General features: G+C 44.0%; 54 protein-coding genes, 1 tRNA gene, 1 pseudogene and 1 other annotated feature. Of the genes and pseudogenes, 45 read left to right on the top strand and 11 right to left on the bottom strand.

Translation table 11 applies throughout. From position 1 onward, the window contains the following. The first annotated feature begins 289 nt into the window (after positions 1-289). From VSQ61_RS14185 to VSQ61_RS14175, 3 genes are all read left to right on the top strand, one after another. On the top strand, positions 290-1,099 hold the full coding sequence (locus tag VSQ61_RS14185) for a helix-turn-helix transcriptional regulator (protein WP_502877041.1): 810 nt from the start codon (positions 290-292) through the stop codon (positions 1,097-1,099). Positions 1,100-1,166: 67 nt separating this feature from the next. Beyond that, on the top strand, positions 1,167-1,706 hold the full coding sequence (locus VSQ61_RS14180) for a spore maturation protein (RefSeq protein ID WP_502877040.1): 540 nt from the start codon (positions 1,167-1,169) through the stop codon (positions 1,704-1,706). A gap of 22 nt (positions 1,707-1,728) precedes the next feature. Further along, a complete protein-coding gene (locus VSQ61_RS14175; RefSeq protein WP_334345046.1) occupies positions 1,729-3,006 on the top strand; it encodes a glycosyl hydrolase family 18 protein in 1,278 nt (425 codons plus the stop codon). A 399-nt stretch (positions 3,007-3,405) separates the two neighbouring features. Here the strand turns inward: VSQ61_RS14175 and VSQ61_RS14170 are convergent, their stop codons facing one another. The 3 genes from VSQ61_RS14170 to VSQ61_RS14160 form a co-directional block, all read right to left on the bottom strand. Beyond that, entirely contained in the window at positions 3,406-3,645 is a 240-nt protein-coding gene (locus tag VSQ61_RS14170) for a hypothetical protein (RefSeq protein ID WP_334345045.1), read from the bottom strand. Further along, the gene (locus tag VSQ61_RS14165; protein WP_334345044.1) at positions 3,642-4,784 is read right to left on the bottom strand and encodes a sensor histidine kinase; all 1,143 of its coding nucleotides are present in this window, start codon (positions 4,782-4,784) and stop codon (positions 3,642-3,644) included. The genes VSQ61_RS14170 and VSQ61_RS14165 overlap by 4 nt, the downstream gene beginning before the upstream one ends. A gap of 179 nt (positions 4,785-4,963) precedes the next feature. Then, positions 4,964-5,671, bottom strand: coding sequence for a LytR/AlgR family response regulator transcription factor (locus tag VSQ61_RS14160; RefSeq protein WP_334345043.1), 708 nt, complete (start codon positions 5,669-5,671; stop codon positions 4,964-4,966). A gap of 252 nt (positions 5,672-5,923) precedes the next feature. On the opposite strand from VSQ61_RS14160, the gene VSQ61_RS14155 reads away from it, so the two are divergent. The 4 genes from VSQ61_RS14155 to VSQ61_RS14140 are packed head-to-tail and all read left to right on the top strand — an operon-like array spanning position 5,924 to position 9,381. Further along, positions 5,924-7,105, top strand: coding sequence for a hypothetical protein (locus VSQ61_RS14155; protein WP_334345042.1), 1,182 nt, complete (start codon positions 5,924-5,926; stop codon positions 7,103-7,105). Beyond that, positions 7,102-7,884 carry a hypothetical protein gene (locus VSQ61_RS14150; protein WP_334345041.1) on the top strand — a complete coding sequence of 261 codons (783 nt, stop codon included), beginning with the start codon at positions 7,102-7,104 and terminating at the stop codon, positions 7,882-7,884. Before VSQ61_RS14155 ends, VSQ61_RS14150 begins: the two co-directional genes overlap by 4 nt. Further along, entirely contained in the window at positions 7,877-8,719 is an 843-nt protein-coding gene (locus VSQ61_RS14145) for a hypothetical protein (protein WP_334345040.1), read from the top strand. Before VSQ61_RS14150 ends, VSQ61_RS14145 begins: the two co-directional genes overlap by 8 nt. Before the next feature lie 11 nt (positions 8,720-8,730). Further along, on the top strand, positions 8,731-9,381 hold the full coding sequence (locus VSQ61_RS14140; RefSeq protein WP_334345039.1) for an ABC transporter ATP-binding protein: 651 nt from the start codon (positions 8,731-8,733) through the stop codon (positions 9,379-9,381). A gap of 262 nt (positions 9,382-9,643) precedes the next feature. On the opposite strand, the gene VSQ61_RS14135 is transcribed toward VSQ61_RS14140, so the two are convergent. Continuing rightward, positions 9,644-11,425 carry a DUF885 domain-containing protein gene (locus VSQ61_RS14135; RefSeq protein WP_334345038.1) on the bottom strand — a complete coding sequence of 594 codons (1,782 nt, stop codon included), beginning with the start codon at positions 11,423-11,425 and terminating at the stop codon, positions 9,644-9,646. Positions 11,426-11,529: 104 nt separating this feature from the next. Continuing rightward, positions 11,530-11,775, top strand: a binding site (T-box leader). A gap of 44 nt (positions 11,776-11,819) precedes the next feature. On the opposite strand from VSQ61_RS14135, the pseudogene metG reads away from it, so the two are divergent. Then, a pseudogene (metG, locus tag VSQ61_RS14130) lies at positions 11,820-13,775 on the top strand (methionine--tRNA ligase); the annotation flags it as partial. A gap of 279 nt (positions 13,776-14,054) precedes the next feature. Here the strand turns inward: metG and VSQ61_RS14125 are convergent. Continuing rightward, positions 14,055-14,831: a DeoR/GlpR family DNA-binding transcription regulator gene (locus tag VSQ61_RS14125; protein WP_334345037.1), complete on the bottom strand. Its 777-nt coding sequence runs from the start codon at positions 14,829-14,831 to the stop codon at positions 14,055-14,057. A gap of 89 nt (positions 14,832-14,920) precedes the next feature. After that, a complete protein-coding gene (locus VSQ61_RS14120) occupies positions 14,921-15,523 on the bottom strand; it encodes an SIS domain-containing protein (protein WP_334345036.1) in 603 nt (200 codons plus the stop codon). A gap of 259 nt (positions 15,524-15,782) precedes the next feature. Between VSQ61_RS14120 and VSQ61_RS14115 the strand changes: the two genes are divergently transcribed. After that, the gene (locus VSQ61_RS14115) at positions 15,783-16,403 is read left to right on the top strand and encodes a YjbQ family protein (protein ID WP_334345035.1); all 621 of its coding nucleotides are present in this window, start codon (positions 15,783-15,785) and stop codon (positions 16,401-16,403) included. A 207-nt stretch (positions 16,404-16,610) separates the two neighbouring features. Here VSQ61_RS14115 and VSQ61_RS14110 read toward each other — a convergent pair whose 3' ends face one another. Next, the gene (locus VSQ61_RS14110) at positions 16,611-17,651 is read right to left on the bottom strand and encodes an amidohydrolase family protein (protein WP_334345034.1); all 1,041 of its coding nucleotides are present in this window, start codon (positions 17,649-17,651) and stop codon (positions 16,611-16,613) included. A gap of 277 nt (positions 17,652-17,928) precedes the next feature. Between VSQ61_RS14110 and VSQ61_RS14105 the strand changes: the two genes are divergently transcribed. Continuing rightward, complete coding sequence (locus VSQ61_RS14105; protein WP_334345033.1) at positions 17,929-18,705, top strand: DeoR/GlpR family DNA-binding transcription regulator; 777 nt, start codon at positions 17,929-17,931, stop codon at positions 18,703-18,705. A 95-nt stretch (positions 18,706-18,800) separates the two neighbouring features. Here VSQ61_RS14105 and VSQ61_RS14100 read toward each other — a convergent pair whose 3' ends face one another. From VSQ61_RS14100 to VSQ61_RS14090, 3 genes are all read right to left on the bottom strand, one after another. Beyond that, positions 18,801-20,021, bottom strand: a complete 1,221-nt coding sequence (locus VSQ61_RS14100) for an ROK family protein (protein ID WP_334345032.1) — start codon at positions 20,019-20,021, stop codon at positions 18,801-18,803. Positions 20,022-20,086: 65 nt separating this feature from the next. Then, entirely contained in the window at positions 20,087-21,004 is a 918-nt protein-coding gene (locus tag VSQ61_RS14095; protein ID WP_334345031.1) for a glycyl-radical enzyme activating protein, read from the bottom strand. A gap of 75 nt (positions 21,005-21,079) precedes the next feature. After that, on the bottom strand, positions 21,080-23,242 hold the full coding sequence (locus VSQ61_RS14090; RefSeq protein ID WP_334345030.1) for a pyruvate formate lyase family protein: 2,163 nt from the start codon (positions 23,240-23,242) through the stop codon (positions 21,080-21,082). A 517-nt stretch (positions 23,243-23,759) separates the two neighbouring features. On the opposite strand from VSQ61_RS14090, the gene VSQ61_RS14085 reads away from it, so the two are divergent. The 19 genes from VSQ61_RS14085 to VSQ61_RS13995 all read left to right on the top strand — a co-directional run bounded on the left by VSQ61_RS14085 (position 23,760) and on the right by VSQ61_RS13995 (position 44,245). Next, a complete protein-coding gene (locus VSQ61_RS14085; RefSeq protein ID WP_334345029.1) occupies positions 23,760-24,917 on the top strand; it encodes an N-acetylglucosamine-6-phosphate deacetylase in 1,158 nt (385 codons plus the stop codon). 61 nt (positions 24,918-24,978) lie between these two features. Continuing rightward, on the top strand, positions 24,979-25,665 hold the full coding sequence (locus VSQ61_RS14080; RefSeq protein ID WP_334345028.1) for a cyclase family protein: 687 nt from the start codon (positions 24,979-24,981) through the stop codon (positions 25,663-25,665). A 38-nt stretch (positions 25,666-25,703) separates the two neighbouring features. Further along, positions 25,704-27,263: an ABC transporter substrate-binding protein gene (locus tag VSQ61_RS14075; RefSeq protein WP_334345027.1), complete on the top strand. Its 1,560-nt coding sequence runs from the start codon at positions 25,704-25,706 to the stop codon at positions 27,261-27,263. An 89-nt stretch (positions 27,264-27,352) separates the two neighbouring features. Next, positions 27,353-28,318 carry an ABC transporter permease gene (locus VSQ61_RS14070; RefSeq protein ID WP_334345026.1) on the top strand — a complete coding sequence of 322 codons (966 nt, stop codon included), beginning with the start codon at positions 27,353-27,355 and terminating at the stop codon, positions 28,316-28,318. A gap of 12 nt (positions 28,319-28,330) precedes the next feature. Beyond that, positions 28,331-29,149: an ABC transporter permease gene (locus VSQ61_RS14065; RefSeq protein ID WP_334345025.1), complete on the top strand. Its 819-nt coding sequence runs from the start codon at positions 28,331-28,333 to the stop codon at positions 29,147-29,149. Between the two features lie 10 nt (positions 29,150-29,159). Next, positions 29,160-30,137 carry an ABC transporter ATP-binding protein gene (locus VSQ61_RS14060; RefSeq protein WP_334345024.1) on the top strand — a complete coding sequence of 326 codons (978 nt, stop codon included), beginning with the start codon at positions 29,160-29,162 and terminating at the stop codon, positions 30,135-30,137. Beyond that, a complete protein-coding gene (locus VSQ61_RS14055; RefSeq protein WP_334345023.1) occupies positions 30,130-31,116 on the top strand; it encodes an ABC transporter ATP-binding protein in 987 nt (328 codons plus the stop codon). The genes VSQ61_RS14060 and VSQ61_RS14055 overlap by 8 nt, the downstream gene beginning before the upstream one ends. Before the next feature lie 29 nt (positions 31,117-31,145). After that, the gene (locus VSQ61_RS14050; protein WP_334345022.1) at positions 31,146-32,111 is read left to right on the top strand and encodes a 6-phosphogluconolactonase; all 966 of its coding nucleotides are present in this window, start codon (positions 31,146-31,148) and stop codon (positions 32,109-32,111) included. A gap of 110 nt (positions 32,112-32,221) precedes the next feature. After that, complete coding sequence (locus tag VSQ61_RS14045) at positions 32,222-32,908, top strand: FadR/GntR family transcriptional regulator (RefSeq protein WP_334345021.1); 687 nt, start codon at positions 32,222-32,224, stop codon at positions 32,906-32,908. An 83-nt stretch (positions 32,909-32,991) separates the two neighbouring features. Next, positions 32,992-33,465, top strand: a complete 474-nt coding sequence (locus VSQ61_RS14040) for a GNAT family N-acetyltransferase (RefSeq protein ID WP_502877039.1) — start codon at positions 32,992-32,994, stop codon at positions 33,463-33,465. Between the two features lie 355 nt (positions 33,466-33,820). Next, positions 33,821-34,867, top strand: a complete 1,047-nt coding sequence (locus VSQ61_RS14035) for an aldose 1-epimerase (protein ID WP_334345020.1) — start codon at positions 33,821-33,823, stop codon at positions 34,865-34,867. A 3-nt stretch (positions 34,868-34,870) separates the two neighbouring features. Continuing rightward, complete coding sequence (locus VSQ61_RS14030) at positions 34,871-36,331, top strand: xylulokinase (protein ID WP_334345019.1); 1,461 nt, start codon at positions 34,871-34,873, stop codon at positions 36,329-36,331. 115 nt (positions 36,332-36,446) lie between these two features. Then, positions 36,447-37,157, top strand: coding sequence for a triose-phosphate isomerase (locus VSQ61_RS14025; protein WP_334345018.1), 711 nt, complete (start codon positions 36,447-36,449; stop codon positions 37,155-37,157). 192 nt (positions 37,158-37,349) lie between these two features. After that, positions 37,350-37,844: a secondary thiamine-phosphate synthase enzyme YjbQ gene (locus tag VSQ61_RS14020; protein WP_334345017.1), complete on the top strand. Its 495-nt coding sequence runs from the start codon at positions 37,350-37,352 to the stop codon at positions 37,842-37,844. Positions 37,845-37,963: 119 nt separating this feature from the next. Continuing rightward, on the top strand, positions 37,964-38,968 hold the full coding sequence (locus VSQ61_RS14015; protein WP_334345016.1) for an ABC transporter permease: 1,005 nt from the start codon (positions 37,964-37,966) through the stop codon (positions 38,966-38,968). Positions 38,969-38,996: 28 nt separating this feature from the next. Then, entirely contained in the window at positions 38,997-40,493 is a 1,497-nt protein-coding gene (locus VSQ61_RS14010; protein ID WP_334345015.1) for a sugar ABC transporter ATP-binding protein, read from the top strand. A 64-nt stretch (positions 40,494-40,557) separates the two neighbouring features. Further along, positions 40,558-41,619, top strand: a complete 1,062-nt coding sequence (locus VSQ61_RS14005) for a substrate-binding domain-containing protein (protein ID WP_334345014.1) — start codon at positions 40,558-40,560, stop codon at positions 41,617-41,619. A gap of 109 nt (positions 41,620-41,728) precedes the next feature. Further along, complete coding sequence (locus VSQ61_RS14000; RefSeq protein WP_334345013.1) at positions 41,729-43,126, top strand: L-arabinose isomerase family protein; 1,398 nt, start codon at positions 41,729-41,731, stop codon at positions 43,124-43,126. Positions 43,127-43,204: 78 nt separating this feature from the next. Continuing rightward, entirely contained in the window at positions 43,205-44,245 is a 1,041-nt protein-coding gene (locus VSQ61_RS13995) for a substrate-binding domain-containing protein (RefSeq protein WP_334345012.1), read from the top strand. A gap of 41 nt (positions 44,246-44,286) precedes the next feature. On the opposite strand, the gene VSQ61_RS13990 is transcribed toward VSQ61_RS13995, so the two are convergent. After that, positions 44,287-44,520 (bottom strand): YaaL family protein, encoded by a 234-nt coding sequence (locus VSQ61_RS13990; RefSeq protein ID WP_334345011.1) that lies wholly within the window; start codon positions 44,518-44,520, stop codon positions 44,287-44,289. 136 nt (positions 44,521-44,656) lie between these two features. On the opposite strand from VSQ61_RS13990, the gene VSQ61_RS13985 reads away from it, so the two are divergent. From VSQ61_RS13985 to VSQ61_RS13910, 16 genes are all read left to right on the top strand, one after another. Beyond that, the gene (locus tag VSQ61_RS13985; protein ID WP_334345010.1) at positions 44,657-44,848 is read left to right on the top strand and encodes a pro-sigmaK processing inhibitor BofA family protein; all 192 of its coding nucleotides are present in this window, start codon (positions 44,657-44,659) and stop codon (positions 44,846-44,848) included. Between the two features lie 216 nt (positions 44,849-45,064). Continuing rightward, complete coding sequence (locus VSQ61_RS13980) at positions 45,065-46,033, top strand: P-loop NTPase family protein (RefSeq protein ID WP_334345009.1); 969 nt, start codon at positions 45,065-45,067, stop codon at positions 46,031-46,033. Further along, positions 46,018-47,268: a TadA family conjugal transfer-associated ATPase gene (locus VSQ61_RS13975; RefSeq protein WP_334345008.1), complete on the top strand. Its 1,251-nt coding sequence runs from the start codon at positions 46,018-46,020 to the stop codon at positions 47,266-47,268. The genes VSQ61_RS13980 and VSQ61_RS13975 overlap by 16 nt, the downstream gene beginning before the upstream one ends. Then, on the top strand, positions 47,258-47,995 hold the full coding sequence (locus VSQ61_RS13970) for a type II secretion system F family protein (RefSeq protein ID WP_334345007.1): 738 nt from the start codon (positions 47,258-47,260) through the stop codon (positions 47,993-47,995). The genes VSQ61_RS13975 and VSQ61_RS13970 overlap by 11 nt, the downstream gene beginning before the upstream one ends. 2 nt (positions 47,996-47,997) lie before the next feature. Next, a complete protein-coding gene (locus VSQ61_RS13965; RefSeq protein ID WP_334345006.1) occupies positions 47,998-49,341 on the top strand; it encodes a type II secretion system F family protein in 1,344 nt (447 codons plus the stop codon). 65 nt (positions 49,342-49,406) lie between these two features. Further along, a complete protein-coding gene (locus VSQ61_RS13960; protein ID WP_334345080.1) occupies positions 49,407-49,583 on the top strand; it encodes a Flp1 family type IVb pilin in 177 nt (58 codons plus the stop codon). Between the two features lie 62 nt (positions 49,584-49,645). Next, a complete protein-coding gene (locus tag VSQ61_RS13955; RefSeq protein WP_334345005.1) occupies positions 49,646-51,046 on the top strand; it encodes a DUF5702 domain-containing protein in 1,401 nt (466 codons plus the stop codon). A gap of 218 nt (positions 51,047-51,264) precedes the next feature. Continuing rightward, the gene (locus tag VSQ61_RS13950) at positions 51,265-52,005 is read left to right on the top strand and encodes a TadE/TadG family type IV pilus assembly protein (protein WP_334345004.1); all 741 of its coding nucleotides are present in this window, start codon (positions 51,265-51,267) and stop codon (positions 52,003-52,005) included. 7 nt (positions 52,006-52,012) lie between these two features. Next, positions 52,013-52,438, top strand: coding sequence for a prepilin peptidase (locus VSQ61_RS13945; protein ID WP_334345003.1), 426 nt, complete (start codon positions 52,013-52,015; stop codon positions 52,436-52,438). Beyond that, positions 52,435-52,851 carry a TadE family protein gene (locus tag VSQ61_RS13940; protein ID WP_334345002.1) on the top strand — a complete coding sequence of 139 codons (417 nt, stop codon included), beginning with the start codon at positions 52,435-52,437 and terminating at the stop codon, positions 52,849-52,851. The genes VSQ61_RS13945 and VSQ61_RS13940 overlap by 4 nt, the downstream gene beginning before the upstream one ends. A gap of 76 nt (positions 52,852-52,927) precedes the next feature. Continuing rightward, positions 52,928-53,920, top strand: coding sequence for a DUF6382 and FHA domain-containing protein (locus VSQ61_RS13935; protein WP_334345001.1), 993 nt, complete (start codon positions 52,928-52,930; stop codon positions 53,918-53,920). Between the two features lie 25 nt (positions 53,921-53,945). Next, complete coding sequence (locus tag VSQ61_RS13930; RefSeq protein ID WP_334345000.1) at positions 53,946-54,734, top strand: TatD family hydrolase; 789 nt, start codon at positions 53,946-53,948, stop codon at positions 54,732-54,734. 13 nt (positions 54,735-54,747) lie between these two features. Further along, on the top strand, positions 54,748-55,635 hold the full coding sequence (gene rsmA / locus VSQ61_RS13925) for a 16S rRNA (adenine(1518)-N(6)/adenine(1519)-N(6))-dimethyltransferase RsmA (protein ID WP_334344999.1): 888 nt from the start codon (positions 54,748-54,750) through the stop codon (positions 55,633-55,635). Positions 55,636-55,701: 66 nt separating this feature from the next. Further along, positions 55,702-56,610 carry a DUF6128 domain-containing protein gene (locus VSQ61_RS13920; RefSeq protein ID WP_334344998.1) on the top strand — a complete coding sequence of 303 codons (909 nt, stop codon included), beginning with the start codon at positions 55,702-55,704 and terminating at the stop codon, positions 56,608-56,610. 35 nt (positions 56,611-56,645) lie between these two features. Then, a complete protein-coding gene (tadA, locus tag VSQ61_RS13915) occupies positions 56,646-57,134 on the top strand; it encodes a tRNA adenosine(34) deaminase TadA (RefSeq protein ID WP_334344997.1) in 489 nt (162 codons plus the stop codon). A 70-nt stretch (positions 57,135-57,204) separates the two neighbouring features. Continuing rightward, a tRNA-Ser gene (locus VSQ61_RS13910) sits at positions 57,205-57,293 on the top strand. Positions 57,294-57,671 lie beyond the last annotated feature (378 nt).

Below are 57,671 nucleotides of genomic sequence, written 5' to 3'. Positions count from 1 at the left end.
AAAATTGGGGCATTGTCCTGTAGAAGCACTCTATGGGGCAATGCTTTTTAAATAAGGGGTTTCTATGCGCGGTATACATGGCTGAAATAAACTGCGTAGAAGTCCAGAAGCTCATTGATAAAATGTCTGATTCGGTTCATGCCGGTCCTCCTTTCTGTCAGAGACAGCTTTGCAAAAGCTTTTGCTGTCCGGTTCTTTTCTTTACACGCTTATCTTAGCAGAGAAAAAGGAGAATTACGTGCCAGATGAGAACAGAAAACAGACATTTTTTGCAGGAAGGGAGGAAGGAATGTATCCTTTTTATGAAGCGGCAGGGCCGGATATCCGGCTGATAGACAAGGAGTCGGAGCATACGGCGCCCCACCTTCACCGGGCGATGGAATTTGTTTATGTGACCAGGGGAAGCCTGGAGCTGGGGATGGGGAGGGAGCTGTACCACATGGAGGAAGGAGATCTTGGAATTGTGTTTCCGGATATGATTCACCATTACCAGGCATTTTCAAAGGAGCGGGGAAGAGCCTTCTATGTGATTGCAAATCCGGGTGTATGCGGTGTTTTTGGGGAGGAGCTTTTAAAGTATGCGCCCGAGAATCCGGTGTTGCCAAAGGAAAAAGTGCCCGGCGAGGCCGTAAACGCCATGATGTGCTTAAAATGGACCGGGGAGCCGGACCCGGTGGCGGGGCAGGCGTATGTGCAGATCCTTCTGGCAAAGTGTATTCCTCTTCTTGGGCTTACGGAAAGAAACAGGCAGGGGAGCGGGGATCTTGTGGAACAGTCGGTGGCCTACGTTTCCGCTCATTTTCGCGAGCCTGTGACCCTAGAGGGTATGGCTTTGGAACTGGGGGTCAGCCGGTATGTTTTGTCGCGGGTGTTTTCCGGCGTTTTTCACACGAATTTTAACCGGTATGTAAATGAAATCCGGCTTTCCTATGCCTGCGATCTGTTGGAATGTACGGAACGCAGTATTACGGAGATTTATATGGATGCGGGCTTTGAAAGTCAGAGGACCTTTAACCGGGTATTCCGCGAGGCATACCGGGTGACGCCGCGGGAGTATCGGATGCGTCAAAGGGAGAAGCTTTTGGCGGGAAAAGAGTAAGAGAAAGAGATATTTTTACTTTCAACGTCATAGAATAGAAAAAAGCTCTCGGCAGGCGGTCAAAGCAATGCAGGCGGCAATTCGTATCATTCTTTATACTTCCGATTTACTGGTTCCCTTTTTGATCTTTTATGTGGTTGCATATGGGATTTTGATGAAGCGGCCGGTTTATGACGATTTTGTCCGGGGCGCGAAGGACGGCTTTCAGACGGTGATCCAGATTATGCCGACACTGATTGGGCTGATGGTGGCGGTGGGGGTGCTCCGGGCTTCCGGCTTTCTGGATTTTTTGTCCGGAGTATTGAGCCATGCGACGGATTTGATTCATTTTCCGTCGGAGCTTGTGCCGCTTGTGATTGTCCGCATGTTTTCCTCATCAGCGGCTACGGGACTGGCGTTGGATATTTTTCAAAAATACGGAACGGATTCCCGCCTGGGGCTGATTGCATCAATTATGATGGGATGTACAGAGACGATTTTTTATACTATGAGCGTCTATTTTATGACCGCTAAGGTGCGAAAGACCCGCCACACGCTGACCGGAGCCTTGCTTGCCACGGCAGCAGGGATCGTGGCAAGCGTGGTGTTGGCGGGGATGATGCAGTAAATAACAATAAAAAGGAGTAACGATGGAAATTTATATAGTTCAGCCAGGCGACACGCCGCAAAGCATTGCGGCCTTATACGGCGTGTCTCCGCAAAGGCTGATTTATGACAATCAACTGGCAGAGCTTCCCTACCTGCCGGCAGGAATGGCAGTACTTGTATTAATTCCTGCTCTCATCCACACAGTATCGGAGGGAGAGACACCGGAGGAGATCGCAGCAGCCTACGGTCTGACACAAAGGCAGCTTTACCAGAACAATCCCTACCTGCTGGAGCAGCCCTACCTGCGCACAGGACAAAGTCTGGTAATTCGTTACCAGGGGCAGGAGGATAACGGCCTTTATGTGACTGGCTATGCATATCCCTTTATTGAGGAAGAGGTTCTGAGGGAAGCTTTGCTGTATCTGGATGAGCTCTTGATCTTTTCCTACGGCTTCACAACGGCCGGCGCCCTGATTCCGCCGCAGATACCGGAGAATCGAATGATCTCCCTGGCATGGCAGATGGGTGTTCGGCCCATTCTTGTACTTACCCCGTTTTCCGAGCAGGGGAACTTTAACAATCAGTTGGTAAAAGCCGTGTCCGAGGACCTGGAAATGCAGCAGGTTTTAATTGGAAATCTTCTGGAGACCGTAAGAGAACTGGGATATGCAGGAGTGGATGTGGATTTTGAATATATTCTTCCGGAGGATCGGGAAAGCTATGCCGCCTTTGTGGGAAATCTTCGTGAGGTGATGAACCGGGAAGGCTATCAGGTTTCCGTGGCTCTTGCCCCAAAGACCTCCGGGGAACAAAGAGGGCTGCTCTATGAGGGCATGGATTATGCGCTCCTTGGAGCCAGTGCAAATCAAGTATTTCTAATGACCTATGAATGGGGGCATCAGCATGGACCGGCCATGGCCATTGCTCCCATCAACAAGGTCCGCCAGGTGCTCGACTACGCAGTTACGGAGATTCCCAGGAATCAGATTCTAATGGGAATTCCCAACTATGCTTATGACTGGACCTTACCCTTTGTACAGGGAGAATCCATTGCAGAGATTATGGGAAATGTGGAAGCCGTCCGCCGTGCGGCCATACAGGGCGTCCCAATTCAATACGATGAAACAGCCCAAAGCCCCTGGTACGCTTATGAACAGTATGGAATCACCCATGAGGTGTGGTTTGAGGATGTGCGAAGCATGGAGGTAAAGCTTCGGACAGTTATAGAGTATGGATTCCTGGGCATCGGATATTGGAACCTCATGCGGAATTTTCGGGCAAACTGGCTGTTGCTTCAGATGCTTTCGGGGAGGTCATAATAATATATTTTAATAAAAATCTACATTTTAAAAAAATTGCATACTTTCATTAAAAAAGGTGGGATCTTATTGTATAGGCTGCTGGGAGCGCAATATACAAGGGCAATAACAGATATAGATTTACAGGGTAAAAATATCAGTAATTATGCGGAAAAATAAAGGAAGCTTTTAGAGAAATTCTGCAGATTGCTCTTGACGACGGTATACGCTTTGACTTAGATACACTTGAAACAAAAAATATTACGGAGTTCAAAAAATACAGTGGAATAGATGTATTTGTTCGGGCATTTTTGGATCGGACAAGGGTACCTGTCCAAAGTCCCCCACTGCATTAGAATGCCGACGGGGATTTATCAAAAAATCAAAATGGGGGATTGACAGAACAGAAGAAATGGGTTTTTACCGTACGGTATTTTCACTCAAGCGGGCGGCTCGTTTCTTTTTTATTTCCAAAACATCATACAGATACTTCTTGCCATCATCCGCATGACGAACCAGCATACTTGCAGAAAAATATCCCCGCCTGATTTTTGAAGTGAAGAAAAATATTCTCCAGAAGCAGCGAAACAGGAGACGATGATAATCTGCTGCTTTGGATTGCAGATGGGAGTGCGAATGCCGGGAAATTATGGTTTTCATGCTCCCTGCCGCTTTAAAGTAATGATTGCATGGAACGTCAGCGTATCGGAGTTGTAGTATATCTGCATATTCCCATTGTATTTGGCAACAATTTTGCGGATGCTTTTCAGCCCGAAACCATGCTTATGGCTGCAGGGTATGCTTATAGCCAAATTACCGTTCTCCCTTGTTGTGAAAGGATTTGCCCGGCAGGAGTTAATGACTGTCAAAACTGTAAATGGAGTTTTTTCTTTTTTGCCCGTGCTAATTTCAATAAATGATTCCGGAATGTTTTCAGCCGCTTTTACAGCATTGTCGAGCAGATTGCAGAATAATGAGGTAAGGTCATTGTCGACAATAAAATCTGTCGTTCCGCTTCGTATATCAGCATGAAAAGCTATGTGACTGTCAGTACACTGCTGCATATAGCGGCATAAAATGGAATTAAGCATTTCGTGTTCACACAGCCGGGTGCATTCTTTTAAGTCAGAAGAATGAATCAGCTGGTGCAAATACGTATCAATTTTATCATGTTCTTTCTGCTGGTTCAGCATATCAATGGAGTGCAGATGCTTCTTTATATCGTGGATTAAAATGCGCTGGTTTTCGTTTTGCAGACGCAGCATTTCATAATATTCCGTAGAGTCAGACTCTTTTTGAAGCAGTAACTGTATCTGTGTAAATTCCATGTTTTTTTTCAGGTTGTACTGGTTGATGCCAAATACAAGCAGGTTGCTTATCAGTAAGAAAAAAGCACTTAGCGTAACCGTTCCTTTCAAGAGAGGTGAGAGCTGGAAAGCGTCGCTGACACTTACCAATGTGAGCATGATAAAGCCAGAGGTAACGGGAATAAAAATCAGAAGCAGAACAGATTTGTCATGCTGCTGGTTCTGTGTCTGCTTCCCTTTCAATAAATGAATCAGGATATATACAATGGTAAGGAAAATCATTTTGCTGAAAATAATAAAAACCATCATACTTTGAAACCGTCTGGGTTCTGTAAGGAAATGAGGCAAAAAACATTCAATCGCACTGTATACGGTCAATTCGCACATTCCCATAACGGCAGCTAAAACAGCGGAATGAAACAGCGCAGAATACCATTTGAGATCATACTGGGCAAGCAGGAAAATAAAATTCATGACTAAATATAATGCCATATTCAGCCATATAGATTCCAGCAGGGATACGGCAAACATTGTAAAATAAAATATGAAAAGCATTGCAAATTGTATCCAGGGTCTGCGTCTGGCAGTAAAAAGGTTAGAGGAATACTGCCACAGTATCACAGCCTCTATCAGAAAAGTAAAAAAATAACAAACAGCATTGCTCATTTGGTTTACCTCGTACTTTCAAGATAAAGAAGGTAGGCTTCTTTAAATGCACTGTATTTTCTTTTTGTCAGGTAAGCATGGATCTGATTGCCAGCCAAGTTGACAAGGGCATGGTCAAAATCCGTGACATGTTCAAAGTTGATAATGAAGCTGCGGTGTGTTTGGAAAAAACAGTTTTTGGGAAGCTTTTTCAGCCAGTACTGCATATTATGGACGGATTCAAAATCACACAGGGTTGTATGTACGATTACTTTTCTTGCCTGTGCTTCTACTGCGATGACAGCGGAGGCGGGAAGGGTGTGTATACCCTGCTTTGTTTCAACCGGTATTTTGATTGTCATAGTATTATATAGTTCAACTGCATCTTTCATATTTCGGAAGAAACGCTGCTTATCTATAGGTTTTGACAGATAACGGAATACCTGAAAACGCATGGCTTCATCAAGATATTCGGAATAAGAAGTCACAATAAAAATGATAATGCTGCTGTTTACCCTTTTTAATTCGTTTCCCACGTAAATGCCGTTCATTCCGGGCATTTCTATATCAAGGAAAAGAATATCTTTGTCGCCTTTGTCAGCTAATAAAGACTCCCCATTGGAAAAACAGGCCAGTTCCGGACACTTCACATGGATTTTGTCAAAAAAATTTTTACAGTATTTTTTAAGCTGTTCAATCATCAGAGGATCATCATCGCAGATAAGTATTCTCATTTCAACCTCATTTACAGTTTGCTTATTGATAAATAACATTGCTATTATATAACACCTGAGTTGGGAAATATATAGAAACTGTATGAAAAGACATTTTTTTGTGGATTTTGGGAATAAAATGACCAAACGGAGGCAGAAAATGTCGTTTGGTGCAGGAAGACTTGAAAGTATGGCAAAAACAAGGATAATGAGAATTGTCATTGATTTCGCAAAGATATACATGCATCAATAATTTGAACGGAGGGATTCAATATGGAAAGAATAAAGGGAAAGAGTATAGGAAGTCAAATGAAAAAGAAGCTAAGTTTTGCGATAACCATTCTATTTTTTGCTGCTCTGACAGGCTGTGGGAACAAGGAAAACATAAAGGATAATGTACAGGATTTTGAAACAACAGAAATTATGGATGATAAAGATGCTTCATCTGATGGCATATCATTTCCTGCACGTTATGAAAACATCATAGAAAATGTTACTTTTAGCATGGATATCATAGTTGATGCAGATCTGGCAGAAGAAATTCCTGTTATTGCGAAAGCCCAGATGAAAAAAGTGGATGCAGGACAGGCTTTTGATCTGTTATTTAGCAATAATGATACGTATGAAACATATGAGTATGAGGAAAATGATGAGTATGGAAAAAAAGTAAAAACGGGAACATATGTTAGTCCGGAAGAAACAACATTGTCATATGGGCCGGTTTCAAGTCAAATGACATATATGCAGAAAACGCTAATGCCATACATACGCAGCGCATTTGTATTGGATGATGAAGATGAACGGTACAATGCCGATTTATATTCTAAAGAAAAACAATTAACTTTTATGGATCGTGAAAAAGCACTTCAGATAGTGAGCAATGCCTTAACGAAAATGAACGTGACGTTTGAATACGACTATACGGGATATGCTTTGGATTATGCAACCATGCAATCACAAGAGTATCATGAAGATATAGATGGAAATATTGATAATGCAGGGTACAAAGAAAAGTGGTCTGTCTCAGACGAAGGGTATTATTTTTGCATAAATGAAATATATAGGGGACTTCCGATTTATCATGTATATTGTGAAATTTTTACAGATATAAAAGATGCGAATGCACCAGTGCAGGCATTTGTGTCACAAAACGGAATAGAGTATTTGGATATTGAAAAAATATTTGACATTTCAGAGGAAAAGACAGGAGTTCAATTACTTCCCATAGATGCTATTGCTGAAACAGTTGCAAATAAGTATGCACAAATTCTTGGAAGTTCGACATATGAAATGACGAATGCAGAATTATATTATTATATTGATTTATCGTCAGGAATGGGAGTATATGATGTCAAACCGGTGTGGATAATAAAAGGAATGGAAGAATCGGGGGAAAAACAACAGGCAATTCAAGTAATTATAGATGCACAGACGGCAAAGGAGATAGTAGCTTGAAAAAAATGTATTTTTATCTGAAAGCAGACTTTAAAAGATCTATATGTTCAATAAAGTTTATACTGTCAGTTATTTTGATTATATGTGTATTACTGCTTGCGACACAGGAAGGAATTGTGTTAGATACAGATGTACTATATGTTTTCTCCATTGTTATGTATGGAATGCCTGCTATGATCATACTGGTGTGTGGGGCTATTGCTTTTGCAGATAGTTTTTGTGAAGATATGGAATATAAATATGTTTTGCAGCAGGTTATCCGGGGAGATTTAGAAAAATATGTGACAGCCCGGGTATTAAGCATTTTTTGTGTCACAATGATATCAACTACATTGGGCATTTTTTTGTTTACTGGTATTTTACATATCAGTTTGCCATGGGTGGATATATCCGGATTACAATATGACCATATCATTCATGCTGGTGGATTAAGGCTTTTTTTGATATATAGACTATATCCTTTGTATTATCTCTGCTATGGAATTCAGTATGGTGTGCTTGTTGGAATTATGGCTTTATGGGCATCCTGTCTTTCTATGTACATTTCAAACCGAATGCTTGTATTGTCGGCACCAATGATTATTTACTATTTTACAGATTATGTGTTGGCAGAAGTTTCGTCAGGAATGCTGAGCTTAGCCATGATTTTTTCACCTTCAAACAATCTATTCTTAAATGATTTTTTGTCTGTGACATTGGTAATTGGCATAGCTGTCATGAATTTATATTTGACCAGAAAGATTATGGTTATTAGCTTAAGGGGTAAAATTTATGAATAAAGTAAAATGTATATGGAATGATATTGTGAACAATTTTTTCAGTAAACGGTTATTGGTTTTTTGCATTTTTCAGTTTAGTATTCTGCATTATTATATTAGTACTGTTAAGCACTTTTCTATTATGGCTGATTATCCGGCAACGCCATGGATATTGCCTTTTATTGGACAGAATGTTTACTGTTTATTTGTTTATGGAATCTCCGTAGTTTACTTTTATTCAAACATACCATTTATGCAGAAGCACGAGATGTATGTGCTGATGAGACAAGGGAGAAATCGGTGGGTATTTACAAAAACACTGAGAATTTGCTTGTCGGCTGTTATGCTTTCAATTATTGAATTTGCATTGAGTGTATTGATTTTATTACCAAGGGTAGAATTGACTGCAAAATGGGGGAAATTATATAATTCTCTTGCCATGACAAGTGCCGGAACAGGTTATGGAGTAAAACTTTTTTTCTCTTATGAAATAATAAATGAAAATAGCGCAATAAGAACTTTATTGATCTTTTGGACGGTTCTGTTTGTTGTGACGGCATTGATCGGAATGATCATGTTTGTATTGAGTATTTATATAAACAGGACGGCTGCAGTAGTAGTAGGAACTTTTTTTTCTGTTCTGCCAGTAGTATTTGCTAATTTATATTTATATAAGGAGTGGATTGGCTTTATATCTCCGCTTTCATGGCTTAATCTGCTTCTGCTGTATGGGAAAATATGTAAAAAAATCCCCATCGTTTTTGCAGATAATTATAGTAACAGCTATTTTAATCCCTATTTTATCTGTTGTTTCATTGAAAGGAATGCAGTCAAAAGATTTGAGCTGGATAAATGAGGAGTGATGATATGTGGGAGCAAGGCAAGAGTATAAAGCTAATGGATGTTAATAAATCTTTTGGGAAAACAAAGGTTCTTCATAATATCAGTTTGGAGTGTAATCAAGGAGAGATTACTGGTATTATAGGGAGAAACGGCGCAGGGAAAACTTTGTTGTTTAAAATAATGTGTGGGCTGATGTCCGTGGATTCGGGAGATATCGTAGTGAATGGAATTAAGAGGAAAAAACAATCTGAAGTTTTGAGGTCAGCAGGTATTATTATTGAAGACCCTGCTTTCTTAAAAAATTATTCAGGGATAAAAAATCTGGAGTATTTATATATGCTGAATCATAAAAATGATAAGTCATATTTGGAAGAAGTCATGAAAAGAGTGGGGCTTGATCCGAAATCAAAAAAGCATGTGGGTAAATATTCGATGGGAATGCGTCAAAGATTAGCTATTGCGCAGGCAATTATGGAAAATCCGAATTTTTTAATACTGGATGAGCCATTTAATGGATTGGATAATCAGGGTGTAGTTGACATGAGAAATATATTTCTTGAATTTAAACAAGAAGGAAAAATAATAATAGTCGCAAGTCACAATTCAGAAGATATAAAAGTTCTTTGTGACCATGTCTATAATATGGAAGCTGGAAAACTGAAAATCATACGATAGGCCAGATTAACGTAAGAGTACTGGAGTAGGCAGCAGGTGCTATATGCATAATCCATAGAACTGACATTTACATATAGAAAAACAAAGATAGATTTTATTGCCGTATTTGAGGATGGGTTTGCAAACAAACCATACCGCAAAGGCAGATGGGCAGGCTTTTTAAAAAGTAAAAATGTGCAGACAGACATAACCCTGGCAGAAGCGGTTGAGAGCATACGATGCTTTCTGGGGCCAATAGTCTGTTCTATTCGTGCCAATCATTCTATGGAGATGAATTGGAATCATCAAATACAAAAGTGGATTCCAGCCATTCCTCCATATAATCCTCAATCACCGGAAAAGGAGCCGGCCCCATAGACAGGAAAAAGGTATGAAAATCTTTCAGCACAAATCTATCCGAAAGAGCAGCCTCAGCCTGCTCCTTTAATTTAAGTATTTCTGCCGCTCCAAGGTAATATTTCAGATAATTCCCCGGGTCCTGAATGACAGCCTGATAAATCTGATACACCGTATCCCCATTGGTAACACCATATCCGGCAAAAAAATCCGCCGTATCCTCAAGAGACCATCCCTCATAGTGAATTCCCACATCCGCCCGGGCATGAAGCCCCAGAGAAACAGCCCCATTTGCCGACAATAGCTCTGCCATTTCCGCATCTGGAAGCGCATAGGCATAGGAAAGCCATTCCACATAGGTAGCCCACCCCTCCGTATAGCCCCCGAAATTAAAAAGATTCCGCACCGGATCAAGCCCACAGGAATTTTCATAAAGGGTCTGGTAGAGATGGCCGGGCCACCCCTCATGAGCCAGGGTCGTAAAGAGAGAAAGGCTGTCATAGTTATTGGCAGGATTGATATAGATCACATGCTCATTCATCCGATCCAAAGGAGGTGTCAGATAAAAAGCCGGACTTAAATATTTTTCCAGAGATGCGTCCACGTATTTCACCTGACAGGAAACAGAAGGAACAGAGGGAAAATCCGCCCCGATTTGCTGCTCCAGATTTTTTAAAATGATTGTCGGCTCCGAAAGCCCTGTCTGCCTGGAAACAGATTTTACAATTTCCGGATTCTGGCTGATAAGATAGGCAACTGTTTCCAGATCCGTATCCAATTGTTCCTCAATAAGCAGTAAAATTTCCTTCATATTTCGTCCGGTTCCTGTAACAGCCGCCGCCAATGCCTCATAATAGTCCGTTCCTTTCTCATAATAACAGAGACCACAGGAATTTCTTCCGGAACCTTTAAGCTCAGTCATTCCCTGGATCAAAAGCTCATAAGCCGGAACCACATGTCCGAAAAACAATGCACGGTTGGAATCAAGATACTCCTGAGCTTTTTCCTTAGATAAAAAATCCGCAGAATCAATCCGTTCTTCAAAGGTAGAAAGAAGAAAATGACTGCCAAGATTGGATAGAAAAGCCTGGCACTGGGCAATCACAGCGTCCGCCGTCTCGTCCGACATAAACAGTCCTGCTTCCGCCTTTTCCCGTTCGTAATCCATAAGGCTTTCATAATACACATCCATCTGGGAAAGAAGTGCAAGATAATTTTGAATATCCTGCTCCGACCGGAAAGCATATTCAGCCAGGAGAATGGGAAGCTGTGCCTGGGTGCCAAGGGTAGGGCTGAAAATTTCTTCATAGTATGGAAAGTCAAAAAGAGCCGTCTGTTTTTCAAGCTGATAGGATAAAATATCATAGGTGAGACGGTTGGAATCGGAAAGCTCCTCCCGGGAAAAGGCAGAAAGCGCCTGCCTGGTATTCTCCAGACTGGCTGCAGTGGCATCGGAGGTATCCTTGGAATAGAGATGAAAAGAAGACGGCGTATCTGCAATCCCAAAGCGTTCCGGTTCCGATAAGGTATAGTGAAGGGTCAAAGAATCAGAGGAAAGCTCATCAAGAAACAGTGTATGCGTGAAGCGTTCAAAAGCCTCATCCGCAGTTTCTGCACAAGCCTTTTGAAGCCGGGAAATCAGGAAAGCGCCGCAGCACAGAAAAAGAAGCAGGAACATGCCTGCGATCAAAAGTTTTTTGCGTTTCATATTCTCACCAGAAGCATTGTTGGTGTATTCTATGAGAGAAGCCGGTAACAAATTCCAACCTTGACAAACAATTTTCCATATGTTAGGATTTCCCTATGCAATAGGAAAACACAGTGAAGAAAAGAGTAGGCTTGATGGATTTTCTACAGAGAATTCCCGGTTGCTGAGAGGGAAGGAAGGAAGCTGGCTGAAGATGGTTTCTGAGTGGCACGGATGAACGTTAGAATGCGATAAGCCGTGACAGGGCTCCGCCTGTTATAGCGGAAGAGTATGAAGGTACTCGCAGAGGTCTGTTTTCGTGAGAGACAGACGAACGGAAGTGGTAACACGGGAATATACCCGTCTTCTTTAATCAGAAAGAAGACGGGTTTTTTAATGGAAAGAGAGGGAATCAAAAATGGAAAAGCAAAAATATTACATCACCACCGCCATTGCCTACACCTCCGGCAAGCCCCATATCGGCAATACCTACGAGATTGTATTGGCGGATGCCATTGCCCGGTTTAAGAGAATGCAGGGCTATGACGTATTCTTCCAGACCGGAACGGACGAACATGGGCAGAAGATTGAGGAAAAGGCAGGAGAGGCCGGCATAACCCCTAAGGAATTTGTAGATAACGTGGCAGGAGAGATTCGCCGCATCTGGGATCTGATGAACACATCCTATGACAAGTTTATCCGCACTACCGATGAGGATCATGAAAAGCAGGTTCAGAAGATTTTCAAAAAGCTTTACGATCAGGGCGACATCTACAAGGGCTACTACGAGGGCATGTACTGCACCCCCTGCGAATCTTTTTTCACCGAATCCCAGTTGGTGGACGGCAAATGTCCCGACTGCGGAAGAGAGGTAAAGCCGGCCAAGGAGGAAGCCTATTTCTTCAAAATGAGCAAGTATGCGGACAGGCTGATTGAACACATCAACACCCACCCGGAATTTATACAGCCCGTTTCCCGGAAAAACGAGATGATGAATAATTTCCTGCTTCCGGGTCTTCAGGATCTCTGCGTGTCCAGAACTTCCTTTAGCTGGGGCATTCCCGTAAGCTTTGATCCGAAGCATGTAACCTATGTATGGCTGGATGCATTGACCAACTATATTACCGGAATCGGTTATAACTGTGACGGAGAATCCACAGAGCAGTTTAAAAAGGACTGGCCGGCGGATCTGCACCTGATTGGAAAAGATATCATACGCTTCCATACCATTTACTGGCCTATTTTCCTTATGGCTCTTGATTTGCCGCTGCCTAAGCAGGTATTCGGCCATCCCTGGCTCCTGCAGGGCGATGGAAAGATGAGCAAGTCCAAGGGAAATGTGCTCTATGCGGATGAGCTGGTAGAGATGTTCGGTGTAGACGCCGTGCGGTACTTTGTGCTTCACGAGATGCCCTTTGACAACGATGGCGTCATCACCTGGGAGCTGATGGTAGAGCGCATGAATTCCGAGCTGGCCAACACGCTGGGCAATCTGGTAAACCGCACCATCTCCATGTCCAACAAATACTTTGGCGGCGTGGTGAGCAATCCCGGCTTTATGGAGCCCCTGGATCGGGATCTGCGTGAGACGGCTGTGAGCACGGCACAGAAAGTGGCGGATAAGATGGAGGAACTACGAGTGGCAGATGCCATGACGGAGATCTTTGCCCTCTTTAAGCGCTGCAATAAATACATTGACGAGACGATGCCCTGGGCACTGGCCAAGGATGAGAGCAAGAAAGACCGTCTGGCTACGGTGCTTTACAATCTGGTAGAGGGAATCAGCATTGGCGCTTCCCTTTTGGAGCCCTTTATGCCGGAGACCTCTGCAAAGATTCTGGCCCAGTTGGGTGCAAAGAAGCGCTCCATTGAAGTTATGAATATGTTCGGCCTCTATCAGTCCGGTCAGAAGGTGGTGGAGAAGCCGGAGATACTCTTTGCACGTCTGGATGTAAATGAGGTACTGGCAAAGGTGGAAGAGAAGCGGGCACAGGAGGCTGAGCCGGAGGTTCCGGCAGAGCCAGTGATCGACCTGGAGCCAAAGGCGGAAATCACCTTTGAGGATTTTGAGAAGCTTCAGTTCCAGGTAGGAGAGATTATTGCCTGTGAAGCGGTTAAGAAGTCCAAGAAGCTGCTCTGCTCTCAGGTGCGGATCGGCAGCCAGGTGAAGCAGATTGTATCCGGCATCAAGGCCCATTACACACCGGAAGAGATGGTGGGCAAGAAGGTAATGGTGCTTGTAAACCTGAAGCCTGCAACCCTGGCAGGAGTAAAATCTGAGGGGATGCTCCTCTGTGCAGAGGATGCGGACGGGAATCTGGCTCTGGTAGTGCCGGAGAAGAAGATGCCGGCCGGGGCTGAGATCTGCTAAAGCATGTCTGAAAAGTGCTTTTTGACAGATGTGCGTCCTCTTTTATGAGATATTTTTATCAAATAAGGGACGTATAGCACAAATATTATGCGAAGCGGCCATACAGATGTCAGCAATGAAATTTTAGAATATTATAGAGCGGAAAGTTATAAAGTTAAAAAATAAAAACAGGACCGGTGGAATTTCAATATCCAAGGTCCTGTTTTTTAACATCCAATATCCTCTATAAACACATTTTCCTAACAGGAGATGCATCCTGTCCTGAGTACTCTCGGCCTATCAATCAGCAAAAATCACCTTTTTCCCCAATTCTTCAATAGCAGCAACCGTATCCGCATCTGCTATTTTATTCGTCACATAATAATCAGCCCTTTGAAGATCCGCAATATTGGAAAAGCTCTCAAATCCAAATTTGGAAAAATCCGCAGCCACAATAGTTTCATGGGAACGCTCCAGCATCATACGGCAGATAGGCGATTCCTCCGCATGATAAGTAGTAATCCCGGCCTGGCTGTGTATGCCGTCAATGGAGAGAATTGCTTTGTCGGCCTTATACCGTCCCAACTGCTCCAGTGCCGTATTTCCATAGGAAAAAGAATACTGAGCATTCACCTCGCCTCCCAGAAGAAGGACCCGGAAGGTCGGACAGCTTGCAAGCTCCACGGCTACGGCCATAGAATTCGTTACAATATTCAGACTATTGCGCTTCTTTAACTCTGTGGCAATCAGAAGGGTAGTGGTTCCGGAGTTAATAAGCAGAGTGTCCCCGTCCTCAATAAGCTGGGCGGCAGTCTTTGCAATGGCAGTCTTAGCTTCCAGATTATAACTCTTGCGCTGCTGGGCATCCATAGTATAGAAATTCCGCACGGTCTGGACAGCGCCGCCGGTAACTCTTTTCAAGTAGCCGTCCTTCTCCAAAGCGGCCAGATCGCTTCGGATTGTCACAGGCGTAGTGTGAAACAATTCGCTTAGCTGCGTCACCTTCACCTGACCCTCCTGGGCAAGCAGCTCCAGAATCCGCTGTCTTCGAAAATCTATTTTCAATTCGTGATCCATAAGAAAATCCCTCGCTGTTTTTGAGTATTCGGTGGTCTTTTGCTTATCAGTATAACATAATCCGGCAAAAGGGACAATGAAACCTTTCTTTAGGAATCGCTTTTATTCAGACGTTTTCCAACAGCGCCGCCCGGATGAATCAGGGCGAACTGCTCATTTTGATAGCCTGTTTCCTCTATGATCCCTGTCTGGAGAGCGTCAAAGACAGCAGCGAGGGCCGTAAAGCTTGAGGTACCCTGGCTGTTATAGCGATCTGTTTCGGAGGTGACCTTCATGGGAAGCACAATATGGGATTTGGCGGCAAGGGGAGAAGAGAGGTTTTCCGTTACGCCGATAACGGTCACTTCTTTCGTATGGCAAATATCCAAAATACCGAAAAGCTCATCGGTTTTTCCTCCCCTGGAGGCCCAGACAAGGGCATCGCCTTTCTTAAGAAAGCCGGAAGCGCCGTGGACCGCCTCGGCAGGCGATAGAAATCGGGCCGGGCGCTCCACGCAGCACAGGGAATGAGCAAAGTGCATACAGGCAATCCCGGAATGTCCACAGCCGGTAGTTCCGATTCGAGGCACAGTAGACAAAATATCAACAGCCTTTTCGAAGGCTTCCGGATCAAAAACATCACGGGTGGCAAGAATAGAATCACTTTCGATAGTGAAAGCGGCGAGAATACGTTCTTTCGTTTCGTGTTTCATAAAAGGTCCTCCTTTTTAAGTTTGATTTTTTGGTATGGAATAAATAGGCATAAAATGAATAAATCCCTAATTTTTAAGGAATTTTCGCACACTGGCATAGAAACACAGCCAGAAATCCGCTCTGTGTTTTTATCATATATTGTTTCCGAAATATTTTCAATAGTTTTCTAAAACTTTCTAAATAAAAAATATTATTGACAAAAGTATCTTTGAAATATATACTAAAAGAAAAATATAGAAACAAAAAAGGAGGAAGCATATGGAATTCAAAATGGTACAGAAAGAACTGGAGCTGCAGTCGAGGGGATGGATTCCCACCTTTCACGATGTATCCAAAGAGGTAATTGAGATCGTAAAGGAATCCGGCATAAAGAATGGAACAGTCTGCATAGCTTCCCATCATACTACCTGCTCCGTTATGGTACAGGAGGCGTCACATGATCTTGACACCTTTGATCTGGAATACCTTCAGCACGACCTGCTGGATATTATGCGCAAGATGATCCCGGATTTTGCGGAGGAGAATCAGTACCGTCACCCGGGACCGATTCACACCCAGTTTGGCCGTTATGTGAATGAGCCGGGAGATTATACCAGCAAGAACACAGACGGACATCTGCGTTCCGTGTTTTTCGGAAGGAGCGAGACCATGACCATTAAGGATGGGGAGCTGGACGGCGGAGAATTTGCCCATGTTTACTTTGTGGACTGGGATCATGTGCGTGCACGCCGCCGACAGCTTAACATTACCGTTATGGGAACTACGGAGGATGTGGGAGATCGGAAGTATAAAGACGGTTCGGTGATTGATACCTCCAGAAAGTATCTGGAATCGGAGAAGGCTTATATGGAGGAGTTTGATCTGCAGCAGAAGCGGTAGGATAAAATATTTCCCAATTTACACCGCACCAGTCAGTAACCAAAAACTGCCATTGTAATAAAAATCAGGACATCTCAAGGAATTAAATTTCCGGGTGAGATGTCCTGATTGCATTTTCCAGGTAAGAAACCAAGCGGACAAATCAAAGCGTCCTTTTGATTTTACGAAGCTTTTTTAGATAATGAACCATTTGAAGCTGCTGCACACTTATGAAGTCAGCCCAAAGATCCGGGCCGAGTTCCTGTAGAAAATTTTATCAATATCCGTTTGGCTAAGTCCCAGTTTTTCGGCGGCTCTTTTGCAGGCGGCGATTTCCTCATAAATGAAGAAGGTGATTTTTTCTTTATCGGGTCCAGAGATTTCCCGCATGTGGGGATCGGCCGACACATCGCCTAAGGAACCGGCCGGGATCTCGTTGATGTAAAAACCATTTTCTACCACACGGCGGGCCTTCATACGGAAAATTGGAAAATCAGAGCCATAGATAAAGCGATCCGGTCCAAAGTAATTGAGAACCTGCTCCATTACATAGGCGTTGGTATTTGCTGTGAAATCCCATACGGTTTTTTCCGTATTTTTTAAATATTCAAGTGCATCCCCCAAATCCTCATCGGCATAAGCACGGCCAAGATGTGCGACCAGAAGCTGGAGATTCGGATATTTTTGTTCAATCTCCAGAAGCTGGACGTAATTCAGGGGATCCGCCAGTCTTTTAGGGCGGGCAATATGAAGCTGCACGACCCAGCCGTGCTTGTCTGCTAAGGCAAGCTGATTGGGAGGAAGAAAATCATAGATTCGGATTTCGTTAGTAGGTATATAGGAAGGAGCATATTCCAGATATACCTTGAGGCCGCAGAAATTTCCTTCAGCCACATGACGTTCGATTTCCTCCAAGGGTTCCTCCGGCCGTGAAAGATAGAGAGCCGGAAGCTGGTGGGTTTTGGCGCATTCCTGTACATACTGATTGGATTGTACGGTATCTACGGCAATATTCACATGAGAATATAAAACGGGAATCACACGCTTTCCAGGGAACAGCTCCAGGTTCGTTTCCATCAAATCCTCAATGGAATTATCTTTTGCAACCATTTCCGGCCAGGCGCAGGAACGGCTGGCGGAAAGCTCACCGGTGACAAAACGCTGAAGCCAAATGTGGTTGTGGCAGTCAATGAAAGTGTCCGGAAGAAAGTTCTCCAGATACTCTTTGTAAAATTGCTGATCGTAAGGGGTTACTTGAAGTAAAGGCATAGGTACACATCTCCTTATAAAATAATATTTCCGATAGCTTGTTTCCCAATGCTTCAAGATAAAAAGGCTGAGATTCAATCTTTGCATTGCCGGAATAAAGTTATATGGATTCTACTCATATTTTAAGACTGTTTCGCTCAATAGTCAACAAAAATATGAGTGAAACAATCAAAGCGGGGTGTACAAATAAAAGATTTTATGTTATACTACCAGAAAAAGGGGGAGTTGTACGCATTAGATTTCTATTGAAAGATGTGATACACCAGAAGGAGAACAAATGAATTACAATCGGGAACAGGCTCTGATGAACAGGCTGAGAATTAAAGGAAGACTGGAACTGGCAGATGTGGTGGAGTTCCTTGAGATTTCGGAATCCACAGCAAGACGCCTTTTTTCCAGATTGGAGGCAGAGGGAAAGCTCATAAGAATTCACGGAGGAATACAGCTTCCGGTAAAGAATCCTCAGGAATATTCTTTTGAACAGGTGGTTAAAAGCAAGATTGAGGAAAAAAATGCAATCGGGAAGAGAGCATGCGACCTGCTGCGGGATGGGGATGTCATCTTTTGTGATGTGGGAACGACGGTTCTCTGTTTTTGCATGGAGCTTGCTCATCGGATGGAGGAAAAGCCGTTTGAGCTTCGGGTTTATACCAATTCCCTGGCGAATTTTGAAATTTTGTCTCCTTGTATGCCGATTACACTTATTGGTGGAGAATATCGGGCAAACCGGAAGGATTTCAGCGGTTATTTGGCGGAGCTGGCCATATCAAAGGTTCATTTTACCAAATGCTTTTTGGGAACGGATGGCTGTGATATGAAGCAGTATTTTACTACGACCGACTTTGATACGGCCAGAATGGATGAAACTGCTATGCGTAATTCCAATGAGGTCTTTATTCTTTGCGATTCAGGAAAGTTCTCTGCCTGTGCACAGGTGGGGTATGCGGATTTTGCGGATGTGGATCGGATTGTAACGGATAATCGGATTACGCCGGAGGTTCGGGCGCAGTTAGAGGGGTATGGGATGGAAGTTCTGATAGCGGAAGTATTATGATAGCAATTGATATAAATCAACAGAGATTAAGATGAAGGAGGGTATGCTGCACGAAAGAAGATGGTACAGCATACCCGCTCTGCGGTGTAAAATGACTACCGTGAAGCCAATTCATCCAACTTGTCATTCAGCACATATGCAGTAAGTGCTTTATAGTTTTCCTCTTTTTTTAGGCGGGCATGTTCCATACGGATTTCTCGTCGAAAGGTATTTACAATTCGACTGCGAGCCTCGGCTAAAGCAACTTCCATAATGAAGGGATCAAAATCCATTCCATAACCAGAAATGATAAAAAGATCCGGGTCAAAAATATTGATAAGATTGACCAAACCGTAACCCAGGTATTTTCCTGTTTCCATAAGAAGCTCGTTTGCATAAATACTTCCTTTTTTTAGAGCGAGATCCAGAGTGTCCAGAGTCAATGGCATCTGCTGCTCAATCACCAAGCGATAAAGTACATCATAGTCATCCAGGGTGGAAAGCCCTCTTTTCAGTCTGTTAAGTAAAGCTTTATGGCCGCAGTAAACCTCAAAACAGCCGGAATTGCCGCAATAGCATTTTTCGCCGTCAACTTTCAGGGTCATATGGCCGGCCTCTCCGCTGATTCCATTTAGGCCGCATATTAATTTCCCGTTAAAATAATGTGCAATACCAATACCTGGAGATAGGTTTAAATAAATGATATTTTTGATTGTATGATTTACATAGCGGGTTTCGTAAACGGATTTGATTCGAGAAATATTGTCTATATAAATGGGCAAATGGACTGCGGCTTCTAAAGGGGTGGAAAGATTTACGTTCTGCCAATTATAAAGAGGCATATCAATCATTTTATTTGTGTCTACCATACCGTTAATACTGACGGCAAGGGCGCACAGCTTTTGGCGAATAGAATCCTCCAACTGGTCTAAAAACGAACAAATATGGTTGATAAAAGCCCGCATGATATTTTGCACCGAGTTATCAGGGGAAGCGGTAAATGACATACGGATCGTATTTGCAACAATTTTTTCGCCTAAAAGATTGCATACTGTAAGTAGAAGAGCATCCTGTTCGGACATTTCAGCGCAGAGAATATATGCATAATCTCCGTTAAATTTCAGAAATTTTGTTTTACGTCCATGCTTATAATAGGCCTCTCTTCCCTCCAGAAGAAGGTTTTGGTGAATAAGCTCCGTTACAAGATTCGTGATTGTCCCGGCGCTCAGGCCAAGGGCGGCGCTCAGTTTGATGCGAGTTGCGTCCTCGCTGGTGATTGTATAATTTAAAATCCTTTTTTTATTGTTCTTTTTTATTGTTAGAGCAGCGGGATTCATAGTTTCTCCTATGTGTTTATTATAACTTTATCATATATGTGGAGATTTGATTTGTCAAATTGAAATCAAATAGTTTCGCAAAAAACGGAGATCCCTTTATCAGACAGAATGCGGCTTAAATGTGAGATATATTCCTTTGTCTGTGGTGTTAAATCAGGCAGAGGATATTCGCCGGGACCGCCATCATTATAAATGGTAGAGTTGCCGTATTTAGAAGCGGCCAGACGGTTATACTGAAGAAGCTCTATCCGAAGAATATCGTTGTGAAGCTCTTGCAAAATAAAGTCTCCGATTGCATTGATATCTTCCGGATTATCCGTGTAACCTGGGATAAGAGGAACACGAAGAATAAGATTTGCGCCTGCCAGAGCCAGGGCTTTAACATTGGACAAAATAAGCGAATTGTGCTGTCCGGTATATTCTTTGTGGCGCAGGGGATCTAAAATCTTAATATCATATAAAAAAAGATCTGTATAGGGAAGGACTCGTTTAAAGGTTTCAAAAGGAACAAAACCACAGGTGTCTACTGTGGTATGAAGTCCGGATTCCTTGCACAGCCGCAGCGTGTGCTCCATAAACTGAGCGTGAGTGAGACATTCACCGCCGGAGAAAGTAACACCTCCGCCGGATAAATCATAAAAAAGCTTATCTTCTGAAGCGAGCATGGCAGTTTCTTCGGGAGACAAAAGTTTTGCTGCAAAATGACGAGCGCCGGTTTTGCATGCTTCTATACACTTTCCGCACAGGGTACACTGGCTTTTGGGAAGTCGAAGAGTATTATCCAATTTATTACAGGCTGCTTTACAAGCGCCGCAGCCAATGCATTTTATCCGCGTTAAGACAATTTCCTGCTCTCGGTGCATAGACTCCGGATTTTGACACCAAAGACAGTGAAGGGGACAACCCTTTAAGAAAAATGTGGTGCGGATGCCGGGACCATCATGTACAGCATAACGTTTAATATCAAAAATTTCAGCTTTCATTGGAATACCTCCTGAAAATATATTTCCCCGGCTGTCATAAAATGTGCGGCAGCCGGGGAAGCTTTTTCAAACGTATTAAAACGCCAAGGTGGAACGTGCGATGATGTGATCCTGGAATTTCTCAGGAATTGCAACAAAATAAGCTGAGAATCCCCAGATTCGAACAATCAGATCCGGATATTTTTCCGGGTGTTTTTTGGCATCAAGCAAGACCTGGTTATCAAGGACGTTGATCTGTACCTGGAGTCCGCCTACCTGAAAATATGCTTTAATCATTGCAATAAATTTGTCTCGTCCTTCCTGGCTGCTTAATGCGGAAGGGTGGAACTTCATATCCAGAACGCCCCCGCCGGAGCAGTGGGAGAAGTCTACTTTGCCGCAGGATAATACAATAGCAGTTGGCCCGTTTTTATCTGCACCCATTTGGGGAGAAAGGTTATCACTGTAATAATCCCGTGCCTTGCGGCCGTCTGCGGATGCGCCAAGAATCTGGGAACCGTATACATAGTTGGTGGCGCTGCTGACCCTGGCACGGTATGTATGTCCGCCGGGATTGTGGTGCTTGGTGACTTCCTGGGTATAGTATGCGACGATTTCATCAGCGATTTGATCCACTTCCCGGACATTGTTTCCGAATTTGGGGAGTTCGTTCAATATTCGTTGGCGGAGTTGTTCATGGCCTTCCCAGTTATTTTTTAATATTTCTACAAATTCTTTTAAGGTGTATTCCTTATCTTCATAAACCAATTTGCGGATTGCATAAAGGGCGTCTGCACAATTGGAAAGGGCTGATAATTGAAAATCTGTTTCCGTATAACGTACGCCGTACTCGTCAAAATCCTTACCTTTTTCCAGACAGTCTTCCATCATAGAAGAGTAGAAAGGCGAAGGTGAAATCATGGCACGATTCAGGTAGGAGGAAACCATATCTATATTATGCTTCATCTGTACCTTGAAGGCATTGAACAGCTTTCGGTAGGAATCAAACCATTCAAGATTACCGGTTGGGATGCCGTAGCGATCACCGATAAGCCCCTGAGCTGTTTCTTCGTTTGGAACGCCGAGAAAATATTGTCCGTTATTTAAAGCCCATTCGAGACACCTCAAGCAGCAGATACCGCCAAGGTTGCGGTTGAAGGCCTTGCCTTGGATTGTAACCTCCCAGCATCCGGAGGCGGCATAATCACGAGCATCTTCCAAGGTGTATTCCGGTTGGTTCATAAGGGAGGCAATGATGGCTTCGTCATTCTCATAGGTTGGAAATCCCATTCCAAGGCTGTTCAGATAAGCAGCCTTCTGCCAGATGGCATCAGGTGTGCCCTTATGGATGCGCAAATGAACTTTAGGATCGGTTACCTTCATATCGCATTTGGCATCCAGAATCATCATGGTGAGATCGTTGGTTACATCCTCTCCGGTAACGGGATCAATACCGCCGATCGTAATGGATTGGCCGGTATCGCTGTTGATTTTAATAGCCTCACCATGAGTTCGATCAATTTCATAATTCAGCTTCATAAAGAATGCCTCTAAAATTTCAAAGGCAAATTCTTTCGTCAGGATACCCTCATCCAGATCCTTTTTGTAAAAGGGATAAAGAATTTGATCTGTACGTCCCAATGGGATCAAATAACCACCTTCCACCCAAATGAGGAATTGGATAAAGTACATTAGCTGGCAGGCCTGCCAGTAGGTTTGAGGAGCGCCGATTTGGAGTTGTTTTAAGTTATCTGCCATTTGCATCAGCTCCGCTTGACGAGTTTTGTTTACCTCTTTGTTAACGAAATCCCTTATGTAATCCTCATAACGCTTCATTAAGCTGAGGGCTGCAGTATTTGAGATAATAACTGATTCGTAATAGGTTTTCTCTTCATTGCTTTTTGCAGCCGCCTTTTTGGTACGGGCTTCTTGGATAAGAGTAGGGATTCCCATAGGAATGATTTTGTAATAAGCAGGGATACTGCTGTCATTGAGCGCAAAGCCTCGTTCGTCCTGGCCTAGATTGAAGCAGTTGTCAAAAGCGTTATTATAGCCCTTGGTTTCAAAGTTATGGTTGCCCCATTCGATTTCTTCTTCTGTTATATAAGTGGGCAATTGATAAACGGTTTTTCCACCGCAGATAAGATCGCCTTCCGGAAGAAAAATAGGCATGTGCTCCAATGCCAAGCGAAAGGCCATTGCTTTGCGGATGGGGAAGGGAAGAGACCTTGTCTCATCATTTAGAATAGAAAGCTCCAATGATTCTTTTCGGAAATTCTTATGGTATCCGGAAAAGAGTAATTCTCGTAAGTGGGTGATTCGGTTTGTCATATTTATGTGCTCCTTTCAATAATTTAATTATTAAATTTAATATAAAGTGATTATAGAAATAAATATGCGTAAAGTCAAGAAGAAATTGAAAAAATAGCTTTGATTGGTAAAAAAACAAAAATGAGTATAAATCGACAAAATAAATAAGAATAAATGAGAAATTATGCAATATATTCCAATATATGAATTGATAATAAAATACAATATTAACATAATAGACAGAATGGTAATAAAAAATTCGACTAAATCTCATAAAATACCGGTGACAAAAAAATAAAGCTTGACAGAAAGTATGTGCGTACTGTATAGTTTAATTATTAAAATAATAGAACGAAAGAAAGAGTTAGTAAAACAAATAGAAAAGTGGTTGAAGAGCAAAACATCATATGATAATATATATTATTTTTTAGCAAGAGATGGTAATAAATTAGGGGATGATACAATTATGAAAGCGATTGTCAACACGAAACTGATTTTGGAGGATGGAATCGTATGGGATGGAGCACTGACTTGGGAGGGCGAGAGGATTATAGAAGTCGGCCAAGCATCGGAAGTGACGATACCTGAGGATGCTGAAATTATAGATGCAGAAGGTATTTACACGGCACCAGGTTTGATTGATATTCACAATCATGGCTCTGTAGATGCTCTGTTCTGTGAAGAACCATTAAAGTGTGCAGAATATTTTGTGCGGCATGGAGAAACTACAGTTTTGCCGACGCTTTACTGTAATCTGAGTTTGGAACAAATGCTCCTGGGTGTAAAAAAAATCAGAAAAGAAGCTCAGACAGGCGTTGGACGTATCATGGATGGACTGTATATGGAAGGCCCTTATATGAATGGTACAGGAAGCAATCAGAAATTTATTCTGTGGGGAGGCAAGATTCATGAGCGGGAATATGCACCTCTGGTGGAGGCGGTAAAAGGATATGCAAGAATCTGGGCCGTTGATCCAGCGAGAGAGGGGATTGAAGACTTTATAAAATATGTCCGCAAAAAGGATACAACTGCGATTTTTGCCATGGGGCATTCCAATGCAACTGCAGCAGATTGTAGAAGAATGAAGAAATATGGCTTGCGGTTGCAAACTCATCACGGCGATTCGGGTAAAGCACCGGGGTTTGCCCAGGGAACTGTGGGCGCTGGCTGTGATGAATATACGCTATATGATCCAGATGTTTATGCCGAACTGATTTGTGATGAAAACGGAATTCATGTGGCGCCGGATTTGCTCAAGATGGTGGTTCGGACAAAAGGCATTGAGCGGATTATATTAATTACGGATTCTATGCCGCTTAGCGGTGATTTTGCGAACAATGAAGCAGATGGAGTCGCCTATGGTCCAGATTTGAACTATGATTACGAGGGGCATTTGGCAGGCAGTCACCTTACTCTTGACAATGCTTGTAGAAATCTGATGAAGCATACAGGATATGGTCTTTGCCATGCCATTCGATTTGCTTCGCTCAATCCGGCAAGATTGCTTGGAATTGATGATAGAGTGGGTAGTTTAGAGAATGGGAAAATGGCGAATCTGATTTTGATTGATGATATGGTGCATGTAAAAAAGGTCATATTAAACGGTGAGAGTATTCCTACGTAATCGTGTCTCAAAGGGAAGAATCTCGATTGTTTATTATAACAAAAGAAAAGGAGGCTAAAAAATGAGAAGGATCATTGACATCACAGGAAAAATTGATCATGGAATGTGGAATTACGATCCACCATTCACATCGATTAATATCAAACCACTACCCCCGATCGGTTGGCTGGGAGGACAGACTGTTGGGGCAGAACTTTTTGAGGGCGTTCATTCTCAGACAGGAACCTATTTGGAAACGCCAGCTCATTACTTTGGAAATGACAACAGTTATTTGCTTTCAGATGTACCGGCGGAAAGGACATACGAAGTTCCTTGTGTGGTTTTGAACATCGGGATGTTTAACATGGATTTGGAGAAGGGACGCCATGGGATCACGGTAGAGGAACTAGAGGCGTGCAAGAATGTATCCTGCATCAAAGAAGGCGATGCGATTTTGGTGGGAACAGGCTGGGGACGTTACTGGTTTGATCCACATAATCTGGATGGCGCTCCATATTTTACGAGGGATGCTATGATGTGGCTCATTGATAAGAAACCATTTATTTTGGGAGCTGATTCTGCAAGGTGGGATAATCTGGAGGAACCACAGGGGTTCTTTCAGACTTTCTATGAAGCTAATATTCTGATGGCGGGCCCATTTGTGAATCTGGAGCAGTGCACTGCGGAACGCTGTAAGTTAACTATTTTGGCCGCAAACTTTATGCATACCAGTTGCGCACCTGCAAGGGCACTTATTATTGAGGATTAGGTGTTTAAGAATATATATTCATTCATAGGAGGAAAAATATGAAGAAGAGACTATTAGCAGTACTTATGGCACTTGCAATGATTTCCACGTGTTTTGCGGGTTGTGGTTCAAAAGAAACAGAGCCTCCAACGACTACGGAAGGTGCGGTGGATGAAGAAGCAGTAGCGACCAGTACTTGCGGAAATGAATTGGTGATAGGTATCAATGGTGATATTGATGATTTTAACCCACAGACAAATCAGACATTAAATTTCATATCTCTGTTTGCGTTTAACTGCTATGAGACATTAATCCATTTGGATGAAAACATGGAGTATGTCACAGATCTAGCGACGGAATACGAGGTTGTAGATGATACGACTTATACGTTTAAACTTCGTGAGGGTGTTAAATTCCACAATGGGGAAATTTTTACAGCGGATGATGTTGTATATACCTTTGAGTGGATTCAGAACGAGGCAAATGCTGCATGGCGTATTACTCAATATACGATGGTGGAAGACGTGACGGCAGACAATGACTATCAGGTAACCTTTAAACTTTCAAGCCCAAATCCGGCGTTCCTGGACAGTATTGCCTATACTCCAATTATGAGTAAGAGTACCGATTCGGATTCTTTAAACGTTACTCCAATAGGAACCGGCGCATATAAATTTGTGAGTTGGACACCGAATGACAATATTACTTTGGAGAAATATGAGGAATATTGGGATGCGGATACGATTGTGGCAGAAAAATTAGTGATTAAGCCGTTCCCGGATTATTCTGTTGCTATTACGAATATGGAGGCAGGAACCTTAGATGTGTTAACTATGTTGACCGTAGAGAATAAGGAGATTTTGGAAAGCAAGGATGGTCTTAAAGTGCTTCAATCCAAATCCTCCAACAAGGTAGAGGAATTTGAAATCGGACGCCACAATGTGGAAGCCTTTAAGAATCCGGATGTCTTAAAAGCTATGAAGATGGCGTTTAATGCAGAGTTGATTAATGAGCAGGTATATGGTGGAATTGCAAAATCGGCAACAAGCTGTCTGCCGTCAGGAGCAAAATATTATAAGGCTGTCGATGAAGTGGAATATAATCTGGAAGCTGCAAAGGAACTTCTGGCAACTACGCCGTATAAGGATGGCTTTGAGTTTGATATGGTGCTTCTGAGTGGCTATGCAGAGGGTGAAAAAGCTGCCATGATTTGGCAGGCAGATTTGGCACAGATCGGCATTACGATGAATATTAAGAAGGCGGAGTTCTCTGTATGGTTGGACACATACTTAAACAGAACTTATGATATGATTGACAACAATTATGCTATGGTAGGAAGTGATCCTTCTACCTACTGCTCCATTATTCTTTCTCAGTTGGTAGATTATCAGACTTCAGATTTGCCAAGGTTGAATGAGCTGATTGAACAGGGTGTGACAGAAACAGATGAGACAAAGAGAGCAGGTATTTACGAGGAGATTCAGACGATAGTAGCTACTGAGTGCCCAGTATACACCTATATGGAAGTTCCGCAGATTGTTGGGCTTATGGATCGTGTGGAAGGACTCACCATTAATAATATGGGACACGTATTTTTGAAGGGTGTAACTTTAAAATAAGCCATTGCACAAGAAGGAAAACAAGTGATTTTGTACTGCCGGCTAGTTTGGACCGGCAGTACACAGAAATTGGTCTGGGAGGTATAGATTTGCGTATATCATCACTGATTAAATACTGCGTCAAAAGGCTAGCAATGGCAGTGGTTGTGCTTTTTATGGTAACAGTTGTAGTTTTTGCGGCGATTCGTCTTGCACCGGGAGATCCAGTTATGGCAAAAATCGGGCCTTATGGTGATCAGTCGCAAGAAAATTATGATCAAATTGCTACATCGCTTGGATTGGACAAGCCTATCACAACGCAGTATCTTGTTTGGATTGGCGACTGTTTGAAGGGGGAATTTGGAATTTCGCTCAGAAATGGCGCTGATGTGGGAGAGATGCTTGCACAGAAGGTGATTGTTAGCTTAGAACTGATTATAGTGTCGCTGACGCTTGCGATTCTGGTATCTGTGCCATTGGGACTCCTATCGGCTATCAAAAAGGGAACATTGGTGGATCAGGCACTGACAGTGTTGAGTACCAGTGCGTTAGCAATGCCAGGTTTCTGTGTGGGACTTCTTCTGATTATGCTGTTTGCGGTAAAGCTAAAGTGGCTGCCACCCAACGGCTATGTGAGTTTTGCAGAGAATCCCGCAGAGAATATTCGCCTGTTGGTTTTGCCAGCGATTACTTTGGGATTATTTGAGATGGCAGTGTTTACTCGCTTTGTTCGTTCGGAGACCCTTGAAATTCTACGTTCCAATTATATCCGTACAGCAAGAGCGAAGGGGCTTACAAAAAGACGGATTTACTTTAAACATGCTTTAAAAAATATTTTGGTAACTTTTATTACAGTAGTGGGCTCAGAATTTGGAACGTTACTAGGGGGAACGATCATTACAGAGCAGTTATTTGGATGGTCTGGTCTAGGGTGGTTTATTTATCAATCTGTATTAAATCGTGATTATCCTGTCGTGCAAGCGGGTGTTTTACTGATAGCTGTGGCCTTCGTTCTGATTAACATGCTGGTGGATATTGTATATACGACGATTGACCCACGTATTGAATTGAACTAAGGAGGATGATGCATGAAAATTAGACGAATAAAAATTACGACTATATTTGCCGTTGCGGTAGTCCTCCTTGTGCTCCTGTTAGCATTCTTTCCATCAATATTTACGACGTATGATCCGTTACAGATGGATATGATGAATAGCCTTAAAGGGCCATCGTCGTTGCACTGGCTGGGAACGGATGAGTATGGACGAGATTTATGGTCAAGAATTGTTTATGGAGCACGTCCCAGTATTGCGGTTGGATTTGGTGCGGCGACACTGGCTGCATTGATAGGTATTCCCATGGGATTGGCTGCAGGTTATTTTGGTAAAATTGCCGACAATGTGATTATGCGTATTATGGACGCATGTTCTGCGTTCCCGTCTTTCTTGCTGGCAATTCTAATCATTACCATTATGGACCCATCTACATTGTCTTTGATATTAACGATTTCGATTGTAAATATTCCTGCATTTGCAAGAATTGTTCGCAGTAATGTGCTGTCACTGAAAAAGAGAGAATTTGTGGAAGCAGCAAGAGCATTTGGGGCCAAAAAGAGATACGTGATGTTTCGAACCATACTGCCAAACTGTATTTCTTCTATCACTGTAGAGTATTCTCTTGTGGCTGCAACGGCCATCCTAATGGAAGCTGGCATGAGCTTTTTGGGACTGGGCATTCAACCACCCACACCTTCCTGGGGCTCTATGCTCTCCTATGCTAATCAGTATCTGAACCATTCAATTACTTATATTATGGTTCCTACCTGTACTATATTTATCGTGGTATTGTGCGTGAATTTGTTGGGAGATGCTCTGCGTGATTGGCTTGATCCTATGAAAATGAAATAAGAGGTGGTATATGAGTGTACTAAAGGTAAAAGATCTAGAGACACACTTCTTTTCTAGCAAAGGCGTGGCAAAGGCGGTAGACAAAGTTAGCTTTGAAGTGAAAAAGGGTGAGATCCTTGGAATCGTAGGTGAATCGGGTTGTGGAAAGAGCGTTACTTCTCTTTCGATATTGCGGCTGGTGGCAAGTCCGCCAGGGAAGATTGTTGGTGGAGAGATACTTTTCGAAGGAAAGAACCTGCTGGAACTTTCGGAGAAAGAAATGATGGCCATTCGAGGGAATAAGATCTCTATGATTTTCCAAGAGCCAATGACTTCTCTGAATCCGCTGCTCACCGTGGGTGAACAGATTATGGAGCCTTTGATACAACATCAAGGATTGAAACGAAAGGAAGCAAGAGCAGAAGCCATTAGAATGCTGAAGGAAGTAGGGATTCCATCGCCAGAAAAGCGTGTGGATGTTTATCCGAATGCAATGTCGGGGGGGATGCGCCAGCGTGTGATGATTGCCATGGCTCTTTGTTGTAATCCTCGGGTTTTGATTGCGGACGAGCCGACAACGGCATTGGATGTAACTATTCAAGCACAAATTCTGGACTTGATAAAAAAATTGAGAGATGAACTGGGCACATCCATTTTGATGATTTCACATGACCTAGGAGTGATAGCAGAACTGTGTGATCGTGCTGTTGTCATGTACTGCGGAAAAGTGATTGAGTATGGTACGGTACATGAGATCTTTAAAAATCCTCAGCATCCATATACTCGTGGATTGCTGAAAGCTATTCCTAAACTTTCGGATAATCAGGAGGAACTGCATAATATCTGCGGTTCTGTGCCGAATTTGAGAGAACTTCCTAAAGGGTGTTCTTTTGCGGAACGCTGTGATGAATGTGAAGCTTGCTGTAAGGAAGGTGTTCCGGATGAGACATTTGTGAGTGAAGGTCATATGGTGCGCTGCTTTAAAAGCGGAGGGATAAAAAATGGATGATAATGTACTGGTAAAGGTAGAAGGCCTGAAAAAATATTTCCCCGTGGCAGAAGGATTTAAAACCCGACATCTGAAGGCACTGGATGGTATTGATTTAGAGATTATGCGAGGAGAGACTCTGGGATTGGTTGGGGAGTCTGGTTGTGGAAAATCTACGCTTGGACGAGTGACACTTCGCCTTTTGGAAAAGACTTGCGGAAAAGTGTATTTTGAAGGAAAAGATATTTACGCAATGAAAAGCAAGGAATTGATACAACTGCGAAGTTCTATGCAAATTATTTTTCAAGATCCGCTGGCATCGCTGAATCCTAGGATGCGGATTCGTCAGATTGTAGAGGAACCGTTACTCTTTCACGCTGGCCAAATGGGAATCGATTTAAGGAATAAGAAATTAGTTCAAAAAATGGTAGATGATGTGCTTTTAACTGTCGGTTTGTCGCCTGAGGTGGCTTCCCGTTATCCGCACGAGTTTTCTGGTGGACAACAACAGAGAATAGGAATTGCAAGGGCGCTGATTCTGAAACCGAGCTTTATTGTCTGCGATGAAATGGTATCGGCATTGGACGTGTCGGTGCAGGCGCAGGTGTTGAATTTGATGAAGAAGCTGAAAGCGGAATATCAATTGACATTTATGTTTATTTCACACAACCTGTCTGTTGTCAAACACATTTGTGATCGGATTGCGGTGATGTATTTGGGCAGAATTGTGGAAATTGCGGAGAAGGAGACACTGTTTGCCAATCCCTTGCACCCTTATACGAAGGCTTTGATTTCAGCGATTCCAATCCCAGATCCGGAACTGAAAAGAGAGCGGATTCTGATGGAGGGGGATTTGCCGAGTCCTTTAGATCCGCCGGGAGGATGTACCTGCCATACAAGATGCACAGAGAAATGCGAGATGTGCAGTGAGAAAATTCCGAAATTTGTTGAAGTGGAACCGGGGCATTTTGTGGCTTGCCATTGTATAGTAAAAAACTAAAAATAATAGAAGGAAAAGAGGAAAAAGACATGAGAAAAAACAACTACGAATTTAACTTTCAGCCCGCAAGTTGGCTTCCCACCAGAGAACCGGAAGTTTTGGATTTTGTGCGTAATATCAAGCGGGAGGACATGGAATATACCAACGAAAACGGGTATAGCGTAAAGGTTGTTCTGGATCCGACCCAGGTGATGGTACAGGACATTTTCCATCGCATCTACTTGAGTGATGTGATGGATACCCATTTTACCGCAATTTTCCCAAATCAGTGGCCGGCTACTTATCAGGCGATTGCCGAGATGATTAACCGCTACAACGTGAGCTGCCGCAATGTAGATATGTTTGCGATGGATGAGTGGGCGGATGAAGACGGAAATGTAGCGCCTCTTACATATGGGGCAGGACTTGGTTATTCCTTCCGTACTCATTTTTACGGGAAAATCAGAGAAGATCTTCGCCCGGATGTAGAACATTGGCATGTGTTTACAAACGAAAATAAGGGAGATAACGTGTACTCTTCCATCATTGAGGAAGTGGGAGGAGGCGGAGCCGATGTGGTGTATTCTGCAACCGGATGGCCGGGGCATACGGCATTTATTGATCCCGGTGTGGCAGAATTTCATGCTGATACCCTGGAAGAATTTTGCAAATTGGGCTCCAGAGTAACGACAGAGAGTCCATTGACGATTTGTGAAAATTCTCTGTTTGCGCCAATGGGGGCATCTGGCGATGTTTGGGCAGTTCCGCCCCGGGCGGCGACCATTGGGCCTCGTGATATTGTGAATGCAAGGGAGCGGTTCGAGGTGCACAACTTTACGAATCCAGGCGGCGATTCCTGGCAGAGAATGATTTCCAGAATTGAGTTGTATGGTCCGATTTCCATGGAGTGTCCGGCGTCAATTATGCGTCTGGGTAAGGGCGTTTGCTATGTGAGCGAAGCAATTGCAAAGCCTTTCGGAAGTTGGGAGAACGGCCGAAAAGACTGGCGGCTTTGAGACTAGGCGAATAAAACAAAATAAAATGGTATTGACATTTATTACCACCTAAGATACGATAAAGTTTATCAGGAGATTCGACACTAAAGATTTAAAGGGGAGCAAGAAGCATGACGTATAAGGGCTATAAGGGAACCAAGTGCGATTATGTGATGGAGCAGTTAAAAGAAAGAATTATCACTGGAGTGTATAAATTGAATGAAAAACTGCCCAATGAAGCTGTCCTGTGTGAGGAATTTAGCGTGAGCCGTATCACTGTTCGGGAAGCTATGAAGAAGCTGAATATGATGGGACTTCTGGATATCCGACAGGGGAAGGGCACTTTTGTGAAAACGGTGGATTTGAGTCTGTTTATGAAGCCGCTCTACCAACTGATTGAATTTGAGAATGTGGATATTGAGGCGATTTTTGATGCCAGGGAATACATCGAGCGTGGAACAGTGAGCATGGCGACGAAAAAGCGGACAGAGGAGGATGTTCTTTGCCTGGAGCAGATACTGCATGATTTGAAAAGAGCCATTGAGGCAGAAGACATTAACAGTGTTTCTTACTTTGATAGTGAGTTCCATTGCAGGATAGCAAAATGTGCCCGGAATCCTATATTGTATGCCTGCTGGGAGGCTGTAGATGAGATCAACAAGACTTGCGTAATCCGGCTGAGTAAGAGTCTGGTGCTTTTGGATGACTGCTATGGAGAACACTATCGAATTTATGACGCTGTGAAGCAACAGGATGTTGACAAAGCCGTGAACGCAATGACAGAGCATACGCTAAATTCTAAGAGGGTACTGTTGTAAATATTCAATGTATGTAAAAGGCAAGACTTTATTGTACTTGCCTTTTTGTAAAAACAATTTTACACTCGAGTGCAAAACAAAATATGGAAAAGAGAAAGATAGGGGCAAAAATGGAAATCTGGGAAGTCAAAGAAAATAAGAGGGATTACATGGAGTTACTCCTGTTAGCCGACGAGCAGGAGAGCATGATTGAACAGTATCTCGATCGGGGTAGGATGTTTGTGCTCGGTCGAGAGAAAGCACGGGCTGTCTGTGTAGTAACGGAGGAGGATTTGTGCACGTTGGAGATTAAGAACATTGCGGTCTGCCCGGAATATCAAAAGCAGGGCTTGGGGAAGCGAATGATTGATTTCGTTGTTGAGACCTTCCGAGGGCAGTATGAGGAATTGTTGGTGGGAACGGGGGAGTCGCCTCTGACGGTTCCCTTTTATGAGAAGTGCGGTTTTCGCATTTCCCATCGGATCCCGAATTTTTTCACGGATTACTACGATCATCCTATCTATGAGTGTGGTGAGCAGCTTGTAGATATGGTGTATTTGAAACGATTGTTTTTGTAGAAGGCCAGTCTTTATGTAAATCTTTACATAAAGATTATGCATAGTTGTTTGTTATGTAAAGTTGATTCTGAACATCTGATAAACAGAGGGTTCAGAATCATTTTTTTTACATAAATTATAGCCTGTTAAAGCGATTTTTTCAACCAGTCCATTAAATCACCTTTAACTAACTGACTTTGGGAGTGAACGGTAACATGATATAATCAAAAATAAGCGAATCAATCAAAAATAGTTTGACAAATGACTGAAACGAGCATAAAATAGAATAAGAAAGAACAAAGAACTTGCTTGTCTGTAAAGAATACGATAATTTTTCAAAGAATTTGCACTCGGGTGAAAAACAGGAGGAAGATAGATGAACATAAAAGAAAAGTATACACATACACGTAATTACGGATGCCGTATCCGCCATTACATTTGTGACGGAATCCGGCTGGTATCCATGGAGAATAAAGTAATACGAGTTGTTTTTGCTCTTGATAAGGGCGCCGATATTGTAGAGCTGGTGTATAAGCCGGAAGATTTGGACTATATGTGGCATTCCTTTAATGAACTTAAAACAATCAACCATCAGTCAACCAAGGCAGCCGCAGGAGGCAATTTTCTGGACAGCTATGGAGGCGGTTGGCAGGAGCTGTTTCCTACCTATGGCGGCCCGGCGGCTTTTCATGGAGGAGAGATTGGTATTCATGGTGAAGCCTGTCTGTATCCCTGGGAATGCGATACGGTGGAGGACACGCCGGAATGTGTCGGACTGCGGTTTACGCTGCGCACGGTCAGGTCCCCGTTTCTGCTGGAGAAAACCGTATATATACGGGAGGAATCTGCCGCACTTGAGATGCATCAGAAAGTAACAAATCTTGCATCTACGGACCAGGAATTTATGTGGGGGCACCACCCGGCATTTGGCTGGCCTTTCATAGATGAGAATACACGGCTTTACTTAAAAGGAGAGCCTACGGTGACGGTGCCGGAGAGCACCATTGCCCAGAGATGCCCTTTTGCCCGGGAAACTACGGGAAAATGGCCGATACTGCCAGACAAAAACGGAAAAGAGATAGATATGAGCAGAGCGTATGCTCATGAAGATCAAATCTATATGGAATATGCTATATCTGATTTGACTGAGGGCAAATACGAGCTGGTAAATGAGAAGTTGAATTTAGGAATCCGGCTGAAATGGGATTGCACCGTGTTCCGTTATCTTTGGATCTGGGGCATGTACTGCGGACATGAGGATTATCCATGGTTCGGCCGGGCATATACCATGGCAGTTGAACCCTGGTCTTCTCTGCCGGGAGACTTTGAGACGGCATCAAAAAATGGCGAAACTCTTTTATTAAAGGCAGGAGAAAGCATGGAGACAGAGCTTAGGGCGGAACTTTTTTGTAAGGAGGATTAAGGTATGTATGTAATAGGTTTGGATATTGGAACAACATGTACCAAGGCAGTGCTTGTTGATGAACAGGGCAAGGTTGCGGCAACAGGAAGCAGCGGATATCCTCTTTTAAGCAATGGCTGCCGTGTGGAACAGCGGGCGCAGGACTGGACAAAGGCTGCCGTCATAGCTATCCGGCAGGCTGTCTCTGAAAGGGATGGGAGCCAAGTGGCAGGAATCTCTCTTTCTACCCAGGGAGGAAGCACGGTTGCCGTAGATGAAAACGGCCAATTCTTGGGTAATTCCGTTACCTGGATGGACTCTCGTGCGCAGGAAGAGGCAGCGGAGATTTCCAAGGAGCTGGGAGATGAATATATCTATCGAACTACAGGCTGGAAGATAAATCCGGCTTTGGATGCGGCAAAGCTGAGGAATCTGAAAAAAGATCCCGACTATAAAAGTGCAAAAAAATACTGGACCACATTGGAGGTGCTGAATCATTATCTTACAGGCGAGGCGGTAATTGATCCAACCAATGCAGCTATGCGTCAGCTTTACAATATTGAAAAGGATGAATGGGATGAAACGATGCTGACGGCGGCCCATACCACAGAGGAGGAACTTCCCCAGGTCAAACCTACCGGGGAGCAGATTGGCGTCTTATGTCAAAGGGCAGCGGAGGAAACAGGACTTTTGGCAGGAATTCCTGTATTCAACGGAGCTCATGATCAGTATTGTGCATCTATAGGAGCAGGAGCTATCCGAGATGGAGATATGCTTCTCTCTGCCGGGACCACCTGGGTTCTTATGGGAATCGGGACAAAACCTTTGTTTACAAACAGCTTTATTGCTCCGGGCCGGCATCCAGTGAGGGGCTTATACGGGGCGATTGCTTCATTGGTGTGCTCCGGTGCATCCCTGCAATGGTTTAAAAACGAATTTCTGCCTGAGGACTTTGCGATTATGAACGAGAAAGCGGCAGAACGAAGGGAAAAGACCAGGGATTTATTTTTCTATCCCTATTTAACAGGTGCGTGCTATCCCATTTGGAATCTGAAGGCTAAGGGAACCTTTACAGGTATGAATCTGGAGCATGATCGCTTTGATTTTGCAAGAGCAATTATGGAAGGAGTTGCCTTTGGCGTAAAAAGGGGAATTGCTGATTTTGAAGATAATGGATGTGAGATTCACCAAATTACAATGATGGGAGGAGCATCCAAAAGCCCTCTTTGGTGCCAAATGATTGCATCTATCACCAACATCCCCATTAACCGTTTAAACCAGGCAGATATCTGTGGAGTGGGAGCAGCTATGATTGCGGCCTGCGGCCTGGAAATTTATGACAACTATGAGCAGGCGGCAGAGCAAATGGTGCATACGGAGCATATTTATGAACCGGTTCCTGAAGAGAGGGTATTTTATCAGGAGAAGTTTGAGGCATACGATAAATTATGGAAATTTATGCAAATGTACTATGAAAGTGAGTGAATCGAGCGAAAAAATCAAAGAAAATTGTGTAAATTGAACGAATCAATCAAAAAGTGTTGACAAATGAGTAAAACGAGCATATTATGATAATAAGAAGAGCAGAGGGGAAAAAGAAATGAAGCGGAAAATCAGAACACCGTATTTTGAGATTGGAACAAAAAACTATATTTATGGAGACGATGTGCTGAGATATGCGAAAGCGGCCGATGCTGCAGCGGAAAAATATGATATTGACGTATTATTTATTACGCCCTGTACGGAGATACGCCGTGTGGCAGAGAATACAAAGAATTTGATCATCTTAGCTCCTTATATGGATACACTCCGACCAGGAAGGGGAATGGCGGATATTTTGCCGGAGGGATTAAAGGCGGCAGGCGCAGAGGGCGTTGTAGTGAATCACTGTGAAAAGCCTATGTCTGTTCCAGCTATCAAAGCAACCATTGACAGGGCAAGAGAATTGGAGTTTTTAGTATTTGCCTGTGCGGATACGGTTGATGAGGCGAAAGCTCTTGCTCAGCTTCACCCGGATATACTGAATCCGGAACCCTCCGAATTGATTGGCGGTACAGGCGGCGTCAGCGATATGGGTTATGTAAAAGAGGTAATTGATGCCATCAAAGCAATTGATCCGAATATAATGGTAGAGCAGGCTGCGGGCATTACCAATGGCCAGCAGGTATATGACTTTATCATGGCGGGCTCCGAGGCGGCAGGTGCGGCTTCAGGAATTATGAATGCGGCAGACCCGCTGGCAATGATAGATGAGATGATAGCGGCTACCAGACGGGCTGCTGACGATCTGAAAAAGCAGGCTCAGGATTGAACTAAATAGTCCAGCTAAGAAATGTTAAATGTTTATTAGAAATATTTTATGCTGGACGGTAAAGTCGCAAAGGCGCACGAGAGGAACTTTCATGAGTGCCCTTTCGAATGAAAGTTTCTCTCATTACTTGTGTGTCGAAGCGACTTTACCCTTTAGTGCTGTCGCGCAGCGACTTTGAATAGGAGGAGGAATATGATTTACAGAGAAGAAATCAAGGTAATGTCCAGGGATAAGGATATAACATTCCATGATGTGACGGCGAAAACAAAGGAGATTGTAGAGCGCTCCGGAATTAAAAACGGAATTGTGGTAGTTTATTCCCACCATACGACCTGTTGTGTGATTACACAGGAGTGTGCCTTTGATATGTCTATGACGGGACTTGAGACATTGCAGCAGGATTTGGTAGACGTTTTTGAAAAAATTATACCTGCATACCGGACGGATGGAATGTATCATCATCCAGGCGAGAAGGCGATTGCATATGCGGCGGAGCACGGGGAAAGCTGGAGATGCTGCCACAATACGGATGCGCATCTGCGTTCTTCCATTGTGGGAAGAAGTGAAACTATCGTGTTAATAGACGGGGAATTGGATCTGGGAGAGTTTGGCTTTATTCATTTTATTGATTTTGATGAAACTCGTGGCAGAGAGCGAACAGTGCAGGTTCAGATTATCGGGGAATAAGATAGACTTATGACAAAGATAAAAGGGTAACAAAACCAGTTGGTAGAGTTGCTCTTTTATTAGAAAACAAAGTGCACACGAGTGCACTAGTGATAAGATAAAGCTAAGGAGGATGTGAAATGAGTGTTGAAAAACAAAGAACAAACAAAGCGTCCGTAAAAAGCGGACAACCTTTGGAAAAAATCGGGGCAATGCTGCAAAAGAGGGAGATTTCCCTGGCAATTCTATTGATTATTTTTGGTGTATGTTTAAGCCTTGCAACACCAAACTTCCTTCAAGTAGCGAACTTTCGTGTATTGCTTCAGGGAATGGCCACGGATATGATGATTGCGATTCCCATGTGTATCTCTCTAATTGCCGGAAACATTGATTTTTCCGGAGGATCGGCTCTCTGCTTAAATGGTGCGATCTGTGCTTTAATGCTCAACAAAGGATTGCCGATACCGGCAGCTATTTTGATTGGACTGTTCAGCGGATTCGTTCTGGGAGCGCTTAATGGTGTGATAATTAATAAGCTGGGACTGACACCCTTGGTGGCAACAATGGGAACCTGGATGGCTTATCGGGGCGTAGCGCTGGTAATGTTGGGAGGCGGAACCCTTTCCTCTTTCCCGGAACAGTTTCTGGTACTTGGACGTGCCACGGTTCTCGGCATTCCGATTACGATTATCTACATGCTGGTGATAGTAGCAGCCGGAATACTGTTGCTGAAATATTCAAATTTCTTTCACAACGCATATTACATTGGCTCAAATAAAGCCTCTGCAAAGCTGGCAGGAATCAATGTGGAACGGTTTACAATTATTACATATGCCATTACAGGTGTTATTGCGGCATTTGCGGGAATTATCCTTTCCGCCCGTTTGGGAAGCTGCTCGCAAAATGCCGGAGAAAGCCTGGAATTCCGTAATGTGGTTGCGCTTTTGGTAGGCGGCGTATCCATGGACGGCGGTGTAGGCAGCGTATTGGGAGCTATGCTGGGAGTCGTTTTAATGCAAATGGTGGGAAATGCCATAACCTTACTGTATCTGAACACCAGCTACACGAAAGTTATCAACGGCTGTATTTTAATTCTCGCCGTTGGCCTGGATGTATTGCTGAAAAAGAAAAAGGCTAAGGCGTAAGACGGCGCCTCACTTAGGAGGAATGAGTATGGAGAATACGGCAATTAAGCTCGATAATATCACAAAAGTATTTCCGGGGGTACGAGCTTTAAACCAGGTGAGCTTTGAGATTCATGAGGGTGATGTTCACTGCATTATTGGAGAAAATGGCGCCGGAAAATCAACGATGATCAAGATCCTTGCCGGTGTACAGGGCTGTGACGGCGGTCATGTGGAACTGTTTGGAACAACTGTTAATTTTAAAAGCCCGGAGGAGGCCAAGCGTGCCGGAATCGGCGTAGTGTATCAGGAGCTGTCTAACTTCATGCACCTGGATGTGGCAAGCAACTTGTTTGCCGGAGCCATCCCTGCCAAATGCGGCCGGATTGATTACAAGGCGCTCTATCAGTCTGCGAGAAAGATTCTGGATGCCTGCGGTCTGGATTATATCGATGAAAAAGCGGATATGAACACTTTGAGCCTTGGCTCTCAGCAGATGGTTGAGATAGCGTCTTTGATGCATGAAAATGCCCGAGTTGTAATTCTGGACGAGCCTACGTCGGCACTGACTCAGGTAGAAGTGGATAAGCTCTTTGAGCTGATTCATAGTATGAAGAAAAAGGGTGTAACGATCATTTATATCTCTCATCGTCTGGATGAAGTGGTGGAGCTGGCAGATGCTCTGACGGTTTTGAAAGACGGCGAGCATGTAGCTACCATGCCGATGACGGATGAGATTACCAAAGATGACATGATTCGCTATATGGTTGGCCGTGATGTGGCCTACGAATACGGAGTGGGAACCAGCAAGATTGGAGAGGTTTTAATGGAGGTAGAGCACCTCTCCAGCGGAAAAGCTGTGTCAGATATTTCTTTTGCACTGCATGAAGGAGAGATATTAGGCATTGCGGGTCTGGAAGGCTCCGGGCGGACGGAACTTCTTGAAACCTTATTTGGCTGGCGGGAAATGACCGGAGGTTCCGTGAAGCTGCATGGCAAAGAGGTATCCATCCGGAATCCCTATGATGCCAAGAGAAATCGGCTTGCGTACATCACAAAAGAGCGGAAAATCCTTGGGTTATTTCTTAATCTGGATATTCAGCAGAATATTGCGGCAGCATCTACAGAGCGATATGTACAAGGCAGAGTTGTACGATATAGCAAGATTGCTGAAAATGCAAAAAAATATATTGATGCCATGCGTATTAAGTGTTCGGGGCTGACACAGAAGGTTCTGAATCTGTCCGGTGGAAATCAGCAGAAGGTGCTCTTGTCCATGTGGCTTTCTGCAGATCCGGATGTTGTACTTATCGATGAGCCGACTCGAGGTGTTGATGTGGGAGCGAAAGCAGAGATTCATCTGCTTCTGAGAGATGTGGTTTCAAAAGGGAAAGCAGTTGTGATGGTTTCTTCGGAAATGCCGGAACTGATGGCTTCCTGTGACAGGGTAATGGTTATGTATGAGGGAAGATGCACAGGTGTTTTGGAAAACAGAGAACTTAGAGAAGAGCGGTTGATGACTATGGCTTCTGGCTATGCGGATTAATTTACAAACAGATTAAATTTTATTCCTCAAAAGGAATGAAAATAGAAAAAGGAGGAAATGATACATGAAAAAACTTGTTACAATGCTTTTACTTGTTGTTATGCTGGTGGGCTGTCTTTCTGGCTGCGGAGGGAAACAGGAGGCTGCACCGGATGCGGCTCCGGCTGCAGAGTCTTCGGGAGGGGGAGCAGAAACCGCTGCACTTCCGGGAGAAGGAGAGACCTATTGTGTAATTATGTCTTTGGGACAGCTGGAATTCTTTGATGCTTTGAAGGGCGGTGTATGTGATGCTGCCAATGATATCGGTGCTCAGTGGTACTTTGCAGGCCCGCAGGAGCTTGTTCCGGATCAGATTGTACAGGCTATTGACCAGGCAGTTGCCAATGGTGTAACCGGAATTATTCTTCATGGACAGACAGAAGAAACGGCCAATGCAATTGACAATGCCATTGCAGCCGGCGTGCCCGTTATCTGTGTAAATACGGACATCACATCCAACCGTTTAAGCTTTATCGGATGCGATCCTTACAATGCAGGTGTAGGACAGGCGGAAGAAATGCTGAAATTACTGGATGGTAAGACAGGAACCGTTATTATATCTTCCGCTTTGGCAGTAGCACAGCCTTCTGCAGTAGCAAACTTAGAGGGTGCTCATTCTGTTTTAGATAACGCTCCGGGAATTAAGGTTGTTGAAGTAGATGATACGGCAGATGCCAATGTTGCAGCTACCAATATTGGTGCGGCTCTTCAGGCGAATCCGGATGTTGTGGGAATTATCGGACAGCAGGCTTATACCGCTGTTGGTGCGGCTACAGCAGTACGTGAGGCTGGAAAAACCGGTGAGATTATTATTGTGGGACGTGACCGTGACTCTGCCACATTGGATCTGATTCGAGATGGTGAGGTTGCTTCTTCCTTTGCACAGAATTCCTATGTGGAAGGCTATATTGCTTTACAGTGGCTGCACGCTTATGTAAATGACAGTCTGAAAGTAATTGAAGGCTACCGTGAGCTTGGCGTTAATCCTTTGCCGGATGCAGTGGATTCTGGCTCTATTATCATTAATGAGACCAATCAGGAACAATTCCGTGCAAAATATGAGTATGAAGTGACTGCAAGCAACTAATCCTTAAGGTCATTTGCCAGGGCTGCCGTAAAATAAGTCTTGTTTTGCGGCAGCCCACATTATAAAATAAAAATACATGCTGCGGTTGACAGCATGTCAGGAGGATATCATGAGAAATCCTAAAATAGGTCTTCTGCCTCTTTATGTAGAGCTATACGACCTTACTACGCCGGAAGTTCGTCCGGATATAGATGCTGCACATGCATATGCATCCGAATGTTTGAGACGCCGCAATATGGAAGTTGTGGACGCACCTGTCTGCCGTCTGGCCAGGGAATTTGAATCGGCAATTGCACAGTTTGAGGCGGCGGATGTGGATGCGATTGTCACGCTGCATCTGGCATACTCTCCGTCCTTGGAATCAGAGAAAGCACTGGCCAAAGTGAAGCTTCCCTTGATTATTTTGGATACAACGCCTAGCTATACATATGATCAGAATACGGATCCGGCGCAACTTATGCTGAATCATGGAATCCATGGCGTTCAGGATATGTGCAACCTTTTGATACGCAATGGACAGGTGTTCCGGGTTTGTGCCGGACATTTGGAACATTCAGACGTATTGGAGCGGGTTTTTGCAACGGCCAAAGGGGCTATGGTGGCCCGTGAGCTAAAGAGAGCTCGTGTTGGTTTGGTGGGAGATCCCTTTGCAGGAATGGGAGACTTTCAACTGCCTTACAAAGAACTGGAACGTGATCTTGGCATTTGCATGATTCCTTATGACTTTAAGAAAGGAGCAGAGCGCATTGCGGCTGTTACCCAGGAAGAGATTGATGAGGAATATGCGGCGGATTTAAAGCGTTTTGAAATAGCTCCGAACCTGATGCGGGAAGTATATGATAGAACGGCCAAAACAAGCCTTGCCATCCGAAAATGGGCAAAAGAGGAAAAACTGTCTGCCTATACCATTAACTTTTTGGAAACGGCAGGCCCTAACCCAGGACTTCCTGTTATGCCTTTTACCGAATGCTGTACGGCAATGGTCAATGGCCTGGGCTATGCGGGAGAGGGGGATGTGCTGACTGCCGGACTGGTAGGGGCACTGCTGACGGCTTTTCCGGAAACTACATTCACGGAAATGTTCTGTCCGGATTGGGAGCATGGGACTGTGTTTTTAAGCCATATGGGTGAATTTAATTATGCGATTGCAGATGGAAAGCCTCTTCTGCAGGAAAAACCATTTCCATATACGGATGCAGAGAATCCTACGGCGGCCTATCAGACCATGAAAGGCGGCCGGGCGGTTCTGCTGAACCTGGCGCCCTTTGGAGAAGGGCGGTATACACTGACTTTGGCACCGGGAGAAATGCTGAAGATTCAAGGTGAAAACCGTATGGCAGATGCGGTCAATGGCTGGTTTAAACCAGATGTTCCGTTGGAACGGTTTCTGGAACAATATAGTCAAAACGGAGCAACACATCACAGCGCTTTGATATATGGGGATGTTCTGGAGCAGTTGTTGTTTTTAGGAAACATTTTGAACTGCAAACAGGTTGTGATTCGATAAAATAGACAAAATCCCATTGTTCCCACAGACAGGGACTTAATAGATAGTATTCAGGAATATGCGAATGGAGAAGAACAGATGTATGAGAAATCTGTAACATTAAAGGATGTGGCAGCGAGATCGGCTTATTCTCTGAGAACTGTAAAAAAGGTAATGTCAGGAGATAAAACTGTCCGTCCGGAGACTCGGGAGAATGTTTTACAGGTAGCCAAAGAGCTGGGCTACAAGAAAAATATGGCAGCCAGTATTTTGGCGACAAATAGGATTAGAAACATTGCAATTATCCTTGGTGATTACCGCTACTTCTTTCCGGAAGCCAAGGCAGGCTTCAGAAAATGTCATAAATCTTGGATCAGTATGAAAGTAGGGATTGAATTCCTTCTTCCCAAAAGTCGTACACTGGAATCCTCAAAGGATTTGCTGCGTTCTCTTCTGCATGATGAAAAGTTTGACGCTGTAATTATGCATGCCAGCAGCATGACTGAACTTAATCCGGAGATCAATGCTTTGATGGAAAAAGGGAAGATGGTATGCACCTTTGGAGCAGATGCGCCTGCTAGTAAGCGCCTGTTTTATGTAGGCCCCAGAGCATATGAATCCGGCCGAATCGCTGCACAGGCTATGGCCAATTATACAGGGGGAACAGGAAAGATTTATATTATGAAACAAAGCCTGGTAGAGATGCAAACTCAGGAGCGTGTTAGAGGATTCTATGATTATATGAGCGAGAAGTATCCGGACATTCGGATTGAACAAATCCTGATTTCGGGTGGTGTGGAGGATTATCACAAAAAGACGGCAGAGCTGATGAAGCTTAAGGATGTGGCAGGCGTGGTGGGAACCGATGCCGACTGCTATATTATAGGAAGTGAGGCCCGCAAAGCAGGAAGAAAGGACGTTGTTTCTTTGGGATTTGACTTGAGTGTGGAAACGGCGGAGTTGATGCGGGAGGATTATTTTACGCTTATTTTAGATCAGAATCCGGAACAGCAGGCGATGATTGCCTTAGACAGCATCTGCCGGCATTTGCTGTATAATACCAAGATGGAAAATATTTTTACGGATGTTGCAATTGTTACAAGCGAAATTTTGCGTTATAAAGAGAAAACAGAATATTAATTTGCAGATACCCTGGCAGCAAAATGCGGCCAGGGTATTTCTTAAAAAAACGTCTGCAAATCCATCTGTTTCGCCTGCTCCAGCAGAAACTTATACCGTTTTTGGACAGAATAGATTTCATAAGTATAACAGTCGATGAGATCGGGATCCACCACTGTTTCAAAATTGGCGTAAGCGGTATCCAATGCATTTTTGGTTGTATGAAGATCCTCCAAAAGCTGTCGTCTGGTAAAGGAATCCTCCGGCGGAGCCGGTTCTTTTCGTAAAAGCCCCATACTGCAATCCCCACTTTCCGTAATAGGTATTTGTGTTGTACTAAAAGTATAGGCAAATTGGACGGCGTTTATACTAAAAATTAGTATATATTGGATCAATCGCCCATATAATGGTAAAAAAGTTCAGGACAAAGTCATGAAAGTATTGAATTTTCTCCTTCGCATGGTATTTGGCGCCATCGGTATTCAGATCATCAATGCAGTCCTCCTTTCTCAAAATATTGCAATTTTTGTAGGATTAAATGCACTGACCCTTTTGACAGTCGGAAGCCTTGGAATCAGCGGGCTTGGACTGCTTTACGGGATTGCGGCCTTCGGAATTTTGTGAAAATTTTACAATTTACAAAATAAGGAAAGGCGGCTATAATCTAAACAAGATCGATTATAATCTTTCCGGCTGAGCCAAAAGCGGCACAGCCAGCATCTTTGGTTTGATTCAAACCGTATTTCCAAATTGGATGATTAAGTGAGAAGGAGGAAGTAATTTGGTATTTGTACTTGTCTGTGCCTTTACCAGGTTCCCGTTTCTGCAGGGAGGGATTTGGTGAAAAGAAGGCAGATGGCAGTTTGTGACGAGGAACAGGAGTATACACGGCGGTTTGCCGGATACGCCAACCGATATCGGGATCCCTTGTTCACGGTTCACGGTTATACGAACATACAAGAGCTTATAGAGGATACAAAAGAACATCCGGCAGACATCATTCTTCTTTCCGGGAATCTTACAAAGGAGCTTGGAAAAGAGGGACAAACAGGGCAGATCATTTGCCTGTCGGAGGAGGAATACCAGGAGGAGATGCCGGATTATCCCATGATTTATAAGTATCAGTCCTGTCAGCAGATCTTAAGGAAAGCCTATGCCATCTATGCGGAGCGGACACCTGCAGGTCTGGGAACGGCCCTGCGGCTGCGAGATATGAAGCGAATCGGCGTTTTCTCACCTGCAGGGCGGACAGGAAAGACAAGCTTTGCGCTGGCTTTAGGAAAGGAGCTTGCAAAACAGCGGCGAACCTTGTACCTGAACATGGAGGAATTTTCGGGCTTCGAGATTCTTTACCCCTGGGGCGATGGCTGGACGCTGTCAGAACTTATATATTATATGAAACAGGGGAAAAATGCCTTTGCCTGTAAATTGGAAAGCATGACAGGACAGATTGGAGGTCTTGATTATATTCCTCCGGTTAAATCGCCTCTGGAATTAAGAAGTATTGGAAGAGAAGATTGGGAGAAGCTTCTTGAAGCATTGGAAAAAGAAAGCCGTTATGAGTATGTCATATTGGACCTGAGCTGTGGTGTGGAGAGCTTGTTTGAACTGTTAGAGCAATGTGATGGGATCTATATGCCTCACGCATCGGACGAGACAGCGCAGGCAAAGCTTTGGCAATACAAAGAGGCTTTGAAGCTTCTGGAAATGGAAGACATTTTGGAAAAAACAGAAAAGATCGTCTTTTCCAGTGCAGAGCAGTTGGAGGAATATGCCCGAATGGAAGGAAAAAAATGGAGAGAAATGTGAAAAGAAATTGGGAAAAATTGCGGACAGATTTACAGGAGCAGATACAAAAGCAGATGGATTTGTCCAGAGAACTGACAGATGAGGAGGTCTGGGAGCTGATTACGCAGGAGGTTCTGAGCTTCAGCAGCAGGGATTATCTGCTGCTGGATGAAAAACTTCGGATACAGAAGGAGCTTTTTAACGGAATTCGAAGGTTGGATTTGCTTCAGGAGCTGATTGAAGATCCGCTCGTTACAGAGATTATGGTAAATGGACCAAGAGATATTTTTGTGGAAAAGGGCGGACGATTATTTCGATGGGACAAGCAGTTTCCCTCCGAGCAAAAACTGGAGGATGTGGTACAGCAGATTGTGAGTTTTTGCAATCGAAATATTTCCAAGGCAAATCCGATTGCAGATGCCAGACTCTCAGATGGTTCAAGAGTAAATATTGTGCTGGATCCCATAGCTTTAAATGGGCCGGCAGTTACGATTCGAAGATTTCCAAAAGAGCCTATTCGGATTGCCCAGTTGATTGAGTGGGGCTCAGTGACCAGCGAAGCGGCAGAGTTTTTAAGAATGGCAGTGATGGCCGGCTATAATATCTTTGTAAGCGGCGGAACCGGATCCGGGAAAACTACATTTCTCAATGCCCTTTCGGAGTTTATCCCATTGAGTGAGCGAATTATCACCATAGAAGACAACGCAGAGCTTCAGCTTGTGACAGCTCAGAACTTGGTGAGGCTGGAGGCCAGAAATGCCAATCTGGAAGGAGAAAACGAGATTACCATTCGGGATCTGATTCGAACAGCACTTAGAATGCGCCCAAACCGCATCATTGTAGGAGAAGTCCGGGGGGCAGAGGCCATTGATATGCTCCAGGCTATGAATACAGGCCATGACGGGTCCCTGAGTACCGGGCATGCCAACAGTCCAAAAGATATGCTGAGCCGCCTGGAAACCATGGTGCTGATGGGAATGGAGCTGCCCTTGGCGGCCATTCGCAGGCAGATTGCTTCTGGTGTGGATCTGATAGTTCATTTGGGACGTCAGAGGGATGGAAGCCGGAAAGTTTTGGAGATAGTGGAGCTTGACGGGATAGTCGAAGGAGAGATTCTTTTGCGCTGCCTGTTTTCCTTTCAAGAGGAAGAAGGATCAGAAGAACAGGTTCGGGGACAGCTGAAGAAACAGGAAGAACTGCGGCATATGGATAAAATGAGAGCAGCAGGAATTGGGAGGGAAGCATGTGGATTATAGGCGGTACCGTCCCAATAAAAAAGAAAAAGTCATTTTTGGCTTAGAGGCGGCAGCCTTGACCGGCATTATTGCTCTGTGCTTTTACAACTCACCTGTTGCCCTTTTCACCTTTCCCTTGGTATTTGCATGGCTCCTTCGGGAGAAGGGGGAGGGGATGGGGGAAAAACGGAGAAAGGAATTAAAGCTGCAGTTTAAGGATGCAGTACAGGCAATTGCAGCGGCTCTGGCAGCAGGATATTCGGCAGAAAATGCTTTTCGGGAGGCGAGAAAGGATCTGCAGCTCATTTATACAGGGAATACGGATATGGTACAGGAGCTTTCCGCTATGGAACGAAAGCTGGACTCAAATCAAACTATTGAAACAGCAGTGGAGGACTTTGCAAAACGAAGCGGTCTGCCAGAAGCAGAAACCTTTGGTGAAATTTTTGCCGTAGGAAAACGAAACGGCGGAGATCTGATTGGCATTATGCAGGACACAGCAGAAACCATTACACAGATAATAGAGACAGAGCGTCAGGCGTCCATGGCCCTTGCGTCCAGAAAATATGAACAAAAGGTTATGAATCTGGTTCCCTTTGCCATGATCCTGTATCTGCGTATGGGATGTCCGGGATTTCTGAATCCCTTGTATGGAAATCTGGTGGGAATCTGTGTAATGACAGCCAGTCTGGGTCTCTACCTTTTGGCTTGGCATATGGGAAAACGGCTGTTGGACATTGAGGTATAAGATTGAAAATAAATCTGAGCAAAATGATTTTAAAGCGGCTAAAGGGGCGGCTGCCAGGACAAGAGGCTGTGAGACAAAACCTGAAGCTGCTCAATGCCGGAACGGACGGATTCAAAGAGGAAGAGATCTATTATAGGGAAAAAATCAGTCTGCTTTTAAGGGTTTTTGCGGCTGGTGCGGCCATGGCATTTCTGGCGGGAATAGCAGCATTTTTGAATGGCAATCTGGTAAACGGATATTTTTTGCCCCGACAAAAAAATGCATATCAGCAAGAACTGCGCGTGACATCGGAAGAAGGGGATACCCAGGAGATAACCATTTTGGTAGAGCCCCAAATGTTATCGGAAGAAGAAAGCCGGGAACTGCTGGAGCAGACGGTAAGCCAGATGGAGGAGTATATTTTAGGTGAAAATATTTCTCTGGAGGAAGTACGCTGTGACCTGAATCTGATTCGTCAGGTGGAAGGACTGCCAATAACCATAGAATGGGAGCTTGACTCTTACGAAGCTTTGAACTTGGACGGGACTATCCGCAGAGAGAATCTCAAGGAGGAAGGGAGTATCGTAGAATTGACCGCCCTTCTAATCTGTAATAAAGTGACGGCAGTCTATCGGGCCTGTGTGAAGGTCTTGCCGCCCATATTAAGCCCGGGAGAGGAATTTATGCAGGAACTTTCGGGGAAGATTGAAGAGCTGCAGGAAAAGCAGGGAGAAGAGGCGCAAAAGGAGCTTCCGGCACAAGTGAAGGGAAGAAAGCTTGTCTGGGAAGAGAAAAAATCTTCTGCACCAATAGCTGTATTACTTCTCACGCTGGCATGTATGCTGGCTCTTTACAAAGCAAAGGATCAAGAGCTTAAGCAAAAGACGAAAGAACGGGAGCAGCAGATGCGCAAGGACTATGCGCAGATTGTAAGCAAGCTGGTTCTGCTTATGGGTGCCGGTGCAACGGTACGCACAGCCTGGGAGATGATTGTGCGTGACTATCAGAGAAAACGAGAGCAGGGAGAACAGCCCCTTCGCTATGCATATGAGGAGATGGCTCTGGCCTATAGGGAAATGCAGAACGGAATTGCAGAAATCAAGGCGTATGAGAACTTTGGCCTGCGCTGCAGGATTCCCTGCTATCTGAAGCTGTCCGTATTATTGGAACAAAACCTGAGAAAAGGAAATCATGGATTGACAAAGCTTCTTAAAGGAGAAGCGCAGGAGGCCTTTGAACAGCGGAGGGAACTGGCAGTACGGGTGGGAGAGGAAGCATCTACACGGATGCTCCTTCCCATGGTTCTGATGCTGGTGGTGGTAATGATTCTGATACTCGTACCGGCAGGGATGTCCATGCAGATGTAATATTTCAATTCTTCCGGGAGAGAGGAACCGGAAGGAATATGATGGAACTCTATTATAGAAAGGAAATGAAAATGAGAAATTTTTGGTATGAATTTTGGAAAGAGGAAGATGGAATCGGTGTAGTGGAAATGATCCTGATTTTGGTGGTGTTAATCGGCCTTGTAATTATCTTTAAAAGCCAGCTCACATCTTTAGTTAATACCATCTTTGATAAAATCACAAGTCAGAGCGGTACAATTTAAATATGACAGGAGACAGCAGAGGGAAAAACACTTTTGATTCAACTCACAGAAAGCCTTCAATAGTGTTTTGCAAAAAAGGAGAGGTAACCGTTTTCCTCAGCCTGATGCTGGCGGTTCTGCTGTTCTTTTTTCAGGCCTGCCTTTCGTCTGCGCGTTTTGCCTTCCTGCGAAGCCAAACGCAGGAGGCATTGGAGCTTGCGGAATATTCCATCCTATCTGAGTATCATCGAGAGCTCTTTGAGCAATATGGCCTGCTCTATGTGGAGCTGGGATATGGGAGCGGACTGGAGGATACGGAGAATTTAAAACAGAGGCTTCGAGGATTTTTAAAAGAAAACCTTCCCAGGGGCAGCGTAAATGCCTTGGAAGCATGGAATTTTTCAAGAGCCTCTGATAACAGAGGGATGGCATACTATGAGCAGGCAGTATCCTATATGAAACAGAAGACAGGCGCAGCTCTTTTGGAACAGCTTCGTTCCTGTGAGGCGCTGGGAAAACAGGCACAGGAACAAAGCGAAGAATATGAGGAGATAGAAGCAAGAGAGCAGAAAAATCTGGAAGAGCTGCGGCAGCGTCGGGAAGATGAGGAACAGGCATACACACCAGATCCGGTATCCTCCATAAGTTCGCTAAAGGAGGGAAGCCTTTTGCATCTCCTTCTTCCAGATGCAGGAGGTGTATCCGGAAAAAGGGCGGACTTAGAAAAAGTACCTTCACGGCGGAACTGCCTGACAGGAAGTGGGTCCCGAGGGATTCATAAAGGAAATGCGGCAAATGACCTGTTTTTCCATGGATATCTGCTGGAGAACTTAACAAATGCAGTTGAGTTCCTGGCAGAAGGAGAAGAGACAGGGCTTTGGCTGGACTATCAGATAGAATACCTGATAGGGGGAGAAGACACAGACATTGCCAATCTGGAAACTGTGTGCAGACGGATTCTGGCGATTCGGGAAGGGATGAATTATGCCTATTTGCAGACGGATACTGCAAAAAAGGCAGAGTGTGAAGCACTGGCCATTGCTCTGGTAGGCGTCACTATGGTTCCGGGATTGGTGGAGGCAGTAAAGCAGGCACTTTTGCTGGCCTGGGCTTTTGCAGAAAGCATAGCAGATGTCAGAACACTTCTGGGCGGAAAAAAGTGTGCTTTTTGGAAGGGAGATGGCACTTGGCGCACATCCCTCGAAGGTGCTTTGAATCTCCAAAATTCAGCCTCCGGATTCGGGGACGAGGAGGACGCAAAAGGGCTTTCTTATGAGGACTATCTCGGTATACTGCTGGCAGCTGTGGGACGAGAGACAAAGACTATGAGAAGCCTTGATGTAATAGAAGGCGTAATTAAAAGAATATCTGGCTGTGGAGGGTTTTATATAGACCAGTGTACAGACGGATTTCAGGTTCGGGCTGTGATTTTCAATGGAAAGGAATGGACGGCAGAACGGACATTTTGTTATGAGTGGCAGTAAACTTTACAAGATTGTGCAGGCGCTGAACAGCTGTGACAGCGTATAGAAAGGGGTGTACCATGATGTTCTTTTGCAGGAAAGAGTCTCTCAAAAAAAGAAAAGCTCTCCAGGCAGTTGCAAATGATTGTTCCGGTAGTTCAACGGGTTCTAAATATCAAGATCAAATTTCTTTCTGTAAAAGAATATCATGGCGCATCCCTTTAAAGCCACAGGGGAGCATGACGGTGGAAGCGGCGCTTGTATTCCCCTTGTTCCTCTTTGTGCTTACGGCTCTTTTGTATTTGGTTGTGCTGCTGAGAATACAGACAGAGATTGGACGTGCCCTTACAGATGCAGGCAGAGAGCTGTCTCAGGACGCAGGCATGATGGAGGGAATGGAAAGCTCTGCGCTGGCAGGAATAAGGAGCAGTCAAAAAGTAAGAGAATACCTAAAAGGGCGCACAGGATCAGAGGTCATAAAGCAGGGAGTAAATGGAATCTCCATGGCGGGAAGCGGATGGAATGGAGCGGATTCGGTTTTGACATTACAGGCATCCTACCAGGTGCTTATGCCGCCAGGGATTTCATGGTTTCATCCCATCCGTATCACACAGACAAAAGTGGTCCGAGGCTGGACTGGATTTGGAAAAAGGCAGGCATTTTTGGGGGAAGAGGGGGAAGAAATTGTTTATGTGACAGACTATGGGACGGTGTACCATCGAAGTTTAAACTGCAGGCATCTAAAGCTTTCTATTCAACAGACGAATTTTGCACAGATTGAGAGCCTGCGTAATGGAAGCGGCGGGAAATATGCCCCTTGTGAACGGTGCTGGAAAAATGGAAGTCAGATAGTTTATGTCACTAGTGATGGGAACCGATATCACGAGACCTTAAACTGTTCAGGATTGGTGCGGGGAATTCGGACAGTTTTGCTGTCGGAGACAGGGGGATTGCCGCCCTGCTCCATGTGTGGAGGATAGAGAAAATATGGAAGAAAAGATAGTAAAGGTGCTGATCCTTTTATTACTGGCTATAAACAGTGCAGTAGATTGGAGGAAAAGGGAGATCAGCCTTATCAGTCTGGAAGTCTTTGGGGTAATCGGAATTGGATTGAATCTTTGGCTTGGATATCAGAGTTTTATGGAAGCGGCAGGCGGCGCAGGGATTGGACTTGTGCTGCTGGCGGCAGCTTTTTTCACCAAAGAAGCTATCGGCTTTGGAGACGGACTCTTGATTTGTGTTACTGGAATTTATCTTGGATTTTGGGAGAATATGAGTTTGCTGTTTATGGGAGCGCTCTGCTGTGGGCTCATTTTGAGCATTGGCGTCTTGGCGGGCAGAGTGAAAATGGCAGCTCGGGTTCCGTTAATACCTTTTTTGCTGCTGGCATTTATAGGGAGGATGATCTTATGAAGGGAAGGCTGAGAAAGGGAAGCTTTACGGTAGAGGCATCTATGCTGCTCCCGTTTTTGATTTTAATTATTTTTACATTTCTGTGCCTTTGCCTGTATCTCCATGACAGGAGCGTATTATCTTCCTGTGCGGCAGAACTGGCAGGAAAAGGGGCAGCCGAAAAATATCAAAATGAAAAGGAATTGGAGACTTGGCTACAAGGACAGGCAAATGGCCTGGCAAGAGGAAAGCTTCTGTGTCTACGAGAGGTGGAAACATCCATAAAGGTTACAAAGCAGACAGTCACAGTGAGTTATACAGGAAGTACCAGTCTTCTTGGAGGACTTACAGTCAGAGAAGAAGAGCAGGTAGTGCGTTTAAATCCAACAATGAAGCTTAGAAGCGCTCGGGAACTAAAGAGAATTGGAAAGTAATTTTAAGCCGCGTTCCAGGAGCGGTGAAAGAATATTTGCATATTGGCAGGGGATACAAAACTAGAGGAGGAGAAGTATGAGAACCATATATAAAAGGGAGCTGGATCACAATTACTTAATATTGCAGCAGGAAGAATTTCGGGATCATTATCAAGTAGGGATGCTGATAAGCAATAAGATTCCAGGCCTTTTGGAATGCGCATTAAGCAGGATTGATAAAGAGGCAGGCTTTTACTATGAGATTACCTCTCGGCAGAATCTGCGCTTGGTATTGGAACGGAGACATCTAAAAGCGGCAGAGCTTCATGCGCTTTTAGAGCAGCTTTTGCTGACGGCCAGAAGCTGTGAAGAGCATCTTCTGGACACAGAACAGCTTTTGCTGAATCCGGATTATATTTATCTGGATCCGGATCGATGGGAATTTTCTTTTTGTTTTTTTCCTTTCTATGATGCAGCAGGCGAAAATGAACTATTGAAACTGTCAGAATATCTTTTGGATCGCCTGGATAAACAGGATGCAGATGCTGTAGCTCTTGGCTATGAATTTTACCGAATGGCAGGGGAAGAAAATGCATCCTTAGAACAGGTTCTTTCCAAATGGAAAGAAGAGAATGGAAGCAGAAAAGAAACAGAAGCTTTTGAGACAAAAACAAAAACCAAAACAGAGACAGAAAAAGAAACGCCGCAATCGGCAGGCAGGGGAGAAACCATATTTTTAAAGAAGGCTTCAGGACTTACCTTGCGCAGTGAAAATTCGGCCTATTCCAGCATGGAGATAACAGCGGACAATTTTCTTATTGGAAAGAAAAAGGATGCAGTGGATGGCTGGATAAAAGCCCGCGGGATTTCACGTATTCATGGAAAAATCTCAAAGGAAAACGGAATCTATTATCTGATGGATCTTAATTCCACCAATGGAACCTTCCTAAACGGCGGCCGCCTGGAAGTAAACGAAAAAGCACGTATTCGCCAGGGGGATGTGGTAGGCTTTGCGGATGTAAAATATGTGGTAGATCTTTCGGGGGATCTCCTTTATAATAAAAAAGATATAGAAAATATGGCATGCTAAAGTCAAGAGGAAAAATGGTGTAAATATGATATTTGAAAGTCACGCTCATTATGATGATACAGCTTTTGATGCAGACCGGGAGGCGCTTCTAAAACAATGTCAGGAACAGGGCATAGAAACGATTGTGAATGTAAGTGCCAGCCTAGCTTCAGTAAAAAGTACGCTTCAATTGGCAGAACAACATGCATTTATCTATGCAGCAGTAGGGATCCATCCGGATGAAGTTGGAGAACTGAATGAGGAAGCCATGGGGTGGCTGCGAGAGCAGTGCCTCCATCCTAAGACAGTGGCAGTGGGCGAGATAGGACTGGACTATTATTGGGATAAGGAGAAGCATGAGCTTCAAAAGTATTGGTTTCATCGTCAGATGGAACTGGCGAAGGAACTGAAGCTTCCAATAATTGTACACAGTCGGGAAGCAGCAGCAGACACATTGGAAGCGGTGCGAAAGGCCCACACGCCGGAACTTAAGGGCGTCATCCATTGTTTTTCCTATACGCCAGAGATTGCAAAAGAATATCTGAATATGGGCTACTACATCGGCATCGGCGGTGTGATTACATTTAAAAATGCAAAAAAGCTGAAGGAGGTTGTGAAAATGCTGCCTCTTGAACGAATCCTGCTGGAGACGGATTGTCCCTATTTGGCGCCGGAGCCCTATCGGGGAAAAAGAAATTCATCCTTAAATCTTCCCTATGTGGCAGAAACTATTGGTCAGTTAAAGGGTGTAGCGGCAGAAGAAGTCATACGGATGACAGCTGCCAATGCCAGAGCCTTATATTTTGGAAAAAGCAATCATACTTGTGGAAGATAAGGAGAGCTTCTTTATGGACAGACCTGCACCGACCCTGGGAAATCCCCAAAACACAATTGCAGTTTTGAATCAATATGGTTTTGTGTTTCAAAAAAAATACGGACAGAATTTTCTTATTGATACGCATGTATTAGATAAGATTATTCGTGCGGCTCAGATTGGAGAGGATGATTTTGTTGTAGAGGTGGGCCCGGGAATTGGAACCATGACTCAATATCTGGCAGCGGCAGCCCGGAAGGTGGCAGCAATTGAGATTGATAAAGCATTAATTCCCATATTAAATGATACCTTAAGCGGCTATGAGAATGTGACAATTATCAATGAAGACATTTTAAAAATGGATCTCTGCAGTTTAGCCAAGGAGCACAATGAAGGGCGCCCTATTAAAGTAGTGGCAAACCTCCCATATTATATTACAACTCCCATTATTATGGGAATCTTTGAAAGCCATGTGCCCGTGCAGAGTATTACAGTTATGGTGCAGAAGGAAGTGGCGGAACGGATGCGTACAGGACCGGGCTCTAAGGATTATGGGGCTCTTTCCCTGGCAGTACAGTATTATGCGCACCCGGAACTGATTGCCAATGTACCTCCAAACTGCTTCATGCCAAGGCCCCGTGTGGGCTCAGCAGTGATACAGCTTACCCGACACGAGAAGCCGCCGGTTCAAGTGAAAAATGAACACTTTATGTTTCAGTTGATTCGGGCCTCTTTTAATCAACGTAGAAAAACCCTTGTAAATGGTTTGAACCATGCTTCGGATATTAAGGTATCCAAGGAAGCAGCGGAAAAGGCTTTGGAAAAAATCGGGCTCTCATCAAGCATTCGAGGAGAAGCGCTGACATTGGACCAGTTTGCAGAGTTGTCTAATTTTATATGGGGGATGCAGGAAGATTTTTAAGATTAGACATGAGAGAGACAAGTCAGGCATAGAATATTCTAGGAAACGGGAATAGGAGGAATTTCTTTGTCTGAGTATAAGCGATTTGTTTCTTATATTTATGAGTATGTTCAGGGAGAAAAAAGAGAGAGTTTAGGTTTTGTAAAGGTGAATGCCAGAGACGGCATTTGTAAAATTCAGATTCATATGCGTGGATTTTATACACGGGGACAGGCGCCTTACGAGGCTTATGTGTTCACTCAAAAAAAAGAACGTCTTACAGGCCAGCTTCTGGGAGAACTGGAGAGTAAAAATGGTGCATTAGAGTGGAGCGGGGTTACTGAGTCTGAAGATTTGATGAAAAGCGGCTTTGGTTTGGAAGAGAGTCAGGGAATCTATATAGAAGGGGATAACCACATTTATGCGGCACAATGGGATGACTTTCCGGTGGATGTGGAGCGATTTGAGCCCCTGAGGAGGTCGGTCAGGCAGACTGTGGGTGCAGAATCTGAGGGAGCAGCTCCGAAAGAAAAAAGAGAAAAGGAAGAAGTCCTTCAGGCAGCAGAGGTAATTGCGGAATATGCCATGCAAGAGACAGCAGAATCAGAAGAATCCCAAAAGAAACCTGATTCCAGACAAGAACAGTGGGAATATCTGACAAAGCATTTTCCGGTTATGCAGTATGTGGATGGAGATGGAGCCGTTATGTCCAGTATTCGGCTGGATCCCCAAAGTCTTACAAGAGTACCTCGAGATAAATGGGAGCTTGGCAACAACAGCTTTCTGCTTCATGGGATCTATCACTACCGTCATCTTTTGCTTTTAAGGCGGCAGACGGAGGAGAACATCACTTATTACATAGGCGTTCCGGGAGTTTACAGTGATCAGGAGCAAATGATGGCATCTATGTTTGGATTTCAGGAGTTTCGAATGCTGAAAGAACCGGGTGCTAGAAAGAGAAGCTTCGGATACTGGTGCCGGACGTTGGGGGAGTGAATCACTTCCTATAGAAAGGGATAGAGAAAAATACTATGACAGTGGACGAAAGATATATGAAAGAGGCCCTGCGGCAGGCCAGAAAAGCAGAACTGCTTAATGAAGTTCCTATTGGCTGCGTCATTGTGAGGGAAGGGCAGATTGTCGCTCGAGGATATAATAGGCGGAATACAGATAAGAATACACTTTCTCATGCAGAACTGAATGCGATTCGTAAGGCAAGTAAAAAGACAGGGGACTGGAGACTGGAAGACTGTACTATGTATGTCACTCTGGAACCCTGTCAAATGTGTGCCGGAGCGATTGTACAAGCTCGTGTGGGACGAGTTGTAATTGGAGCAATGAACCCGAAAGCAGGGTGTGCAGGGTCGGTTTTAAATCTTTTAGAGCACCCTCAGTTTAATCATCAGGTAGAAGTGGAACGAGGAATTTTAGAGGAGGAATGCAGCGAAATGCTGACCGCATTTTTTCAGCGTCTACGGGAAAATCGAAAAAAGGAAAAAAACCTGTTGACAAACGAATAAAGGTCGAGTATAATTATTTCTGCGTCACAGATAGCGCAGAAAAGAATATCGTTTGAAAGATAGAACTTCAGGAGAAATACTCAAGAGGCTGAAGAGGCGCCCCTGCTAAGGGTGTAGGTCGTGAATAACGGCGCGAGGGTTCAAATCCCTCTTTCTCCGTTTCTTTTCAAAAGATATTTTTTTTGCCCCTTCCAGTCATTGACAGGATGTGGGTAAAATGATATAATATAATTCCACTGCGTAAGTAAAAAAAGTTTTAAAAAAATATCAAATTAGGTATTGACAAAGCAAAAAATACGTGGTAAGATGTCAAAGTTGCGTGTTGAACGCAACACAAGCGAACCTTGATAACTAAACAGTGTAAAAACCTTGAAAATTCTAAAAGAGAATCAAGGATAATGGTTTGGTTTTGTAAAAGAAGCCGAACAATTATCATTCAAGAACAAGCTTAGAGATAAGCGACCTAAAAACAGTAAGAACGGGAAGAATAGCTAGTAGTTGTTCTGAACGAGATTAAACACTTAAACATGAGAGTTT

It is taken from the genome of Candidatus Merdisoma sp. JLR.KK006, assembly GCF_036941035.1.
Classification (GTDB): Bacteria; Bacillota; Clostridia; order Lachnospirales; family Lachnospiraceae; genus Laedolimicola.
The sequence above is the reverse complement of the archived record's forward strand: the minus strand, read 5'-3'. Positions and strand labels throughout refer to the sequence as shown.

What these genes read in the sequence shown, in the direction of transcription:
- VSQ61_RS14185 (WP_502877041.1), top strand. Translation starts at nt 290, where the DNA reads ATGTATCCTTTTTATGAAGCGGCAGGGCCGGATATCCGGCTGATAGAC.
- VSQ61_RS14180 (WP_502877040.1), top strand. Translation starts at nt 1,167, where the DNA reads ATGCAGGCGGCAATTCGTATCATTCTTTATACTTCCGATTTACTGGTT.
- VSQ61_RS14175 (WP_334345046.1), top strand. Translation starts at nt 1,729, where the DNA reads ATGGAAATTTATATAGTTCAGCCAGGCGACACGCCGCAAAGCATTGCG.
- VSQ61_RS14170 (WP_334345045.1), bottom strand. Translation starts at nt 3,645, where the DNA reads ATGAAAACCATAATTTCCCGGCATTCGCACTCCCATCTGCAATCCAAA.
- VSQ61_RS14165 (WP_334345044.1), bottom strand. Translation starts at nt 4,784, where the DNA reads ATGGCATTATATTTAGTCATGAATTTTATTTTCCTGCTTGCCCAGTAT.
- VSQ61_RS14160 (WP_334345043.1), bottom strand. Translation starts at nt 5,671, where the DNA reads ATGAGAATACTTATCTGCGATGATGATCCTCTGATGATTGAACAGCTT.
- VSQ61_RS14155 (WP_334345042.1), top strand. Translation starts at nt 5,924, where the DNA reads ATGGAAAGAATAAAGGGAAAGAGTATAGGAAGTCAAATGAAAAAGAAG.
- VSQ61_RS14145 (WP_334345040.1), top strand. Translation starts at nt 7,877, where the DNA reads ATGAATAAAGTAAAATGTATATGGAATGATATTGTGAACAATTTTTTC.
- VSQ61_RS14140 (WP_334345039.1), top strand. Translation starts at nt 8,731, where the DNA reads ATGTGGGAGCAAGGCAAGAGTATAAAGCTAATGGATGTTAATAAATCT.
- VSQ61_RS14135 (WP_334345038.1), bottom strand. Translation starts at nt 11,425, where the DNA reads ATGAAACGCAAAAAACTTTTGATCGCAGGCATGTTCCTGCTTCTTTTT.
- VSQ61_RS14125 (WP_334345037.1), bottom strand. Translation starts at nt 14,831, where the DNA reads ATGGATCACGAATTGAAAATAGATTTTCGAAGACAGCGGATTCTGGAG.
- VSQ61_RS14120 (WP_334345036.1), bottom strand. Translation starts at nt 15,523, where the DNA reads ATGAAACACGAAACGAAAGAACGTATTCTCGCCGCTTTCACTATCGAA.
- VSQ61_RS14115 (WP_334345035.1), top strand. Translation starts at nt 15,783, where the DNA reads ATGGAATTCAAAATGGTACAGAAAGAACTGGAGCTGCAGTCGAGGGGA.
- VSQ61_RS14110 (WP_334345034.1), bottom strand. Translation starts at nt 17,651, where the DNA reads ATGCCTTTACTTCAAGTAACCCCTTACGATCAGCAATTTTACAAAGAG.
- VSQ61_RS14105 (WP_334345033.1), top strand. Translation starts at nt 17,929, where the DNA reads ATGAATTACAATCGGGAACAGGCTCTGATGAACAGGCTGAGAATTAAA.
- VSQ61_RS14100 (WP_334345032.1), bottom strand. Translation starts at nt 20,021, where the DNA reads ATGAATCCCGCTGCTCTAACAATAAAAAAGAACAATAAAAAAAGGATT.
- VSQ61_RS14095 (WP_334345031.1), bottom strand. Translation starts at nt 21,004, where the DNA reads ATGAAAGCTGAAATTTTTGATATTAAACGTTATGCTGTACATGATGGT.
- VSQ61_RS14085 (WP_334345029.1), top strand. Translation starts at nt 23,760, where the DNA reads ATGAAAGCGATTGTCAACACGAAACTGATTTTGGAGGATGGAATCGTA.
- VSQ61_RS14080 (WP_334345028.1), top strand. Translation starts at nt 24,979, where the DNA reads ATGAGAAGGATCATTGACATCACAGGAAAAATTGATCATGGAATGTGG.
- VSQ61_RS14075 (WP_334345027.1), top strand. Translation starts at nt 25,704, where the DNA reads ATGAAGAAGAGACTATTAGCAGTACTTATGGCACTTGCAATGATTTCC.
- VSQ61_RS14065 (WP_334345025.1), top strand. Translation starts at nt 28,331, where the DNA reads ATGAAAATTAGACGAATAAAAATTACGACTATATTTGCCGTTGCGGTA.
- VSQ61_RS14060 (WP_334345024.1), top strand. Translation starts at nt 29,160, where the DNA reads ATGAGTGTACTAAAGGTAAAAGATCTAGAGACACACTTCTTTTCTAGC.
- VSQ61_RS14055 (WP_334345023.1), top strand. Translation starts at nt 30,130, where the DNA reads ATGGATGATAATGTACTGGTAAAGGTAGAAGGCCTGAAAAAATATTTC.
- VSQ61_RS14050 (WP_334345022.1), top strand. Translation starts at nt 31,146, where the DNA reads ATGAGAAAAAACAACTACGAATTTAACTTTCAGCCCGCAAGTTGGCTT.
- VSQ61_RS14045 (WP_334345021.1), top strand. Translation starts at nt 32,222, where the DNA reads ATGACGTATAAGGGCTATAAGGGAACCAAGTGCGATTATGTGATGGAG.
- VSQ61_RS14040 (WP_502877039.1), top strand. Translation starts at nt 32,992, where the DNA reads ATGGAAAAGAGAAAGATAGGGGCAAAAATGGAAATCTGGGAAGTCAAA.
- VSQ61_RS14035 (WP_334345020.1), top strand. Translation starts at nt 33,821, where the DNA reads ATGAACATAAAAGAAAAGTATACACATACACGTAATTACGGATGCCGT.
- VSQ61_RS14030 (WP_334345019.1), top strand. Translation starts at nt 34,871, where the DNA reads ATGTATGTAATAGGTTTGGATATTGGAACAACATGTACCAAGGCAGTG.
- VSQ61_RS14025 (WP_334345018.1), top strand. Translation starts at nt 36,447, where the DNA reads ATGAAGCGGAAAATCAGAACACCGTATTTTGAGATTGGAACAAAAAAC.
- VSQ61_RS14020 (WP_334345017.1), top strand. Translation starts at nt 37,350, where the DNA reads ATGATTTACAGAGAAGAAATCAAGGTAATGTCCAGGGATAAGGATATA.
- VSQ61_RS14015 (WP_334345016.1), top strand. Translation starts at nt 37,964, where the DNA reads ATGAGTGTTGAAAAACAAAGAACAAACAAAGCGTCCGTAAAAAGCGGA.
- VSQ61_RS14010 (WP_334345015.1), top strand. Translation starts at nt 38,997, where the DNA reads ATGGAGAATACGGCAATTAAGCTCGATAATATCACAAAAGTATTTCCG.
- VSQ61_RS14005 (WP_334345014.1), top strand. Translation starts at nt 40,558, where the DNA reads ATGAAAAAACTTGTTACAATGCTTTTACTTGTTGTTATGCTGGTGGGC.
- VSQ61_RS14000 (WP_334345013.1), top strand. Translation starts at nt 41,729, where the DNA reads ATGAGAAATCCTAAAATAGGTCTTCTGCCTCTTTATGTAGAGCTATAC.
- VSQ61_RS13995 (WP_334345012.1), top strand. Translation starts at nt 43,205, where the DNA reads ATGTATGAGAAATCTGTAACATTAAAGGATGTGGCAGCGAGATCGGCT.
- VSQ61_RS13990 (WP_334345011.1), bottom strand. Translation starts at nt 44,520, where the DNA reads ATGGGGCTTTTACGAAAAGAACCGGCTCCGCCGGAGGATTCCTTTACC.
- VSQ61_RS13985 (WP_334345010.1), top strand. Translation starts at nt 44,657, where the DNA reads ATGAAAGTATTGAATTTTCTCCTTCGCATGGTATTTGGCGCCATCGGT.
- VSQ61_RS13975 (WP_334345008.1), top strand. Translation starts at nt 46,018, where the DNA reads ATGGAGAGAAATGTGAAAAGAAATTGGGAAAAATTGCGGACAGATTTA.
- VSQ61_RS13960 (WP_334345080.1), top strand. Translation starts at nt 49,407, where the DNA reads ATGAAAATGAGAAATTTTTGGTATGAATTTTGGAAAGAGGAAGATGGA.
- VSQ61_RS13950 (WP_334345004.1), top strand. Translation starts at nt 51,265, where the DNA reads ATGACGGTGGAAGCGGCGCTTGTATTCCCCTTGTTCCTCTTTGTGCTT.
- VSQ61_RS13945 (WP_334345003.1), top strand. Translation starts at nt 52,013, where the DNA reads ATGGAAGAAAAGATAGTAAAGGTGCTGATCCTTTTATTACTGGCTATA.
- VSQ61_RS13940 (WP_334345002.1), top strand. Translation starts at nt 52,435, where the DNA reads ATGAAGGGAAGGCTGAGAAAGGGAAGCTTTACGGTAGAGGCATCTATG.
- VSQ61_RS13935 (WP_334345001.1), top strand. Translation starts at nt 52,928, where the DNA reads ATGAGAACCATATATAAAAGGGAGCTGGATCACAATTACTTAATATTG.
- VSQ61_RS13930 (WP_334345000.1), top strand. Translation starts at nt 53,946, where the DNA reads ATGATATTTGAAAGTCACGCTCATTATGATGATACAGCTTTTGATGCA.
- rsmA (WP_334344999.1), top strand. Translation starts at nt 54,748, where the DNA reads ATGGACAGACCTGCACCGACCCTGGGAAATCCCCAAAACACAATTGCA.
- tadA (WP_334344997.1), top strand. Translation starts at nt 56,646, where the DNA reads ATGACAGTGGACGAAAGATATATGAAAGAGGCCCTGCGGCAGGCCAGA.